Annotated in this window: 49 protein-coding genes, 2 tRNA genes and 2 pseudogenes (2 of these 53 cut by a window edge); 23 read left to right on the plus strand and 30 right to left on the minus strand. The window is 61.0% G+C overall.

Annotated features, from left to right (window positions below):
- Window positions 1-159 carry the 3' end of an LTA synthase family protein gene (locus ACP7B3_RS20735; RefSeq protein ID WP_426180560.1) on the plus strand. It extends 1791 nt beyond the left edge of the window, so the window shows 159 of its 1950 coding nt (coding positions 1792-1950); its start codon lies off the left edge, out of view; the stop codon is at window positions 157-159.
- Window positions 160-247: 88 nt separating this feature from the next.
- On the opposite strand, the gene groL is transcribed toward ACP7B3_RS20735, so the two are convergent.
- The 5 genes from groL to ACP7B3_RS20760 all read right to left on the minus strand — a co-directional run bounded on the left by groL (window position 248) and on the right by ACP7B3_RS20760 (window position 4864).
- Window positions 248-1894 (minus strand): chaperonin GroEL, encoded by a 1647-nt coding sequence (gene groL / locus ACP7B3_RS20740; RefSeq protein ID WP_106578329.1) that lies wholly within the window; start codon window positions 1892-1894, stop codon window positions 248-250.
- A gap of 50 nt (window positions 1895-1944) precedes the next feature.
- Window positions 1945-2241, minus strand: coding sequence for a co-chaperone GroES (locus ACP7B3_RS20745; protein ID WP_017846112.1), 297 nt, complete (start codon window positions 2239-2241; stop codon window positions 1945-1947).
- A gap of 247 nt (window positions 2242-2488) precedes the next feature.
- Window positions 2489-2965, minus strand: a complete 477-nt coding sequence (locus ACP7B3_RS20750) for an FxsA family protein (RefSeq protein WP_145165446.1) — start codon at window positions 2963-2965, stop codon at window positions 2489-2491.
- 66 nt (window positions 2966-3031) lie between these two features.
- On the minus strand, window positions 3032-3763 hold the full coding sequence (locus ACP7B3_RS20755) for a HugZ family protein (protein ID WP_106578328.1): 732 nt from the start codon (window positions 3761-3763) through the stop codon (window positions 3032-3034).
- Window positions 3764-3856: 93 nt separating this feature from the next.
- Window positions 3857-4864: a DUF481 domain-containing protein gene (locus ACP7B3_RS20760; protein ID WP_416362658.1), complete on the minus strand. Its 1008-nt coding sequence runs from the start codon at window positions 4862-4864 to the stop codon at window positions 3857-3859.
- Between the two features lie 133 nt (window positions 4865-4997).
- Here ACP7B3_RS20760 and ACP7B3_RS20765 point away from each other — a divergent pair, with 133 nt between their 5' ends.
- From ACP7B3_RS20765 to ACP7B3_RS20780, 4 genes are all read left to right on the plus strand, one after another.
- Entirely contained in the window at window positions 4998-5360 is a 363-nt protein-coding gene (locus ACP7B3_RS20765) for an MGMT family protein (RefSeq protein WP_416362657.1), read from the plus strand.
- 43 nt (window positions 5361-5403) lie between these two features.
- Window positions 5404-6936 (plus strand): AmpG family muropeptide MFS transporter, encoded by a 1533-nt coding sequence (locus ACP7B3_RS20770; RefSeq protein ID WP_242199923.1) that lies wholly within the window; start codon window positions 5404-5406, stop codon window positions 6934-6936.
- A 202-nt stretch (window positions 6937-7138) separates the two neighbouring features.
- Window positions 7139-8854, plus strand: a complete 1716-nt coding sequence (locus ACP7B3_RS20775) for a proline--tRNA ligase (RefSeq protein WP_106578324.1) — start codon at window positions 7139-7141, stop codon at window positions 8852-8854.
- A 20-nt stretch (window positions 8855-8874) separates the two neighbouring features.
- Window positions 8875-9828, plus strand: a complete 954-nt coding sequence (locus ACP7B3_RS20780) for a hypothetical protein (RefSeq protein ID WP_106578323.1) — start codon at window positions 8875-8877, stop codon at window positions 9826-9828.
- A 130-nt stretch (window positions 9829-9958) separates the two neighbouring features.
- Here the strand turns inward: ACP7B3_RS20780 and dinB are convergent, their stop codons facing one another.
- On the minus strand, window positions 9959-11017 hold the full coding sequence (gene dinB, locus ACP7B3_RS20785; RefSeq protein ID WP_242199922.1) for a DNA polymerase IV: 1059 nt from the start codon (window positions 11015-11017) through the stop codon (window positions 9959-9961).
- 280 nt (window positions 11018-11297) lie between these two features.
- Between dinB and ACP7B3_RS20790 the strand changes: the two genes are divergently transcribed.
- From ACP7B3_RS20790 to ACP7B3_RS20805, 4 genes are all read left to right on the plus strand, one after another.
- A tRNA-Met gene (locus ACP7B3_RS20790) sits at window positions 11298-11374 on the plus strand.
- 208 nt (window positions 11375-11582) lie between these two features.
- A tRNA-Met gene (locus tag ACP7B3_RS20795) sits at window positions 11583-11659 on the plus strand.
- A gap of 279 nt (window positions 11660-11938) precedes the next feature.
- On the plus strand, window positions 11939-14581 hold the full coding sequence (gene mprF / locus ACP7B3_RS20800; RefSeq protein WP_145164127.1) for a bifunctional lysylphosphatidylglycerol flippase/synthetase MprF: 2643 nt from the start codon (window positions 11939-11941) through the stop codon (window positions 14579-14581).
- A complete protein-coding gene (locus ACP7B3_RS20805) occupies window positions 14581-15867 on the plus strand; it encodes a virulence factor family protein (RefSeq protein ID WP_106578320.1) in 1287 nt (428 codons plus the stop codon). The genes mprF and ACP7B3_RS20805 overlap by 1 nt, the downstream gene beginning before the upstream one ends.
- A 77-nt stretch (window positions 15868-15944) precedes the next feature.
- On the opposite strand, the gene recJ is transcribed toward ACP7B3_RS20805, so the two are convergent.
- Together recJ and ACP7B3_RS20815 are read right to left on the minus strand one after the other, a co-directional pair.
- Window positions 15945-17654 carry a single-stranded-DNA-specific exonuclease RecJ gene (recJ, locus tag ACP7B3_RS20810; RefSeq protein WP_426180566.1) on the minus strand — a complete coding sequence of 570 codons (1710 nt, stop codon included), beginning with the start codon at window positions 17652-17654 and terminating at the stop codon, window positions 15945-15947.
- 173 nt (window positions 17655-17827) lie between these two features.
- Window positions 17828-18370 carry a YaeQ family protein gene (locus ACP7B3_RS20815; RefSeq protein ID WP_003193952.1) on the minus strand — a complete coding sequence of 181 codons (543 nt, stop codon included), beginning with the start codon at window positions 18368-18370 and terminating at the stop codon, window positions 17828-17830.
- A gap of 149 nt (window positions 18371-18519) precedes the next feature.
- Between ACP7B3_RS20815 and ACP7B3_RS20820 the strand changes: the two genes are divergently transcribed.
- Entirely contained in the window at window positions 18520-19719 is a 1200-nt protein-coding gene (locus ACP7B3_RS20820; RefSeq protein ID WP_145164131.1) for a CaiB/BaiF CoA transferase family protein, read from the plus strand.
- Entirely contained in the window at window positions 19719-20603 is an 885-nt protein-coding gene (locus tag ACP7B3_RS20825; RefSeq protein ID WP_426180568.1) for a TIGR02285 family protein, read from the plus strand. The genes ACP7B3_RS20820 and ACP7B3_RS20825 overlap by 1 nt, the downstream gene beginning before the upstream one ends.
- Before the next feature lie 182 nt (window positions 20604-20785).
- Here ACP7B3_RS20825 and ACP7B3_RS20830 read toward each other — a convergent pair whose 3' ends face one another.
- On the minus strand, window positions 20786-21070 hold the full coding sequence (locus ACP7B3_RS20830; RefSeq protein ID WP_426180570.1) for a DUF3509 domain-containing protein: 285 nt from the start codon (window positions 21068-21070) through the stop codon (window positions 20786-20788).
- Between the two features lie 314 nt (window positions 21071-21384).
- On the opposite strand from ACP7B3_RS20830, the gene ACP7B3_RS20835 reads away from it, so the two are divergent.
- Entirely contained in the window at window positions 21385-21606 is a 222-nt protein-coding gene (locus ACP7B3_RS20835; RefSeq protein ID WP_426180572.1) for a hypothetical protein, read from the plus strand.
- Between the two features lie 80 nt (window positions 21607-21686).
- Here ACP7B3_RS20835 and thrC read toward each other — a convergent pair whose 3' ends face one another.
- From thrC to ffh, 10 genes and pseudogenes are all read right to left on the minus strand, one after another.
- Window positions 21687-23096 (minus strand): threonine synthase, encoded by a 1410-nt coding sequence (thrC, locus tag ACP7B3_RS20840; RefSeq protein WP_145164135.1) that lies wholly within the window; start codon window positions 23094-23096, stop codon window positions 21687-21689.
- Between the two features lie 103 nt (window positions 23097-23199).
- Window positions 23200-24504 (minus strand): homoserine dehydrogenase, encoded by a 1305-nt coding sequence (locus tag ACP7B3_RS20845; RefSeq protein ID WP_106578313.1) that lies wholly within the window; start codon window positions 24502-24504, stop codon window positions 23200-23202.
- A 122-nt stretch (window positions 24505-24626) separates the two neighbouring features.
- Window positions 24627-25364 (minus strand): thioredoxin fold domain-containing protein, encoded by a 738-nt coding sequence (locus ACP7B3_RS20850; RefSeq protein ID WP_145164137.1) that lies wholly within the window; start codon window positions 25362-25364, stop codon window positions 24627-24629.
- Window positions 25365-25540: 176 nt separating this feature from the next.
- On the minus strand, window positions 25541-26437 hold the full coding sequence (gene xerD, locus ACP7B3_RS20855) for a site-specific tyrosine recombinase XerD (protein ID WP_262209842.1): 897 nt from the start codon (window positions 26435-26437) through the stop codon (window positions 25541-25543).
- Window positions 26438-26588: 151 nt separating this feature from the next.
- Window positions 26589-27002: pseudogene (locus tag ACP7B3_RS20860) on the minus strand (acyl-CoA thioesterase).
- Window positions 27003-27083: 81 nt separating this feature from the next.
- On the minus strand, window positions 27084-27434 hold the full coding sequence (gene rplS / locus ACP7B3_RS20865) for a 50S ribosomal protein L19 (protein ID WP_003175895.1): 351 nt from the start codon (window positions 27432-27434) through the stop codon (window positions 27084-27086).
- Between the two features lie 45 nt (window positions 27435-27479).
- On the minus strand, window positions 27480-28253 hold the full coding sequence (gene trmD / locus ACP7B3_RS20870; protein WP_177343966.1) for a tRNA (guanosine(37)-N1)-methyltransferase TrmD: 774 nt from the start codon (window positions 28251-28253) through the stop codon (window positions 27480-27482).
- Window positions 28235-28771, minus strand: a complete 537-nt coding sequence (gene rimM, locus ACP7B3_RS20875) for a ribosome maturation factor RimM (protein ID WP_003175898.1) — start codon at window positions 28769-28771, stop codon at window positions 28235-28237. Before rimM ends, trmD begins: the two co-directional genes overlap by 19 nt.
- A 5-nt stretch (window positions 28772-28776) precedes the next feature.
- Window positions 28777-29028, minus strand: a complete 252-nt coding sequence (gene rpsP, locus ACP7B3_RS20880; protein WP_003175899.1) for a 30S ribosomal protein S16 — start codon at window positions 29026-29028, stop codon at window positions 28777-28779.
- A gap of 251 nt (window positions 29029-29279) precedes the next feature.
- Window positions 29280-30656, minus strand: coding sequence for a signal recognition particle protein (ffh, locus tag ACP7B3_RS20885; protein ID WP_010207982.1), 1377 nt, complete (start codon window positions 30654-30656; stop codon window positions 29280-29282).
- Between the two features lie 233 nt (window positions 30657-30889).
- On the opposite strand from ffh, the gene ACP7B3_RS20890 reads away from it, so the two are divergent.
- The 3 genes from ACP7B3_RS20890 to ACP7B3_RS20900 all read left to right on the plus strand — a co-directional run bounded on the left by ACP7B3_RS20890 (window position 30890) and on the right by ACP7B3_RS20900 (window position 34631).
- Entirely contained in the window at window positions 30890-31702 is an 813-nt protein-coding gene (locus ACP7B3_RS20890) for a cytochrome C assembly family protein (RefSeq protein ID WP_106578310.1), read from the plus strand.
- Between the two features lie 12 nt (window positions 31703-31714).
- Complete coding sequence (locus ACP7B3_RS20895; RefSeq protein WP_426180577.1) at window positions 31715-32953, plus strand: transporter associated domain-containing protein; 1239 nt, start codon at window positions 31715-31717, stop codon at window positions 32951-32953.
- 367 nt (window positions 32954-33320) lie between these two features.
- Window positions 33321-34631, plus strand: a complete 1311-nt coding sequence (locus ACP7B3_RS20900) for an MFS transporter (RefSeq protein ID WP_145164143.1) — start codon at window positions 33321-33323, stop codon at window positions 34629-34631.
- Window positions 34632-34727: 96 nt separating this feature from the next.
- On the opposite strand, the gene purT is transcribed toward ACP7B3_RS20900, so the two are convergent.
- The 5 genes from purT to ACP7B3_RS20925 form a co-directional block, all read right to left on the minus strand.
- Window positions 34728-35909 (minus strand): formate-dependent phosphoribosylglycinamide formyltransferase, encoded by a 1182-nt coding sequence (purT, locus tag ACP7B3_RS20905; protein WP_017139720.1) that lies wholly within the window; start codon window positions 35907-35909, stop codon window positions 34728-34730.
- Between the two features lie 69 nt (window positions 35910-35978).
- Window positions 35979-36446, minus strand: a complete 468-nt coding sequence (locus tag ACP7B3_RS20910) for a VUT family protein (protein WP_106578306.1) — start codon at window positions 36444-36446, stop codon at window positions 35979-35981.
- A 293-nt stretch (window positions 36447-36739) separates the two neighbouring features.
- On the minus strand, window positions 36740-36955 hold the full coding sequence (locus ACP7B3_RS20915) for a DUF1289 domain-containing protein (protein ID WP_426180579.1): 216 nt from the start codon (window positions 36953-36955) through the stop codon (window positions 36740-36742).
- Window positions 36952-37476, minus strand: coding sequence for a gamma carbonic anhydrase family protein (locus ACP7B3_RS20920; RefSeq protein WP_106578304.1), 525 nt, complete (start codon window positions 37474-37476; stop codon window positions 36952-36954). Before ACP7B3_RS20920 ends, ACP7B3_RS20915 begins: the two co-directional genes overlap by 4 nt.
- 36 nt (window positions 37477-37512) lie before the next feature.
- Entirely contained in the window at window positions 37513-38115 is a 603-nt protein-coding gene (locus tag ACP7B3_RS20925; RefSeq protein WP_060754282.1) for a CoA pyrophosphatase, read from the minus strand.
- Window positions 38116-38261: 146 nt separating this feature from the next.
- Between ACP7B3_RS20925 and ACP7B3_RS20930 the strand changes: the two genes are divergently transcribed.
- From ACP7B3_RS20930 to nagE, 7 genes are all read left to right on the plus strand, one after another.
- Window positions 38262-38810: an NUDIX hydrolase gene (locus ACP7B3_RS20930; RefSeq protein ID WP_426180582.1), complete on the plus strand. Its 549-nt coding sequence runs from the start codon at window positions 38262-38264 to the stop codon at window positions 38808-38810.
- Between the two features lie 40 nt (window positions 38811-38850).
- Window positions 38851-39354 carry a L,D-transpeptidase family protein gene (locus tag ACP7B3_RS20935; RefSeq protein WP_145164152.1) on the plus strand — a complete coding sequence of 168 codons (504 nt, stop codon included), beginning with the start codon at window positions 38851-38853 and terminating at the stop codon, window positions 39352-39354.
- A 263-nt stretch (window positions 39355-39617) separates the two neighbouring features.
- Window positions 39618-40376 carry a GntR family transcriptional regulator gene (locus ACP7B3_RS20940; protein ID WP_416362650.1) on the plus strand — a complete coding sequence of 253 codons (759 nt, stop codon included), beginning with the start codon at window positions 39618-39620 and terminating at the stop codon, window positions 40374-40376.
- Window positions 40377-40386: 10 nt separating this feature from the next.
- Window positions 40387-41493: an N-acetylglucosamine-6-phosphate deacetylase gene (nagA, locus tag ACP7B3_RS20945; protein ID WP_145164154.1), complete on the plus strand. Its 1107-nt coding sequence runs from the start codon at window positions 40387-40389 to the stop codon at window positions 41491-41493.
- Window positions 41474-42496 (plus strand): SIS domain-containing protein, encoded by a 1023-nt coding sequence (locus tag ACP7B3_RS20950; protein ID WP_426180585.1) that lies wholly within the window; start codon window positions 41474-41476, stop codon window positions 42494-42496. The genes nagA and ACP7B3_RS20950 overlap by 20 nt, the downstream gene beginning before the upstream one ends.
- 36 nt (window positions 42497-42532) lie before the next feature.
- Complete coding sequence (ptsP, locus tag ACP7B3_RS20955; protein WP_426180587.1) at window positions 42533-45043, plus strand: phosphoenolpyruvate--protein phosphotransferase; 2511 nt, start codon at window positions 42533-42535, stop codon at window positions 45041-45043.
- Between the two features lie 26 nt (window positions 45044-45069).
- The gene (gene nagE / locus ACP7B3_RS20960; RefSeq protein WP_426180589.1) at window positions 45070-46776 is read left to right on the plus strand and encodes an N-acetylglucosamine-specific PTS transporter subunit IIBC; all 1707 of its coding nucleotides are present in this window, start codon (window positions 45070-45072) and stop codon (window positions 46774-46776) included.
- 118 nt (window positions 46777-46894) lie between these two features.
- Here the strand turns inward: nagE and ACP7B3_RS20965 are convergent.
- The 3 genes and pseudogenes from ACP7B3_RS20965 to purL form a co-directional block, all read right to left on the minus strand.
- Window positions 46895-47157: pseudogene (locus ACP7B3_RS20965) on the minus strand (DUF6124 family protein).
- A 474-nt stretch (window positions 47158-47631) separates the two neighbouring features.
- A complete protein-coding gene (locus ACP7B3_RS20970; RefSeq protein ID WP_404484745.1) occupies window positions 47632-47943 on the minus strand; it encodes an NGG1p interacting factor NIF3 in 312 nt (103 codons plus the stop codon).
- 4 nt (window positions 47944-47947) lie between these two features.
- Window positions 47948-51844, minus strand: coding sequence for a phosphoribosylformylglycinamidine synthase (purL, locus tag ACP7B3_RS20975; RefSeq protein WP_426180591.1), 3897 nt, complete (start codon window positions 51842-51844; stop codon window positions 47948-47950).
- Between the two features lie 287 nt (window positions 51845-52131).
- On the opposite strand from purL, the gene mltF reads away from it, so the two are divergent.
- A complete protein-coding gene (gene mltF, locus ACP7B3_RS20980; RefSeq protein WP_262209869.1) occupies window positions 52132-53592 on the plus strand; it encodes a membrane-bound lytic murein transglycosylase MltF in 1461 nt (486 codons plus the stop codon).
- Window positions 53593-53726: 134 nt separating this feature from the next.
- Here the strand turns inward: mltF and ACP7B3_RS20985 are convergent, their stop codons facing one another.
- From ACP7B3_RS20985 to ACP7B3_RS20995, 3 genes are all read right to left on the minus strand, one after another.
- On the minus strand, window positions 53727-54005 hold the full coding sequence (locus ACP7B3_RS20985) for a PTS transporter subunit EIIB (RefSeq protein WP_426180593.1): 279 nt from the start codon (window positions 54003-54005) through the stop codon (window positions 53727-53729).
- A 2-nt stretch (window positions 54006-54007) separates the two neighbouring features.
- Complete coding sequence (gene ptsP, locus ACP7B3_RS20990) at window positions 54008-56539, minus strand: phosphoenolpyruvate--protein phosphotransferase (protein WP_426180595.1); 2532 nt, start codon at window positions 56537-56539, stop codon at window positions 54008-54010.
- A gap of 135 nt (window positions 56540-56674) precedes the next feature.
- Window positions 56675-57671: the 3' portion of a maltoporin gene (locus ACP7B3_RS20995; RefSeq protein ID WP_426180597.1), read on the minus strand. Its footprint extends 224 nt past the window's final position; 997 of the gene's 1221 nt are visible here — the last part of the coding sequence; its start codon lies off the right edge, out of view; the stop codon is at window positions 56675-56677.

Here is a 57671-nt window from a genome sequence, read left to right on the forward strand (position 1 = left end):
CAGGCGCTGGGTGAGAGCCAGGAGTTGCGTGTGGGCAGTGACGACCCGTTGATCCAGCGCGCAATCACCTACTACCAGGGCGCGAGCTACGGCTTCAAGCAACAATTGCTGAGCTGGAAGGCACCCAAGGAAGTCATCCCGCAGGTGAGCACACGCTGACCGGCGTGCCGGCGGCAAACACCGCGCATAAAAAAACCCCGCCTGCATCACTGCAGGCGGGGTTTTTCAGGTGCCGGGTAAGGCTGGCTTACATCATGCCGCCCATGCCACCCATGCCGCCCATGTCTGGCATACCGCCGCCAGCCGAGCCTTCTTTCTTCGGTGCATCAGCGATCGCAGCTTCGGTGGTCAGGATCAGACCGCCGATGGAGGCCGCTGCCTGCAATGCCGAACGGGTCACCTTGGTAGGGTCCAGGATGCCCATTTCGATCATGTCGCCGTAGACGCCAGTGGCAGCGTTGTAACCGTAGTTACCTTTGCCGTTCTTGACTTCGTTGACCACAACGCTCGGCTCGTCGCCGGAGTTGGCAGCGATCTGACGCAGTGGCGCTTCAACGGCGCGACGCAGTACAGCGATGCCCACGTTCTGGTCAGCGTTGTCGCCTTTAAGGTCAACCAAAGCTTCCAGAGCACGGATCAGCGCAACGCCACCGCCAGGTACCACGCCTTCTTCAACGGCTGCACGGGTTGCGTGCAGGGCGTCTTCAACGCGGGCTTTCTTCTCTTTCATTTCAACTTCGGAACCAGCGCCAACCTTGATCACTGCAACGCCGCCGGACAGCTTGGCCAGACGCTCTTGCAGTTTTTCACGGTCGTAGTCCGAGGAAGTTTCGGCAACCTGGGCACGGATCTGAGTGATGCGAGCCTGGATGTCCTGGTCTACGCCAGCACCGTCAACGATGATGGTGTTTTCCTTGGAGATGGTCACGCGCTTGGCGCTACCCAGGTTTTCCAGGGTGGCGCTTTCCAGGCTCAGGCCGATCTCTTCGGAGATAACGGTACCGCCAGTCAGAACAGCGATGTCCTGCAGCATGGCCTTGCGACGGTCGCCGAAGCCTGGAGCCTTCACGGCTGCGACTTTAACGATGCCACGCATGTTGTTCACAACCAGCGTCGCCAGGGCTTCGCCTTCAACGTCTTCGGAAACGATCAGCAGTGGGCGGCCGGCCTTGGCAACGGCTTCCAGCACTGGCAGCATTTCGCGGATGTTGGAGATCTTTTTGTCGACCAGCAGGATCAGCGGGCTGTCCAGCTCGGCAACCATGGTTTCTGGCTTGTTGACGAAGTACGGGGACAGGTAGCCACGGTCGAACTGCATGCCTTCTACAACCGACAGTTCGTTTTCCAGGCCAGTGCCTTCTTCAACGGTGATCACGCCTTCTTTACCGACTTTTTCCATGGCTTCGGCAATGATGTCGCCGATGGAGCTGTCGGAGTTGGCGGAGATGGTGCCGACCTGAGCGATAGCCTTGGTGTCAGCGCATGGCTTGGACAGGTTTTTCAGCTCAGCAACAACAGCGATGGTCGCCTTGTCGATGCCGCGCTTGAGGTCCATCGGGTTCATGCCGGCAGCGACGGCTTTGTAGCCTTCGTTGACGATAGCTTGAGCCAGAACGGTAGCGGTGGTGGTGCCGTCGCCTGCGTCATCGTTGGCACGGGAGGCAACGTCTTTGACCAGCTGCGCGCCCATGTTCTCGAAACGGTCTTCCAGTTCGATTTCTTTTGCTACCGAAACGCCGTCCTTGGTGATGGTCGGAGCGCCGAAGCTCTTCTCGATGATCACGTTACGGCCTTTAGGGCCCAGGGTCGCTTTTACTGCGTCAGCCAGGACGTTGACACCGGTGAGCATTTTTTTGCGGGCGGAATCGCCGAATTTAACTTCTTTAGCAGCCATGATCGATATTCCTTAAATTCTTTGGAGTAACGGAAAAATGAGCGGGAAAATCAGCCTTCCAGTACAGCGAGAATTTCGTTCTCAGCCATTACCAGCAGGTCTTCGCCGTCAACTTTCACAGTGTTGCTGCCGGAGTAAGGGCCGAAAACAACCTTGTCACCGACTTTAACGGCCAGCGCACGCACTTCACCGTTTTCCAGAGTCTTGCCTGGGCCTGCAGCGACGATCACACCGTGGTTGGCTTTTTCAGCAGCCGAACCTGGCAGAACGATACCGCCAGCGGTTTTCTTTTCTTCTTCGCTGCGACGGATAACGACGCGGTCGTGCAGAGGACGAAGCTTGCTCATTGTCGATCTCTCCTAATTGTGTTTTTCATCGGCCGGTATCGGTACCGGCGGGTTGTATTCCGGCTGTGCCGGTCGCGCCTCGCCAAGCAAGACGCGGAAGTCTGTCTGGTGTCGCCACCAGAAACCTTGCGGTGACCGTTACATAAGGGCGCATAAGCTTATTACAAGGGGCCGCGGCGGAAATTTTTTATGCTTGCCGACGCACAAAAGCAACACGGCACCCGAAGGTGCCGTGCCAATAAAGCGGTTATTTGCTGTCGCGGTGTTCGAATTCGCCTTCGATCACATCGCCCTCGCGTCCCAACGGCGGGCGCGGAGCCGGGCCACCACGGGGTTGCAGGTCATCGGCGAACGCTCGCTGGCGAATCGCCGCTTCTTCGGCGCGCTGGCGCATCTTGCCAGCCAGCAGCTTGCGAGTGACCGGCAGCAACATCACCAGGCCGACCACGTCGCTGATAAAACCCGGCAGGATCAACAGGCCACCGGCCAGGGCCATCATCAGGCCTTCCAGCATGGTTTGAGCGGGCAGTTCGCCGCGGTTCAGGCTTTCACGCGCACGCAACGCTGTGGCCAAGCCGGCGACGCGCAGCACCAGAACGCCGAGCATCGAGCCGAGAATGATCAATAACAGTGCCGGGAAAAACCCGATTGCACTGCTGACTTGAACGAATACGAACAGCTCCAGCACCGGGAACAGCAGAAAGAGCAATAAAAAAGGGCGCATCAAATGGTTCCTCAACGCAAGAATGCCTTGCCAGTCCACCTTAGATGACGTCGCCATTTCGTGAATTCAAGCGTTGGCAGGCTCTTTTTTCGGCCAGACCTCAGCGTGAGCCAATGAAACCAGGGCTTCGCGTACTTGTGTCGGAGTGTTGCAAGGCGTCGCGAACGGCAACCAATGCAGCGACTGGCCAATGCGCAGGTGCATGCCCTCGCTGTCAATACCGGCCAGTTGCGCGGGTTCAAAGGTCGGCAAGCCGGTCAGCGCGACGTAATGGGCAATGGCCTTGGTGTGGTCGGCGTTCATGTGCTCGACCATGCTGCGCTCGGCCTTGCCTGCAAACGGGTTGGCCAGTGTCAGGTGGTCGACCCAGTGAATCGCGCCAAACCCGCCTATATAGCGGTGACGCACCGGCTTGAGCACCCAGAAGTCGAAATCGTGAGCCTTGTGGTAGTTGGCCGAATCGGGGAAGTAACGGTAATAACGCTCGGCAGCCGCTTCAATGGCGGTGGCATCTTCGAGTTTCTCGGCTTCAGCCAGGTAGGTCAGGCGCCCCACTGCCTGCACGTCATCGGCCTCGCGCTCACCCACCAGCAGCGAGCACTTGGGGTCTTTCTGCAAGTTATGGGTGTGCTGGGCGATACGGCTGATCAGGATCAGCGGGCGACCCTGCTCGTCGAGGCAATACGGCACGACCGAGCCGAAGGGAAACCCGGGCATGGCTTTGGACAATGTGGAGAGAGCCCCACGGTATTCCTTGAGCAACAGCTCTCGGGCGTTCTTGGCAACGTGCGCGCTCAACGTATGACTCCTCGGGTATTCCGCCGCCCACAGCATATGGGAATGGATCTCAACACAAGGTAATCAATATCCGCGCAGGTTGCCAGAGTGCACTTACCAGGCCACACCGAACCCTGCGGTGTAACGGGTCTTGCTCAGGCTGCTTTGCGATTCGCCACTGATGATGTCGCGTTCAGCCTTGAGGTTGAGGGACGCCCATTCGGTGACCTTGTAACGCAGGCCCATTTGCGCATCGAGGGAGTAATCGGACGGCCCGGCAAGCGGCTTGCCCACCTCGCCGTTGGTGAAGAACTCCACGGTCTTGCCCACCAGGTAGCGGTTGTAGTTCCACTTCATGGCCAGCGAGTAGAAATTGGATTTGCCGCCGTCGGCATATTCGTAATCGGTGCGGTTAACCAGCGAACCGAGGGAGAACGCGCCCAGTTCATCGTCCCAGAACTGGTAGCCAGGGCCGGTACCGACCGTGCGCTGGCGGGACAAGTCTTCCACCTTGTCGCGCTTGTAGGTCAGGCGGCCTTGCCAGAACCAATGCTCGGTGATGAAACGGTCCAGGTCATATTCCAGCGCCCAGTTGTCGGTGGTGGTGACGTCGTCCTGGAACTCGCGGTTGTATTCGCCCTGCGCGGTATGGCGCCACTGGCCGTGACGGGCCGTGGTCTTGAAGTCCACGTCGTAGTCGTTGGTGTCTTTGTCGGCACGCTTGTAGTCCAGCGCCAGGTCGACGTTGCCCTTCCACACCAGGTCTTCGATGACCGGCTTGGGCTTGAGGATTTGCTGGATGCTGGCCAGTTCCACGGTTTTGGGCGCCTCGCCATTGGCCAGCACCACCTTGCCGTCATCCGCAGCTCTCAGGGATTTGGCCTTCTCACCGCTGTACGCGTCCTGCTTGACCAGTAGCTCCTGGTCACTTTCCAGGGTTTTCACCTGCTTCCAATCCACCGGGATGGCCCCTGCGTAACTGGTCTGAATCAGCAACTTGCCACCGTCGAAGACTTTGATCTTGCCGGTCAGGCGGTCACCGTTCTTTAACCACACGGTATCAGCGAGCAGGGGCGTGGAGGCGCTGAAAACAGCGAGGCACAGCAGGGTTCTGGACAACATAAGCGTATTCGGGGCTCAGGGTTGGCGAAAAGGGGGCGCTATCGTGTTAGATAGCTACGACTGACTCAAGTATTTATATTGAGTTCAATTCTCAACAGCATGATTACAGACGCTTCTTACAAAGACCCTGACGATGCCCACAGTGAATCAACCCGCCGATATTGCGCAAAGCCCGGCAGAAATGCGCCGTACGGCGTTGTACCTGACCTTGGCGCAAGTGCCCAAAGGCTGCGTGGTGAGTTACGGCGAACTGGCGCACCTGGCCGGGCTGGGCCGGGCGGCCCGCTGGGTCGGGCGCACGCTGAGCCAGTTGCCCGAGGACACTCGGTTGCCCTGGCACCGAGTGCTGGGTGCCGGTGGTCGGATAAGTCTGCCAGTGGGCAGTGCCTCAGGCGACGAGCAACGTGCGCGTTTACGCAGCGAAGGTGTCAGTATCCTGAACAATCGCGTTGATATTCAGCGTCATGGCTGGCGCCCGGTAGAGCACAGCGGTTAGAGTGCGCGCTTTGTTTCCGCAAATCTGAGGCAGACTCCAGCCCATGCCCCGTAAAACCTGGCGCGCCGCGCTCGCCGCCTATGCCAGCCCCTCGACGTTAGTGCTGTTGTTGCTCGGTTTCGCCGCCGGCTTGCCTTACATGTTGGTGTTCTCGACGCTTTCAGTGTGGTTGCGCGAGGCCGGTGTGGCCCGCGAGACCATCGGTTATGCGAGCCTGATCGGCTTGGCCTATGCCTTCAAATGGGTCTGGTCACCGCTGCTCGACCAATGGCGTTTGCCGCTGCTCGGTAAACTCGGACGACGTCGCTCCTGGCTGGTGCTGGCCCAGACGCTGGTGATCCTCGGGTTGATCGGCATGGGTTTTTGCGACCCGCAAAAACACCTGTCGTGGCTGATTGCGATTGCTGTGATCGTCGCCTTCGCCTCGGCCACCCAAGACATCGCGGTAGACGCCTATCGCCTGGAAATCGCCGACGACAGCCGCCAGGCTGCCCTCGCCGCCAGTTACATGTCCGGTTATCGCATCGCCGCCCTGCTGGCCACCGCCGGTGCACTGTTCTTTGCCGAAGGCTTCGGCTCGACCGGTTTCAACTATAAGCACTCGGCGTGGACCGGCACTTACGTGCTGTTCGGTCTGCTGATGATTCCGGCGCTGCTGACCACCCTGTTCATGCGCGAGCCCAATGTGCCACTGCGCACGCAGTTGCAGGCCGGCCGCTACAGCTTCGTGCATCAGCTGGTCTCGGTGTTTGTACTGATCGTGTTGCTGGTGTCCGTCCCGGCGATGTTCACCCAGCTCTACAACACCGATTTTGCCAGCGTCCTGTTCCACGGCGTCAGCCTGTGGGAACTGTTGATGGAAGACCGCGCCTTCCTGCGCGCCATCCTCTATATCATCCTGACCACGCTGTGCCTGTCGACCATGGGCCGACGCGGCCTGGCGCCGGTGCTGACGCCGGTCAACGACTTTATCCTGCGCTACCGCTGGCAAGCCTTGCTGCTGCTCGGGCTGATCGCCACCTATCGCATGTCGGACACGGTGATGGGCGTGATGGCCAACGTGTTCTACATCGACCAGGGCTTCACCAAGGACCAGATTGCCGGAGTGAGCAAGATTTTCGGCCTGATCATGACCCTGCTCGGCGCCGGCATGGGCGGCTTGCTGATCGTGCGCTTCGGAATCCTGCCGATCCTGTTTATCGGCGGCGTGGCCTCGGCCGGCACCAACCTGTTGTTCGTGATGCTCGCGGACATGGGCCCCGACCTGCAGATGCTGATCTTTACCATCTCGCTGGACAACTTCAGTTCCGGCCTTGCCACGTCGGCGTTTGTCGCCTACCTGTCGAGCCTGACCAACCTCAAGTTCTCCGCCACCCAATACGCGTTGCTCAGCTCGATCATGCTGTTGCTGCCGCGCCTGATTGGCGGCTATTCAGGGGTGATGGTGGAGAAGTTCGGCTATCACAACTTCTTCCTGATCACCTGCCTGCTGGGCGTACCGACGCTGTTCCTGATTGCCCTGCACTGGTTTCAGGAAAATCGACGGATTCGGTTGAGCCCGCCCACCGAAGAATGACTCACCTCGGTCAATGTGGGAGCTGGCTTGCCTGCGATAGCATCAGCGCGACGTAACTGATACACCGCATCGCAGGCAAGCCAGCTCGCACACAAGCCCGCTCGCCACAGAAACACCCCGCGACCTCATGCCTGTACTCCGGCAGCAACCGCCCGTACAATCCCAAGTCATTTCAAGTCCAAGCAACCGACAACGGCCTACCATGCGTACCAGTCAATATTTGCTCGCCACACAGAAAGAAACGCCTTCCGACGCGGTTGTGATCAGCCATCAGCTGATGCTGCGCGCCGGCATGATCCGCAAACTGGCCTCGGGCCTGTACACCTGGCTGCCCATGGGCTTGAAGGTGATGCGCAAGGTCGAAGCCATCGTTCGCGAAGAAATGAACGCCGCCGGCTCTCTGGAAGTGTTGATGCCGAGCACGCAACCGGCTGAGTTGTGGCAGGAATCCGGGCGCTGGGAAGAGTACGGCCCTGAGTTGCTGCGCTTCAAGGACCGTCATGGCCGCGATTTCTGCGCCGGCCCGACCCATGAAGAAGTGATCACCGACCTGATGCGCAACGAGCTGAGCAGCTACAAGCAGCTGCCGCTGAACCTGTATCAGATCCAGACCAAATTCCGTGATGAAATCCGCCCACGCTTCGGTTTGATGCGCGGCCGTGAATTCATCATGAAGGACGCCTACTCCTTCCACGCCGACCAGGCCTCCTTGCAGGTCACCTACGACCGCATGCACCAGGCCTACTGCAACGTGTTCACGCGCCTGGGCCTGAAATTCCGCCCGGTTGAAGCGGACAACGGCTCCATCGGCGGCGCCGGCTCCCACGAGTTCCACGTACTGGCCGAGTCCGGCGAAGACGATATCGTCTTCAGCAACGGTTCCGACTACGCGGCGAACATCGAGAAAGCCGAAGCCGTGCCACGGGAAACGTCCCGCCCGGCGCCAAGCGAAGAGCTGCGCCTGGTGGACACCCCAGAGACCAAGACCATCGCGGCGCTGGTGGAAAAATTCAATCTGCCGATTGAAAAGACCATCAAGACCCTGATCGTGCGCGCCGAAGAAGAAGGCAAGCTGATCGCCCTGGTCATCCGTGGCGACCACGAGCTCAACGAAATCAAGGCTGCCCAGCAACCTGGCGTGGCCAGCCCGCTGGTCATGGCCACCGATGCCGAACTGCGCGACGCGATTGGCGCCGGTGCCGGTTCGCTCGGCCCGCTGAACCTGCCGCTGCCGATCATCATCGACCGCTCGGTCGAACTGATGAGCGACTTCGGCATTGGCGCCAACATCGACGACAAGCACTACTTCGGCGTGAACTGGGAGCGTGACCTGCCAGTTCCAACCGTGGCCGACCTGCGTAACGTAGTCGCCGGCGACCCAAGCCCGGATGGCAAGGGCACCCTGGAAATCAAACGCGGCATCGAAGTCGGGCACATCTTCCAGCTGGGCAACAAGTACAGCAAGGCGATGAAGTGCGAAGTGCTGGGCGAGAACGGCAAGCCGATCACCCTCGACATGGGCTGCTACGGCATTGGCGTTTCCCGCGTGGTGGCAGCTGCCATCGAACAGAACAACGACGAGAAAGGCATCATCTGGAGTGACGCCCTGGCCCCATTCCAGGTGGCCCTGGTACCGCTGCGCTACGAAACCGAGCAAGTACGCGAAGCCACCGACAAACTGTATGCCGAACTGACGGCCGCCGGTTTTGAAGTGCTGCTGGATGACCGGGACAAGAAAACCAGCCCGGGCATCAAGTTTGCTGACATGGAACTGATTGGCATCCCGCACCGAATCGTGGTCAGTGACCGCGGCCTGGCCGATGGCAATCTGGAATACAAGAGCCGGACCGAAGCCGAAGCCCAACCGTTGCCGGTGGCTGACGTGCTGTCTTTCCTTCAGGCGCGTATTCGTCGCTGAAAACCAGATCAAGAGAAGTCATGTTCAAGCGAAACACCAGAGCCCTGGGGGGCGCCGCCTTGTGCGGCGCCCTGCTGGTCAGCGGCTGCGCCAACCAGATGTCGCAACGCAGTGAGCACGAGGAACGGGTCGAGCGCAAATTGCTCGACCACAGCCTGCAGATCGATGTAGGTGAACCCAAAGTGCTGGAACTGCCGCAACGCCGGGTTCGCATTCACGAGCAAAAGACCTTTGAGGTCACTGAATTCGAAGTCACCCGCCGTTACGATCGCTATACCCCCTACCAACCCTGGCGCAAACTCTACGAGATGCCCTTGGGCGCGGTCGCCCTGGTGGCCGGCGCGGGGGCCAACGTGGCGAACATCTTCGCCCTCGGCAACCTGCCGACCAGCATGACGCGCGACTGGCTGAGCTACGGCGTGGACGGCATCAACCCGTTCATGAACGTGCAATCCCACGGCCGTGCGCAACAGAACCTGGCCGGGATCGATGAAGTCCAGCGTGACAAGCGCACGGAGTATTCGAGCCTGCCCTGGAGCGAGCGCCCGGTACAGGTTACCGCCGGCAAGCAGACCCATGAGCTGACCACCGACCGCGACGGCGTGCTGCGCCTGAACCTGTTGGACAGCCCGTTTGCCGAGCAGGACCTGAACCGCGTCACGACCTTGAAGATCAGCGTGGAAGATGGCCAGGACGACGTCCATTCGGACTCCACCCTGGCGATCAGCAACACGCTGCGCGGCAAGTTGCTGGAAGCCCATGGCCTGATCTACGACGACCTGGAAGACGACGAAGTCAACCAGTGGGTGCACCGGGTCAAGCGCCTGTCGGAGTTGGGCCTTGAGGAAGAAGCCAGTGAGCTGGAACAAAGCCTGATCGAACTGACCCGCAATGATCCCGAGTTGCAGCAGGAGTTTGTGCAGGCGCTGACCAAGGATGCGGGGCGGTTGGTGGCGGACCCTGGGGCACGCTAGGACCTCAGGGCAGGTAAAGATCTAAATGTGGGAGCGGGCTTGCTCGCGAAAGCGGTGTATCAGTGATGAATGTATCGACTGACACGGCGCCTTCGCGAGCAAGCCCGCTCCCACATTTGGCTCCCGGTTTTTACCAGGGAAACTGCAGCTGTTCGTTACCGCTGCTCAGATCCAGCAGCCGCACCCCAATCCCCAGCAACCGCACCGGTTTGCCGCCGCGATTGAACGCCTGGGTCAACAGCTGTTGATAACTCTCCAGATCCCGCCCTGCCCCTGCCTGCTCCAGGGTGGTTTGGGTGAAGTCGTGAAACTTCACTTTGACGAACGGCTTGCCCGCGCGATAGCTGCTGTCGATGCGCGCCATGCGCCCGGCCAGAGTTTCCATCAGCTCGGGCAGTTTCGCCAGGCAACTTGAGAGATCCGGCAAGTCCACGTCGTAGGTATTTTCCACACTGATGGATTGCCGACGGCTGTCGTTCTGCACCACGCGGTCATCAATCCCACGAGCCAGGCTCCAGAGCCGCTCGCCGAAACTGCCGAATTCACGCACCAGCGCCAGTTTGTTCCACTCACGCAATTGCAAACAGTCTGCAATCCCCAGTCGCGCCAGCTTATCGGCCGTCACCTTGCCAACCCCGTGCAACTTGTTCACCGGCAACTGGGAGACGAAGTCTTCGACCTGATCCGGGGTGATCACAAACAGGCCGTTGGGTTTTTTCCAGTCGCTGGCGATCTTGGCCAGAAACTTGTTCGGCGCAACGCCGGCGGACACTGTGATGTGCAGCTGGTTGGAGACCCGGCGACGAATGTCTTGAGCGATGCGCGTGGCACTGCCGCCAAAGTGCGGGCTGTCAGAGACGTCCAGGTAGGCTTCGTCCAGCGACAGTGGCTCGATCAGGTCGGTGTAATCGCGAAAGATCGTCTGGATTTCCTTCGACGCTTCCTTATAGGCATCCATGCGCGGCTTGACGATGGTCAGGTCCGGGCACAGCTTCAAGGCGTGGCGCGATGACATGGCCGAACGCACCCCATAAGCCCGCGCCTCATAGTTACAGGTGGCGATCACCCCTCTTCTATCGGCCGAGCCGCCGACCGCGAGGGGCTTTTGTGCCAGGCTCGGATCGTCGCGCATCTCGATGGCGGCGTAGAAGCAATCACAGTCGACGTGGATGATTTTGCGCTGCGTCATATAAACAGAGGGTGTAATCCAACGGGCGGCCAGTATCGCATTCACCCCTGTATATAGCACCAGTAGTTTGAATCTTCCGCTTGAACGGTAGGAAATTTCACTGATGAATTTATTTTCTCAATCGAAATTCTCCTCCCAATAGAGCTGAAACCCTCGGCCACACTGGCCTCGCGCCCTTCCAAGGCTTGCCTTGGAGAGCTAACCGATTGAACCACAAGCGCTTTTCTTCGATTCACAGGTTGACACACTCGCGTTCCTCTGTAGAATGCCGACACACAGACGCGGGATGGAGCAGTCTGGTAGCTCGTCGGGCTCATAACCCGAAGGTCGTCGGTTCAAATCCGGCTCCCGCAACCAAACATCAAAAAAGGCTACTCGAAAGAGTGGCCTTTTTTGTGCGTGCTTGTTTTGCATGTGTACGCAAATTGTAAGAGAGAAAAATCTTTGTCCGTCGCGCACTTACCGCACGTGGCCGGGGTGAAACGCGCTAATTCACACTAATTTGACCCATCGACCCATTAACGGTTGACACCTCGGCGTTGGGCTGTAGAATGCCGCCCACAGACGCGGGATGGAGCAGTCTGGTAGCTCGTCGGGCTCATAACCCGAAGGTCGTCGGTTCAAATCCGGCTCCCGCAACCAAACATCAAAAAAGGCTACTCGAAAGAGTGGCCTTTTTTGTATCTGACGAAAAAGTTCTTCTGAAACAATGGCATGGCATCTTTCATGAAACCGTACACGGTTTGTAGAGTCCATCTCATTGCAAGCTATGCTGAATGCTCAAGCATTACCCTCTACGACCAATGGCCGCAGTCGCCGCACCCGGCGATACGCGTTAATATTTGTAATTATTTTGTCCATAGGGATTGGTAACTTGGCTGGATACCTCCATCCTGTCGCGCACAATCCACGAGGTGATTGATGCGCGCCAACTCGTCTGAACCACAAGACACCGTCACAGCGACACAACCGATCACACCCACCCGCTTGCGTTGGCTGGATCTGTTGAGCAAATACCGTCAGCCGATCGGGCTGGCCGTTACCCTGTTGCTGTTCGCAATCGCCCTGATCGCCTGCCGACACTTACTGCTGGAACTGGACCTGTATGCGCTCCACGACTCGATCCTGGAAGTGCCCAGACCCGCCCTGCTGGGTGCGTTCGCGGCGGCCATCGCCGGTTTCATCATTCTGCTGGGTTATGAATTCTCCGGCGCACGCTATGCCGGGGTAAAACTGCCGGCCAAGACCCTGGCGCTGGGTGGCTTCACCGCCTTTGCCATCGGCAACGCCATTGGCTTGTCGATGCTCTCCGGCGGGTCTGTGCGCTACCGTTTATATGCACGCCACGGTATCGGGGCTTCGGAGGTGGCGCACATGACCGTGTTCGCCAGCCTGGCGCTTGGTACGGCGCTGCCGCCACTGGCAGCACTGGCCACACTCAGCAACCTGCCGGCGGCATCGACCTATCTGCACCTGTCGCAAGGCGTGCTCGGTGGTATTGCCGGTGCAGTGCTGCTGCTGTCCGCCGCGCTGTGCATCGGCATTTATCGCCGTCGCCTGCCGGAGCAACCTTATCCAGACAACCTGCTGGTCAAGGCGGGACGTCGTACCCTGCGCCTGCCGGGCCGGCGCCTGACGTTCCTGCAACTGATCATCACCGCGCTGGACGTAGCCGCTGCCGCCACCGTCCTTTATATGCTGCTGCCGGAAGCGCCGCCGTTCGGCCCCTTCCTGCTGGTGTACCTGCTGGCCCTGGCCGCCGGTGTACTCAGCCATGTGCCAGGCGGTGTTGGCGTGTTCGAAGCGATTCTGCTCGCGGCATTTGCCGACAAGCTTGGCGCCGCGCCATTGGCTGCCGCCCTGCTGCTATACCGCATGATTTATGTGGTGCTGCCGCTGCTGATCGCCTGCGTGTTCCTGCTGGTCAACGAGGCCCAGCGCCTGTTCCAGACGCAGCAAAGCCTGCGGGTTGCCTCCGGCCTGGCCGCGCCGGTGTTGGCCGTACTGGTTTTTTTGTCCGGCGTGGTCCTGCTGTTTTCCGGCGCAACGCCGGAAATCGACTCACGCCTGGAAAACATCGGCTTCCTGATTCCCCACCGCCTGATTGACGCCTCGCACTTCGGTGCCAGCTTGATCGGCGTGCTGTGCCTGTTGCTCGCCCAGGGCTTGCGTCGGCGTTTGTCGGCCGCCTGGATGCTGACCATGGTGTTGCTGCTCACCGGCGCCCTGCTCTCACTGCTTAAAGGCTTCGATTGGGAAGAAGCCAGCCTGATGATCATGACCGCCGTGCTGCTGGCGATCTTCCGGCGCTCGTTCTACCGCGCCAGCCGCCTGACCGAGCTGCCATTCTCGCCGCTGTACCTGGTGGCCAGCGTCTGTGTGTTGGGCGCCTCGATCTGGCTGCTGCTGTTTGCCTATCAAGACGTGCCGTACAGCCACCAGCTGTGGTGGCAGTTCACCCTGGACGCCAACGCCCCCCGCGGCCTGCGCTCGCTGCTGGGTGCAGCGGTGCTGTTGGTGATCGTCTCGCTGACCTGGCTGCTGCGCACCGCACGCCCGGTGATTCATCTGCCAACCCCGGACGAACTGGAACGCGCCACCAAGATCCTGATGGCCTCCTCACAGCCCGACGGAGGCCTGGCGCTGACCGGCGACAAGGCGCTGCTATTCCACCCCAACGATGAAGCCTTCCTGATGTACGCCCGCCGCGGGCGCAGCCTGGTGGCCTTGTATGACCCGATCGGCCCGACCCAACCGCGCGCCGAGATGATCTGGCAGTTCCGTGACCTGTGCGACATCCATCACGCGCGCCCGGTGTTTTACCAGGTACGCGCCGAGAACCTGCCGTACTACATGGACATCGGCCTGACCGCGATCAAGCTGGGCGAAGAAGCCCGCGTCGACCTGAAACGCTTTGACCTAGAAGCCAAGGGCAAAGAGATGAAGGACCTGCGCTACACCTGGAACCGTGGCACCCGGGACGGCCTGTCCCTGGAGATCTTCGAACCGGGCCAGGCGCCAATGGAAGAACTCAAAGTCATCTCCGATGCCTGGCTGACCGGCAAGAACGTGCGGGAAAAGGGCTTTTCCCTGGGCCGTTTCAGCGACGACTACCTCAAGCACTTTCGTATTGCGATTATTCGCTTCGAAGGGCGCCCGGTGGCCTTCGCCAACCTGCTCGAGACTTACAACCATGACCTGGCCAGTCTCGACCTTATGCGTGCGCACCCGGACGCGCCGAAGCTGACCATGGAATTCATGATGGTTGGCCTGATTCAACATTATAAGAACCACGACTACGCCCGATTCAGCCTCGGCATGGTGCCGTTGTCGGGCCTGCAACCACGCCGTGGCGCACCGCTGACCCAACGCCTGGGCTCGATGGTGTTCCGACGTGGCGAGCAACTGTATAACTTCCAAGGTTTGCGCCGCTTTAAAGACAAGTTCCAGCCTGACTGGGAACCCCGTTATATGGCCGTGCCCGCAGGACTTGATCCGCTGGTGGCACTGGCCGATACCGCCGCCCTGATTGCGGGCGGCTTGACTGGATTGGTGAAACGCTGATGATTCGACGCTCCTGGCGGTATGTATTGGCCTTTGTAGTGCTGCTCGCGCTGATCGCGGCGGGTGGCTTCTGGTACTGGAACCGCCCTGCCCCGCAACCGACCCTGGAACAACTGCCCCAGGCCGACGGTTCGGTGATGACCCGCGTGACGCCTAACGGCTCGGCAAAAGCCCGTGTGGCCGTGGCCGTGATGGCCGATGAAACCCTGACCGATAGCCAACTGATTGCTCTGAGCCAGGGCGGCTCCGCGCAAATCGTTCAAGTGATCCTGCCAAAGGATGACTGCAAGCTGCAGGAACAAGCGCTGCAAAGCGCCCTGGCCCAGCTCAAAGGCCCGGCGACGCTGGTCAGCGGCATCGGCCCTGGCGCAGCACTCGCCTGGCGCTGGCTGGCCACACAGAACGACGACAAGGCCAATGCCATCTCCGTCGGCTTTGCCCTGGTGCAGGAAGGCTGTAAGGACCCGCTGCCCAAGACCTCTGCCCATGGCAATTGGCTGGTGGCGTGGAACGACAACCCTGACGATGAAAGTGCCAGTTTCGTACGCGACACCCCGCGCGCGACGACCAGCATCAGCGACTACGACATCCACTACCCGCAAGTGCTGAACAACGAACTGCGCAAGCAACTGGTGGGTTCGGACAATGGCGGCCTGGCGATTCCCGTGGTGGAAGTACCGGCCGGCCAAGCCAAGGACACCGTTACCCTGTTCCTCTCCGGTGATGGCGGCTGGCGTGACCTGGACCGTGACGTCGCCGGTGAAATGGCCAAGATCGGTTACCCGGTCGTGGGCATCGACACCCTGCGCTACTACTGGCAGCACAAAACGCCTGAACAAAGCGCCAAGGACCTCACCGAATTGATGCAGCACTACCGGCAGAAATGGGGTACCAAGCGCTTCGTGCTGACCGGTTATTCATTCGGCGCCGACGTACTGCCGGCGATCTACAACCGCATGCCGGAAAACGAACAGCAGCGCGTCGACGCAATCATCCTGCTGGCGTTCGCACGTACCGGCAGCTTTGAGATCGAAGTCGAAGGTTGGTTGGGCAACGCCGGCAAAGAAGCCGCGACGGGCCCGGAAATGGCCAAGCTGCCGGCTGACAAAGTGGTGTGCATCTACGGCGCCGAAGAAGTCGACGAGAGTGGCTGCACCGACAAGACCGCTGTTGGCGAAGCCGTGAAGCTGCCAGGCGGGCATCACTTTGACGAGAACTACCCGGCGCTGGCACAGCGCCTGGTGGATATCATCGTGAAGCATCAGGCCAAGGACAAAGCCGAGTAACTCCAGGTATTACATGGCTTAAAATGTGGGAGGGGGCAAGCCCCCTCCCACATTTGTTTTTGCAGTGTTGTTTAGATTCAGCGCGGTTCGATATGCGCAATCATCAACTGCACGGTTTCATTTCCACGAAACTCGTTCACGTCCAGCTTGTAGGCCAACTCGACCCAACGCACTGTCGGATTAGGCCAGACCTCACGGTCCACACCAAATGCAATGCCATCGAGCTTCACCGACCCGCATTCGCTCTTGAGCACCACTTTGAGGTGTCGCTCACCGACCACGCGCTGCTCGACCAACTGAAACACACCGTGAAACAACGGCTCGGGAAAGTGCTGCCCCCACGGCCCGGCATGCCGCAATGCGCGCGCCAGTTCCAGGTGAAACTCTTCCACCGCCAGGGTGCCGTCCGACAGCAGCCGGCCCGTCAGGTCTTCTTCCCGCAGTTGCCGACGGACTTCAGCGTCAAAGGCTTCGGCAAACAGGGGGAAATTCGCCTCGGGTAAGGTCAGACCGGCCGCCATCGCGTGACCGCCGTATTTGGTGATCAGGTTGGGATGCTGGCTGGCGACGACCGCCAGCGCATCACGGATGTGAAAACCCTGCACAGAGCGCCCTGAGCCCTTGAGCAGGCCGTCACCGGCATCGGCGAAGGCGATGGTCGGGCGGAAGTACCGCTCCTTCATTCGCGACGCCAAAATACCGATCACGCCTTGGTGCCATTCCGGGTCGAACAAGCACAAACCATAAGGCATCGATTCCACGGGCAAGTCCTTGAGCTGGCCGAGCGCTTCGCGCTGCATGCCCTGTTCGATGGATTTGCGGTCCTGGTTCATACCGTCCAGCTGCGCCGCCATTTCCCGCGCGGCGGCGAAGTCGGTGGTGAGCAGGCATTCGATGCCCAGGCTCATATCGTCCAGGCGCCCGGCGGCGTTCAAGCGCGGCCCGAGGATAAAACCAAGGTCGGTGGAGGTGATGCGCGCGTGGTCGCGCTTGGCGACTTCAAGAATCGCCTTGATGCCCGGCCGCGCACGACCGGCGCGAATACGCTCCAGGCCCTGATGCACCAGGATGCGGTTGTTGGCGTCCAGCGGCACCACGTCGGCGACACTGCCCAAGGCCACCAGGTCGAGCAACTCGCCGATGTTCGGCTGAGGCGTGTTGGCGTACCAACCCAGGCTGCGCAGTCGCGCGCGCAAGGCCATCAGCACATAAAAGATCACGCCTACGCCAGCCAGCGCCTTGCTGGGAAATTCACAACCGGGCTGGTTCGGATTGACGATGGCATCTGCCGCCGGCAGCTCATCACCCGGCAAGTGGTGGTCGGTGACCAACACCTTCAACCCCGCCGCCTTGGCCGCCGCGACGCCTTCGACGCTGGAAATGCCGTTGTCCACGGTGATCAGCAACTGCGGCTCGCGCTGCAGCGCCACCGCAACGATTTCCGGAGTCAGGCCATAGCCGTACTCGAAGCGGTTGGGCACCAGGTAGTCGACATGGGCCGCACCGAGCAAACGCAGGCCCAGGGTGCCCACCGTGCTGGCAGTGGCACCATCGGCGTCGAAGTCACCGACGATGAGGATGCGCTGGCGCTGCTCCAAGGCCGTCACCAGCAGGTCTACCGCCGCGTCGATGCCCTTGAGCTGCTGGTAGGGAATCAACCGCGCCAGGCTCTTGTCCAGCTCAGCTTCGGACTGCACCCCGCGTGCGGCGTAAAGACGGGTCAACAGCGGTGGCAATTCACCGAGAAACGGCAGGACAGCGGGCAACGGGCGAGGATCGATACGCATGGGGCGACGGAAGCTTCTCTTCTAGTACAACGGTTAAACAACAATGCTGAAAGCAACATGGATCAACTGTAGGAACCGGCTTCTGTGGGAGCGGGCTTGCTCGCGAATGCAACACCTCGGTATAGCTGAAAGACCGAGGTGTCTGCATCGCAGGCAAGTCAGCTCCTACAATTTCAACCGCGCTCGCCGACCAGCCATTGCAGTTGCACTTCGTGCTGGCCGCGATCGTCGGTCACAAAAATCGTGCCTTCACTGATCATCACGTCCCACTTGATCACGCGCGGCATGTCCTTGGCCAGGGTCTCGAGGACTTCCTGCGGCACGGCAGCGATGTGCACGTTCTTCAGGTTGTTGGCCACCGGCACCACTTTGCCTTCCCACACGCGCAAGCTGCCATAGGCCAGCAAACTGGTGCGCTCGGTACGGCGTGAACACCAGGTCAGGCGGTCGGCGTCAGGCTGGCCGACTTCGATCCAGTGCAGAACCCGATCATCCAGGCTTTTTTCCCACAGGGCTGGTTCGTCTACATCTGACAGGCCACGACCGAACGCCAGTTGCTCGTTGTACCAGAGGGCGTAGGCCAGCAGGCGCACGGTCATGCGCTCTTCGGTTTCCGATGGATGGCGGGCGATGGTTTGTTTGACGCTCTCATACACCGAGCGATCAAGGTCGGTGAGGTTGAGTTCGAATTTGTAGGTCGTGGACGGCTGGGCCATGAACGGGCTTCTAGAGACAGGGAAAGGCGGCCAGTCTAACCGATGGCGAGGTCAATCAACGAATACGGCGTTGCATCATCCTTATCCCTGGGCCGCTCGCCTATGTTAAAAGGCATCACACCACCGCCCCACGCTTGCTAAGGATCCTCATGTCGTTTAATGCCAAACCGCTTGCCGGCCTGAAAGTCATCGAACTGGGCACCCTGATCGCCGGACCGTTTGCGTCACGTATCTGTGCCGAATTCGGGGCCGAGGTGATCAAGGTCGAGTCCCCTGATGGCGGCGACCCGCTGCGTAAATGGCGCAAGCTGTATGAGGGCACATCGCTGTGGTGGTTTGTGCAGGCGCGCAACAAGAAGTCGCTGACGCTGAATCTCAAGCACCCGGATGGCCTGGCGATTCTCAAACAGTTGCTGGCAGACGCCGACATCCTGATCGAAAACTTTCGCCCCGGTGTACTGGAAAAACTCGGTTTGAGCTGGGAAACCCTGCATGCCCTGAACCCGAAGCTGGTGATGGTACGGCTTTCAGGTTTTGGCCAGACCGGGCCAATGAAGGACCAGCCAGGGTTCGGCGCGGTGGGCGAATCCATGGGCGGTTTGCGCTATATCACCGGTTTCGAAGATCGCCCGCCGGTACGCACCGGGATTTCCATCGGCGATTCGATAGCCGCCTTGTGGGCAGTGATTGGTGCGCTGATGGCGCTGCGTCATCGCGAAGTCAACGGCGGGCTTGGCCAGGTGGTGGACGTGGCGCTGTATGAAGCTATCTTCGCGATGATGGAGAGCATGATCCCGGAGTTTGATGTGTTCGGGTTTATCCGCGAACGCACCGGCAACATCATGCCCGGCATCACGCCGTCTTCGATCCATACCAGCGCTGATGGCAAGCATGTGCAGATTGGGGCCAATGGCGATGCGATCTTCAAGCGCTTCATGTCGGCGATTGGGCGTGAGGACCTGGCCAACGATCCGACCTTGGCGAGCAATGATGGACGCGACAGCCGCCGTGACGAGTTGTATGGCGTGATCGACCGCTGGGTCAATTCGCTGCCCCTGGACCAAGTGGTCGAGCAACTCAACCAGGCCGAGGTGCCCGCCAGCCGCATCTACAGCGCCGAAGACATGCTTGGCGACCCGCAGTTTCTGGCGCGGGAAATGTTCCTCAAGGCGCAGTTGCCGGGCGGCAAGGACTTCAAAATGCCGGGGATCGTGCCCAAGCTGTCGGACACGCCCGGCAGTTGTGAATGGGTCGGGCCGCAGTTGGGCGAGCACAACAGCGAGGTGCTTAACCAATTGGGCTACGACACGGCGGCCATCACCCGCTTGCGCGAGGGCGGCGCGATCTGATGGCTGGCCCGTGTAGACGCTGGTCCATTCCCCTGTGCTTTGTCGGCGCGATGTTCGGCGTATGGCCGCTCGCCGCGCGTGCCGAGGACACGATAATCTGGTTGCTGCGCGACCTGCCGCCGCTGATCATCTTCGAGGGCCCACAGAAAGGCCAAGGGGCATTGGATCAATTGCTGCCAGTGCTCAGCGAGCGCCTGCCGCAATACCGGCACACCGTGATGCACGTCAATCGCGCCCGCGGCATCCAGATGCTGCGCGCTGACTCCCTGACCTGCGATCCGTTACTGCTGTGGACGCCGGAACGCGCGAAGTACATTGTGTTTTCCGCCCAGGCGTTTGCGGTGGCGAGCAACGGCGTAGCCATTCGACGAAGCCAGCAGGCGGCAATGGCGCCCTTTATCGTCAATGAACAATTTGACCTGCAAGCCTTCCTCGACGCCCACAAAGCACGCATCGGCGCCACTGCCGAACGCAGTTACGGCCCCGTCATCGATGAACAGCTAAAAGGCGCCGATCCGCACATTCTGGCGCTGCATTACGGCAATGACGCCCTTGGCAGTCTGCTGCAAATGCAACGTCTTGGGCGGCTGGAGGCGGTGCTGGGCTACTGGCCGGAAATCCGCTATCACGCCACGCAACAGGGCATCGCCGCACGAGACTTGGTGTTTTATCCCATCAAAGGCTCAGCGCCTTATCAGCGTACGCATATCGGTTGCTCGGACACGCCTCAAGGCCGCCAGGCCATGGCACGTATTGACCAGGTATTACGCGACATCCCACAGGCGCAGTTACAGCAGTCCTACACGTCGTGGTTGGACCCGGTCACGCGTGAACAGTACTTGCATGACAACCCTGATTTTTTCCAGGACTCACCAACCCCCTGAGGCATCACAGGGCAAATCGCAGGCAAAAAGAAACCCCGAAGAGTGGGGAGACACTTCGGGGTTAAACGTGGCCTACAAAGACCAGTACAACAAGCCACAAACACCGGAGCACAATGTTTGCTCTTGCTGTTACAAAATCTGACCGGCCATGCTGTAGGAAGTTTCCCTAGTTAAACAATTCTTCATGCAAGGGCGCCATTGCGGGCCTGGGCAGCGCTGCGCAAGGCCGCGATGACGGACGGTTCCAGACGCCCTTCGGCGATTTTCAGGTCGCGCAGCAGGCAATCCACCAAATCCACCAGAACGCGTTTATCGGTCAATTGCGCGCGGTCGACTTCACGCTCCACAACGATGGCGCCGGCCGGGTTCTTCACGGTCACCAGGCACTCGTCTTGCACACCAGCGGTGGTCAATGTCACCTGATAAGGGCTCAGTGCTTCTTCGAGCAATAGGCTGATACTTTCCATCTCGATCACCACTCAATAGTTCGGGAACAATCGTTTCAACGGGAGCTGCATCTATCCTAAGTGACTGGTTATGACGTAGGAAAGTTCGCTTTATCGTCTTTATGGGGCCGTCAGGGAGTGACGTGAACCAGCATGCGCTTGCAACATGACAGGCAAAAAACGGCCGCACATAACTGCTTACGCAATGGTTGACCGTTTTGAGGTTCCCGACAGCTCAGCCCCGAGGTGACTCCTATACTCGGTGAGCGCTGGTCACACTGCTACGCCGACAACAGCACATGTCAAAAAGGCCCTTATCGCGAAGGATAAATACGATGTCGGAAAACAAAGAGCAACAGGCAACGATGGAGAAAATGAATGCCGATGTATGGCTCATCTATGCCGAAATATCACGTATGCAGGCTGAAAAAGACAAACTCAAATCAGAATCCATGAAGATAAACTGTGAGACTTTCTGGTACCCGGTGGCTATCGCAACAGGCTTCTATGCCGCCGTCGGCACCGTGATAGTGGTCGCGCAAAAACTGTTTTCATAACACTCGACCGGGCCTTCAGAAACAAAAAACGCCGCTGCCCCAACGAAGGGAAAGCGGCGTTCGTGTCTACGCGGCTCGCCTTACAACGGCTTACCACGGTTCCCATGCTGGCCGACAAACGCCTGCACCGTCTTCAAGTCATTGGCCAGCACCGTGCAACGCTCTTCGCGTTCGAACAGGTCAGCCAAGTGCTCCGGCAATTCCAGCGCCTTGCCTACGCCCGCCTTCTCCACCGCTTCCGGGAACTTGACCGGGTGAGCCGTACCCAGAATGACCATCGGAATATCCAGGCTGCGACGGCATTCGCGCGCAGCCTTCACACCGATAGCGGTGTGCGGGTCCAGCAGCTCGCCGGTCTGGGCGTAGACCTCAGCGATGGTTTCACAGGTCTGTGCGTCGTCCACCGCCAGGGAGTCGAACAGCTTGCGCGTTTCGGTCCAGCGCTCTTGGTCAACGCTGAAACCGCCACCGCTCTTGAAGCTGCTCATCAGCTCGGCCAGGGCGGCGCCATTGCGACCGTGCATGTCGAAGAGCAGGCGCTCGAAGTTCGACGACACCATGATGTCCATCGACGGCGACAGCGTGGCGTGCAGGGTTTCCTTGACGTACTGGTTGCCGCTCATGAAGCGGTGCAGGATGTCGTTGCGGTTGGTGGCGACAATCAGTTGGTTGATCGGCAGGCCCATGTTGCGCGCCAGGTAACCGGCGAAAATGTCGCCGAAGTTGCCGGTCGGCACCGAGAACGACACCGAACGCGCCGGGCCGCCCAACTGCAGGGCTGCGTGGAAGTAGTAGACGATCTGGGCCATGATCCGCGCCCAGTTGATCGAGTTCACGGCGACCAGGCGCGTGCCCTTGAGGAAGCTCTGGTCGGCGAAGCTGTTCTTGACCATTTCCTGGCAGTCATCGAAGTTGCCTTCGATGGCGATGTTGTGGATGTTCTCACCAAAAATGGTGGTCATCTGGCGACGCTGCACTTCCGACACGCGCTTGTGCGGGTGCAGGATGAAGATGTCGACGTTTTCACAGTGCTTGCAACCTTCAATGGCCGCCGAACCGGTATCACCGGAGGTCGCGCCAATGATCACCACGCGCTCGCCGCGTTTTTCCAACACGTAATCGAGCAGGCGACCGAGCAGCTGCAGGGCGAAGTCCTTGAACGCCAGGGTCGGGCCGTGGAACAGCTCAAGTACCCATTCGTTGCCATTGAGCTGACGCAATGGCGCGATGGCGCTGTGGGAAAACACGCCGTAGGTCTCTTCGAGGATCTTCTTGAAGTCCGCATCCGGAATGCTGCCGGTGACAAACGGGCGCATTACACGGAAGGCCAGCTCGTGGTACGGCAGGCCGGCCCACGAAGCGATTTCTTCCTGGGTGAAGCGTGGCAGGTTTTCCGGCACATACAGGCCGCCGTCAGTGGCAAGGCCTGCCAGCAAAACGTCTTCGAAATTCAGGGCCGGTGCCTGGCCGCGGGTGCTGATGTAACGCATAGGGGCAAACCTTCGGTTTGGGCTTCAAGCTTCAAGTGACAAGCTGCAAGTAACGGCGGATCTGCTTTTACTTGCAGCTTGCAGCTTGGCGCTTGCAGCTGAATTAATTTAGATGTTCGACGCGAATACGAACGACCGGCCCAACCACGCCCTGAAGAGCTTCGAGAGCCCGGATGGCATCGTTCATGTGCTGCTCGAGCACGCGGTGGGTCAGCAGGATCATCGGCACCTGGCCGTTTTGCTCCTCGACTTCCTTCTGCATGATCGACTCGATGTTGATGCCGCGCTCCGACAGGATGCTCGCCACCTGGGCCAACACGCCCGGATGATCCTGGGCCTGGATACGCAGGTAGTAGGCGCTTTCGCAGGCTTCGATCGGCAGGATCGGGTGGGCCGACAGCGAATCCGGCTGGAACGCCAGGTGCGGCACGCGATTCTCCGGGTCGCTGGTCATGGCGCGAACCACGTCAACCAGGTCGGCGATCACCGACGAAGCGGTCGGCTCCATGCCAGCGCCGGCGCCGTAGAACAGGGTCGAGCCTGCCGCGTCACCGTTGACCATCACCGCGTTCATCACGCCGTTGACGTTGGCGATCAGGCGATCGGCCGGGATCAGCGTCGGGTGTACACGCAGCTCGATACCGGCCGGGGTGCTGCGCGCTACGCCCAAGTGCTTGATGCGGTAGCCCAAGGCTTCGGCGTAATTCACGTCGGCGGTGGTCAGCTTGGTGATGCCTTCGGTGTAGGCCTTGTCGAACTGCAGCGGGACGCCAAACGCGATGGACGCCAGGATGGTCAGCTTGTGCGCGGCGTCGATGCCTTCCACGTCGAAGGTCGGGTCGGCTTCGGCGTAACCCAGGGCTTGGGCTTCGGCCAGCACGTCTTCGAAGGTACGGCCCTTCTCGCGCATTTCGGTGAGGATGAAGTTACCGGTGCCGTTGATGATCCCGGCCACCCAGTTGATGCGGTTGGCGGACAGGCCTTCACGGATCGCCTTGATCACCGGGATGCCACCGGCCACGGCGGCTTCGAACGCCACGATCACGCCCTTTTCGCGCGCCTTGGCGAAGATCTCGTTGCCATGCACGGCAATCAGCGCCTTGTTGGCGGTGACCACGTGTTTACCGTTCTCAATGGCCAGCAGCACCAGATCACGGGCCACGGTGTAGCCGCCAACCAGCTCGATGACGATATCGATTTCAGGGTTGGTTGCCACGGCGAAGACATCGTTGGTAATCGCAATACCGGTCGTTTGGAACTGAGGCTTTGGCGTACGCGTGGCAATTTGTGCCACTTCAATCCCACGCCCTGCACGGCGGGAAATTTCTTCAGCATTACGCTGAAGTACGTTGAAGGTGCCGCCACCGACGGTCCCTAACCCACAGATGCCTACTTTGACCGGTTTCACTGAAGAACTCCCCATGAAACGGCCGACTCAAGGTCGGCCGTGAAAAACAGCCGCACAACTGCGGCTCTCAATTAATGCCCCGCCGACTGTTCGGCGGAGCATGATCGCCAAAGGCTCGACGATTACTGCTTACTCGCACCCAGTGCCAGTTTGGCAACTTGTGGCGCCGGCTGGTAGCCCGGAATGACTTGGCCGTCAGCCAAAACGATGGCCGGTGTACCGTTCACGCCAATCGACTGACCCAAGGCAAACTGCTTGGAAACCGGGTTGGCGCATTTGGCCGCCTTGATTTCCTTGCCATCGACCATTTTGTCCATCGCGGCTTTCTTGTCGGCCGAGCACCATACCGCCTGCAACTGCTCGTCACCCGGCGAGCCCAGGCCCTGGCGCGGGAACGCTACGTAGCGCACTTCCACACCGAGCTTGTTCAGCGCAGGCACTTCGGCGTGCAGCTTGTGGCAGTACGGGCAGGTGGTGTCGGTGAACACGGTGATGTGGGTCTTGGTCTCGCCGATGGCCGGGTACACCACGGTTTCAGCCACTGGAATGCCGTTGATCAGCTTGGACACGCCCAGGCGCTCGGCTTTCTCGGTCAGGTTGACCGGCTTGCCATCTTTCAACTGGAACAGGTAGCCCTGAACGATGTACTGGCCGTCGGCACTGGCGTACAGCACGCGGCTGCCCTTGAGCTTGACTTCATACAGGCCGGCCATCGGGCTGGCACTGATGCTTTCGATCGGCGTGTCGAGCTGCAGGTTGGCCAGGCTCTTGCGAATCGTTTGCTCGGCGGCGTCGTCGGCGACAACAAAAGTGGAAACCAACGCAATCGCTGCGGCGGCAATAATCTGGGTCAAGCGCATGGGAACTCCTGAAGGCAGATGCAGGGACGGGTGTGGAACACCGATCTGAAAATACGGGGTCATACACACAAGGCAAACAAAAGTCTGACCGTCCCCTTTGCTAACCGGCAAAGCCTACCACAGTTGGGCCGGAGGGCAGACTGTGGCGGGTAAATTGGGCCGTTTCGGATGCAATTTCATCCACGCGGGTGGTGCTTGGCGTGCATATCCTGCAAGCGTGCCCGCGCGACATGCGTGTAGATCTGGGTTGTGGATAAGTCACTGTGCCCCAGCAGCATTTGCACCACACGCAGGTCCGCACCGTGGTTGAGCAAGTGGGTGGCGAACGCATGGCGCAACGTGTGCGGCGACAGCGCCTTGCCGATCCCGGCCACCTTGGCCTGGTGCTTGATACGGTGCCAGAAGGTCTGGCGGGTCATCTGCTCGCCGCGCAGGCTGGGAAACAGCACATCGCTGGGCCGCCCACCGAGCAACTCGATGCGGGCATCACGCATGTAGCGCTCGACCCACACGATTGCCTCCTCACCCATCGGCACCAGGCGTTCCTTGCTGCCCTTGCCCATCACCCGCAGCACGCCCTGGCGCAAGTTGACTTGCTCAAGGGTCAGGCTGATCAGCTCGGTCACGCGCAGGCCGCAGGCGTAGAGCACTTCGAGCATGGCGCGGTCGCGCTGGCCGATGGCTTCACTGAGGTCGGGCGCGGCGAGCAAGGCATCCACGTCGGCTTCCGACAGGGATTTGGGCAATGGCCGGCCCAGTTGCGGCATGTCGATTTGCAGCGTCGGGTCGGCGGCGATGAGCTTTTCCCGCAGCAGGTAGCGATAAAAGCCACGCACGCCAGAGAGAAAACGCGCAGTGGAACGCGGCTTGTAGTTCTGCTCAAGGCGCCAGGCCAGGTGATCGAGGATCAGCTCGCGACCGGCATTGATCAGTTCGAGGTTTTTTTCCTGCAGCCAGCCATTGAACAGGGCGAGGTCACTGCGATAGGCCTGGCGGGTGTTGTCCGACAGGCCTTTTTCCAGCCACAAGGCGTCGAGAAAGCGGTCGATCAGAGGATGGTCAATGGCGGGCATAGGGGCTCAGGCTGATTACTGGAGTGTCTGGTAGATCCTATCGCAGGCAAGCCAGCTCCCACATGGGTTTTGTGTTTTGCCTGATAGCATCATCAACATCGATCGAATGTGGGAGCTGGCTTGCCTGCGATGGCCGCGACTCGGTTCAGGATCAGTCAACAAACCCTGGCAGCACCGGCACCGGGCGCTTGTCGGCATCGATTGCGACAAAACTGAACACGCCTTGGATCGCCTTTTCGCGACCGTCGGCACTCATGCTCTCGACGAACACTTCGACTTCGACCTTGAGGCTGGTGTTGCCCACCTTGATGACGCGGCCGATCAGCTCGACGATAGAACCGGCCGGAATCGCGTGATTGAAATCAATGCGGTCGGTGGAGACCGTCACCAGCGGCAAGCGGCAAAAACGCGTGGCGGTAATGAACGACACTTCGTCCATTCAGGCCAAGGCAGTGCCGCCGAACAGGGTGTTGTGGTGGTTGGTAGTCGGCGGAAATACGGCCTTGGTCACGTGGGTCACGGACAGGTCGGTGCGACGCTGGATTTCTTCGAGGCGGGTGGTCATGGGCAAGTACCGGCAAAGGACAAATTTCAGGCACAAAAAAGCAGCCCGTAGGCTGCTTTTTTCTGCATCGGGAAGCTGGACTTAAGCCAGTTTTTCCTTGATGCGAGCTGCTTTACCGGACAGGTCACGCAGGTAGTACAGCTTGGCTTTACGTACGTCACCGCGACGCTTAACGGCCATGCTGTCGATTTGCGGGCTGTAGGTCTGGAAAGTACGCTCTACGCCAACACCGTTGGAGATTTTACGAACAGTGAAAGCACTGTTCACACCACGGTTACGCTTGGCGATTACCACGCCTTCGAACGCTTGCAGACGCGAACGGTCGCCTTCCTTCACTTTCACCTGAACGACAATAGTGTCGCCTGGGGCAAAGGTAGGGATCTCTTTGGTCATCTGCTCTGCTTCGAGTGCAAGGATGATTTTGTTAGTCATGCTGTGCTCCTAAGGTAAGTCAATGGACCTACCATCGATACGTTGTTAACTATCGTCCCGCGCGAGGATGTATTCCTCGAGCAGCTTCTTCTCTTCTCCAGAAAGCGAGCGGCTTTCCAGAAGATCGGCGCGTCGTTCATAGGTCCGACCAAGGGACTGCTGTAAACGCCAACGCCGGATGTGTGCGTGATTGCCACTTAGCAATACGTCGGGAACACGCTGATCCGCATACACCTCCGGTCGGGTGTAGTGCGGGCAATCCAGCAAACCATCCGTGAAGGAATCTTCCTCCGCGGAGTCCGCATGCCCTAAAGCTCCAGGCAGCAGTCGTGTAACCGCATCTATCAGGACCATCGCCGGCAGCTCGCCGCCAGACAGAACATAGTCCCCAATCGACCACTCTTCATCGACATGAGCTTCAATAAACCGCTCGTCAATGCCTTCATAGCGACCGGCAATCAGGATCAGTGCTTCCTCATTCGCCAGTTCGCGGACCGCAGCCTGTTTCAGCTGACGGCCTTGAGGGGACAGGTAAATTACCTTCGCCTTCTCCCCGGCGGCGGCCTTGGCCTCAACCAACGCGTCTTCCAGGGGTTTGATCTTCATCACCATGCCCGGACCACCGCCAAATGGGCGATCATCCACAGTGTGATGTCGATCTGTCGTGTAGTCTCGCGGGTTCCAACAGGTGAGCTGCAACAGCCCCTGTTTCACCGCCCGACTGGTGATGCCGTACTCGCTGATGGCGGAGAACATCTCGGGAAACAAACTGATCACTTCAATGCGCAAATTAGCCACGCTTAGAAGTCCGCGTCCCATTCCACCTTCATCTCGCCCGCTGCCAGGTCGACGGCCAACACGCATTGCTCGGTATACGGCAACAGGCGTTCGCGATCATCCAGGCTGCCAGCGCAAGGCTTGACCACCATTACATCATTGGCGCCGGTTTCCAGAAGATGATCGATTTTCCCGAGCAATTGCCCGAGTTGATCAATAACCTTCAGACCTTCCAGCTGGTACCAGTAGTACTCGCCGTCGGTCAATTCAGGGAACAGGTTGCGCGGCACGCAGATCTCATAACCGGCCAGAAGACGCGCTTCTTCACGATCATCAAGACCCTTGAGCTTTGCGACCAGGAACTTATCGCTCCCGCGTCCACTGACCAGCTCGACCTGTTTCACACTCCCTTCGCGCTTGAGCGTCCAGGTTTTGTACTGCAACAGGTTTTCAGTCGGATCAGTAAAGGAATACACCTTCACTTCGCCGCGAACGCCATGAACAGAGTAAATCTTGCCGATAACGATCAAATCATCAGCAACAGCTGGCGTCGCGTTCATATTGCTCAGGCTGCGGCCTTAGCCGAGTCCTTCAACAGTTTTGCAACGCGCTCGGATGGCTGTGCACCCACGCTCAGCCAGTAGGCTACGCGCTCTTGGTTCACGGACAGACGAACTTCTTGACCACGAGCAACAGGGTTGAAGAAACCAACCTGTTCCTTGTGCGAACCGTCGCGCGGGTTGCGGCTGTCGGTTACGGTCAAGTGGTAAAACGGGCGCTTTTTGGAGCCGCCAAGGGCAAGACGGATTGTTAGCATGTGAACATCGTTCCTGTAGTCGGTGCTGCAAATCTAAATGCACAGCGGGCATAGGTGCCCGAAAGGCCGCATATTCTAAGGAATATCCGGACTTTTGCAAATGTCTTTTTCTGGCGCCTAGTCAGCGTGCCACTCAGATCTGCTATAGAGCCGTCGGTTAAAACGGCGAGTCAGCTCCCGCTAACCGCGGGTTTGCTGGAGATCCCACATCCTTGTGGGTCGGAGCAGAAGTGAACTTCCGCTCGAATTCTTTACATTTTTGGCATGCCGCCGCCGGGCAACATACCGCCCATGCCGCGCATCATCTTGGCCATTCCGCCTTTTGCGGAGAACTTCTTCATCATCTTCTGCATCTGCTTGTGCTGCTTGATCAAGCGACCGATGTCCTGCACCTGGGTGCCGGAGCCCATGGCGATCCGACGCTTGCGCGAACCGCTGATCAGCTCAGGGTCGCGGCGCTCGGCCGGGGTCATGGAGTTGATGATGGCTTCCATCTGCTTGAACTGCTTCTCTGCCGCGCCCTGGGCATTGCCCATTTGCGCCAGGTTCACACCGCCGATGTTCGGCAGTTTGTCCATCAGGCCGCCGAGGCCGCCCATGTTCTTCATCTGTTGCAGCTGGTCACGGAAGTCTTCGAGGTCGAAGCCCTTGCCCTTCTTCAGCTTCTTGGCCAGCTTATCGGCCTTGTCCTTGTCGAGCGTGGCTTCGGCCTGCTCGATCAGGCTGAGCACGTCGCCCATGCCGAGAATACGCGAGGCGATACGCTCAGGGTGGAACGGCTCGAGCGCGTCGCTCTTCTCGCCCATACCGATGAACTTGATCGGCTTGCCGGTGATTGCACGTACCGACAGCGCAGCACCGCCACGGGCATCACCGTCGACCTTGGTCAGGATCACGCCGGTCAGCGGCAGCGCATCACCAAAGGCCTTGGCGGTGTTGGCCGCATCCTGGCCGGTCATGGCGTCGACCACGAACAGCGTCTCGACCGGATTGATCGCGGCATGCAGCGCCTTGATCTCGCCCATCATCTCTTCATCGATGTGCAGGCGACCGGCGGTATCGACGATGACCACGTCGATGAATTTGAGCTTGGCTTCTTTAATAGCCGCGTTGGCAATGTCGACCGGCTTCTGGCTCAGGTCGGACGGGAAGAAGGTCACGCCCACTTCGCCCGCGAGCATTTCCAGCTGCTTGATGGCCGCCGGACGGTACACGTCGGCCGACACCACCATCACCGACTTCTTCTTGCGCTCTTTAAGGAAGCGCGCCAGCTTGCCGGCAGTGGTGGTCTTACCCGCACCTTGCAGACCGGCCATCAGCACGACGGCCGGTGGCACGGCGCTGAGGTTCAAGTCTTCGTTGGCCGCGCCCATCAGGCTTTCGAGTTCGGCCTGCACGATCTTCACAAAGGCCTGGCCCGGGGTCAGGCTGCGGGACACTTCGGTGCCGACCGCGCGCTCTTTGACCGAGTTGACGAAGTCCTTCACCACCGGCAAGGCCACGTCGGCTTCCAGCAACGCCATGCGTACTTCACGCAGGGTGTCTTTAATATTGTCCTCGGTCAGCTTGGCCTTGCCGGTTACGTGGCGCAGCGTCTGCGAGAGACGGTCAGTCAAGTTTTCAAACATGCGCGATCCTTTCAGGCCCTATTCATCGAAATGCTTTGTAGACCGAGGTAATGGCGGCCCAGGCTGTGGTAAATCGCTGTTAAAAACAGCGCTCGGCGAGCCTGCGGCGTGGGCAGGTCGCGGATTATAGCGAAGACTGCGCCTGTGCACACCCGCTGTCTGGCCCGTGAGTCTTTCGTGCGGCGTTGGTGTGTGCCAAACTCAGCGCCTTTCGGGCTTGTCTATCAGGATTTATGGTCCCCTTGTCACCCAGTTTGCTACCCAGCCTCGCCGCCGCCATTTTGTACGCCGCTGCGACTCTCTATCAGGGCACTCGTCTGGCCCAAGGCACAAAAGCGGATAAACGTCTGCTGGTGGGCCTGGGCGTCGTCGCCCTGCTCGCCCACGCCGCGAGCCTGTTCACTCATTTGATGACGCCGGTCGGCCTGGGCCTGGACTTTTTCAGTGCTGCCAGTCTGATCGCTGCTGCCGTCATCGCCCTGACGCTGCTGGCCTGTTACCGCATTCCCGTGGAAAACCTGCTGGTGCTGCTATTCCCGTTGGGAATGCTGACGGTGCTGCTGGCGCAATTCACCCCCACCGGCACCGTGCAAGTGATCGACGAGGAGCCGGGCATTCTCGCCCACATCCTGCTGTCGATCCTGGCTTACGGCATGTTCACGATTGCGGTGTTCCAGGCGTTGCTCCTGCTGCTGCAGGACCACCAGCTTAAAAACAAGCACCCGTCCGGGCTGATCAAGAACTTCCCGCCGCTGCAGACCATGGAAAGCCTGCTGTTCGGCTTCCTGTGGGCCGGCTGGACGCTGTTGTCGCTGTCGCTGATTTCCGGCTGGCTGTTCGTCGAAAACCTGTTCGCCCAACACCTGGTGCACAAAACCCTGCTGGCGTGCCTGGCCTGGGTGGTGTTCAGCGTGCTGCTGTGGGGGCGTAACCGCCTCGGCTGGCGTGGGCACAAGGCGATCCGCTGGACCCTGGCCGGTTTCTGCCTGCTGATGCTGGCCTATTTCGGCAGCAAGCTGGTTCGCGAATACATCCTGCATATCTGACGGGCAGCGATCATGGACAACTTGCCCCTTGGGCCGATGCTCGCGGTAATCGCCTTGCTGGTGTTATGGGCGGCGCTGTTTACCGCCATCGAAGCCGCACAACAGCACTTGCTGGCCCTGCGCCCCGGTACACGCCAGGGTGACAAGGCCGCCGCCCGCCTGAACTTCCCGCGTAACAGCCTGATTCTGTGCAACAGCCTGTGTCGTGCGGCCGTGGTGATTCTCTGCACGTTGCTGGCAATCTATGCCTGGGCGCAGAACGGCCCGTGGCTCGGCTGGCTGATCTCCTGCGCGATCCTGCTGGTGCTCGCCGACTACCTGCCTCGCGCCCTGGCGGTTCGCCACCCGCAAACCGTACTGGGCTTTGGTAATACGCTGCTGGGTGTGCCGCTGAAAATCCTCTACCCCCTGGCCTGGCTGCTCAATGGCATCAGCCTGTTATTGCTGCGTCCGTTCGCACGCAAATCCGGCGTGGTGAAAAAGAGCGACGAGCCACTGCCCGATCACGACGATGAACCCGAGCCCGAGACCGATGAAAGTCGTACGCCCGGCATGCCCGGCATTCACGCGCTGGACAACATCACGGTCAACGACATCCTGGTGCCGCGCAGCGAAGTGGACGGTATCAACCTGGATGACTCGGTCGAGGAGATCATTGAGCAGCTGCGCACCTCGCAGCGCACGCGCCTGCCGGTGTTCCACAGTGACATCAACCAGGTCGAAGCCGTGCTCAATACCCGGCAGATCCAACACCTGCTGCCCGACGCCAGCCTGACCAAAGAAGCCTTGCTCGCTGCCTGCCACGAGCCCTATTTCGTCCCCGAAAGCACGCCCCTGCAACTGCAACTGCTGAACTTCCACAAGCAGCAGCGGCGCCTGGGCATGGTGGTGGACGAATACGGCGAAGTGCTGGGCATCGTCACTCTGGAAGATATCCTCGAAGAAATCGTCGGCGAATTCGAAAGTGATCAGGCAGCGGACAACCCGCATATCGAAGCGCAGCCCGATGGCCGCTACATCATCGACGGCGCAGCTTCGATCCGCGAACTGAATAAAAGCCTGGGCTGGCACCTGCCCAGCGACGGCCCCAAGACCTTGAACGGCCTGGTGACCGAAGCGCTGGAGACCATTCCGGATTGCGCGGTGTGCCTGAAGATCGGCCGCTATCGCCTGGAAATCCTCGAGACCGAGGACAACCGCGTGAGCAAGGTGCTGATCTGGCACACCAGCCGCGTGCCCGTCGCCGCCTAGCTTTTCGGCACTGCGCATTCCAATGTGGGAGCGGGCTTGCTCGCGAAAGCGGTGGATCAGTCAGCCCATCTTTAACTGACCCACCGCTTTCGCGAGCAAGCCCGCTCCCACAGTTGATTTGCAGCGTTTGATAGATCGTGACTGAGCCTCTTGTTGGATCCGCAAACCCCTTCCTATAATCGGGACGGCTTACCAGAGCCCCGCCCGACCGCGTGCTACCCGCACTCAGCGCGTCTAGGCACTGCGTTACCGTGTCTGACCGGTGTTTGCTCCCATCCCGAGCCGCCCCGCTTACACCCCTGATCCATGGGTGTTTGACCAATAATAATCCGCGTCAAAACGCGCAATGACCGTCAGGGATACCTCAATGAGCACCACCTATACCGAGGCTGCAACCGCCGCCCCGCTCAACTCGACCGCACGGGTCGCCACCGCGAGCATCGTCGGCACCGCCATCGAGTTCTACGATTTCTACATCTACGCCACGGCCGCTGCGCTGGTGATCGGCCCGGTGTTCTTCCCGCAGACCTCCGGCACCGCGCAGATGCTGGCATCGTTCCTGACCTTCGGCATCGCCTTCATCGCTCGCCCGCTGGGTTCGGCGCTGTTCGGCCACTTCGGTGACCGTATCGGGCGCAAATCAACCCTGGTGGCGTCGTTGCTGCTGATGGGCGTGTGCACCACGCTGATCGGTTTGCTGCCAGGTTATGACAGCATCGGCGCGTGGGCCCCGATCCTGTTGTGCGTGCTGCGCTTCGGCCAGGGCCTGGGGCTTGGCGGCGAATGGGGCGGCGCAGCATTGCTGGCCACCGAGAACGCCCCCAAGGGCAAGCGCGCCTGGTTTGGCATGTTCCCGCAACTGGGCCCGTCGATTGGCTTTCTGGCGGCCAACGGCCTGTTCCTGATCCTGGCCATGAGCCTGAACGACGAACAGTTCCGCAGTTGGGGCTGGCGCATCCCGTTCATTCTCAGCGCGGCGCTGGTGATGGTTGGCCTGTATGCCCGCCTCAAACTGCATGAAACCCCGGTGTTCGCCAACGCCGTCGCCAAGCAAGCGCCGGTGAAAGTGCCGCTGGTGGAGCTGTTCAGCCAGCATTGGCTGCCGGTCCTGCTGGGCGCGGCGTCGATGGTGGTGTGCTATGCGCTGTTCTACATCACCACCGCGTTCTCGCTGAGTTACGGCGTTGCAACGCTGGGCTACAGCCGCGAGACGTTCCTGGGCCTGCTGTGCTTTGCGGTGTTGTTCATGGGCCTGGCGACGCCGCTGGCGGCGTTGGCCAGCGACCGTTACGGGCGCAAGCCGGTGCTGATTGTCGGCGCCATTCTTGCGATTCTGTCGGGCTTCACCATGGAGCCGCTGCTCACCCACGGCTCGACCTGGGCCGTCGCACTGTTCCTGGCACTGGAATTGTTTCTGATGGGCGTGACCTTCGCCCCAATGGGCGCGATGCTGCCAGAACTGTTCCCGACCCGCGTGCGTTACACCGGCGCTTCGGCGGCGTATAACCTGGGCGGGATTGTCGGGGCATCGGCCGCACCGTTCTTCGCGACCAAGCTGGTGGCGATGGGCGGGCTGAGTTATGTCGGCGGGTATGTGTCGGCGGCAGCGTTGCTCAGCTTGATTGCTGTGCTGTGCCTGAAAGAGACGCGCAATAACGACTTGAACAAGGTCGCCTGATAGACCGCTATTGCAGGCAAGCCCGCTCCCACATGTTGAATTGTGAATGCCTTCAAATGTGGGAGCTGGCTTGCCTGCGATGGGCGCGACGCGGTTTTAAAGCTCTACAACAACCGCCTTCGAAGCCCGAGTCGCCTTTGCCCGCGCCGCCTCAATCGACTCATCCCGCGCCAACGCCACACCCATCCGGCGCTGACCATTGACTTCCGGCTTACCGAACAGACGCAACGCCGTGTCCGGCTCGCTCAAGGCCGCGCCAAGGTTGGCGAACGCGGTCTGGGTCGACTGCCCCTCCACCAGAATCACCGCCGAGGCCGAAGGCCCGAACTGGCGGATCAACGGAATCGGCAGGCCCAGGATCGCGCGCGCGTGCAGCGCGAACTGCGACAGGTCCTGAGAAATCAAGGTCACCAAGCCGGTGTCATGCGGGCGCGGCGACACTTCGCTGAACCACACTTGATCGCCCTTGATGAACAATTCCACGCCAAACAGGCCACGGCCACCCAGCGCCTCGGTCACGGCTTTGGCAACCCGCTCGGACTCCGCCAGGGCAATCGGGCTCATGGCTTGCGGCTGCCAGGATTCCTGGTAGTCGCCCTTCTCCTGACGGTGGCCGACCGGCGCGCAGAAGGTGGTGCCGCCGATGTGGCGCACAGTCAGCAGGGTGATTTCGTAATCGAAGTCGATAAAGCCTTCGATGATCACGCGGCCTTTACCGGCACGCCCGCCCTCTTGAGCGTAATCCCAGGCTTTCTGCACGTCATCGGCGCTGCGCAGCAGGCTCTGGCCCTTGCCCGACGAACTCATCACCGGCTTGACCACACACGGGAAGCCCAGGTCCTGGACGGCCTTGCTGTAGTCCTCGAAGGTGTCGGCAAAGTGGTACGGCGACGTCGGCAGGTCCAGCTCTTCAGCGGCCAGGCGACGGATGCCTTCGCGGTTCATGGTCAGCGAGGTGGCACGCGCGGTCGGAATCACGGTGAAGCCTTCGGCTTCAAGCTCTACCAGCGTGGCGGTGGCGATGGCTTCGATTTCCGGCACGATGAAGTGCGGCTTCTCGGCTTCGATCACGGCACGCAGGGCGGCGCCGTCGAGCATGTTGATCACGTGGCTACGGTGCGCAACCTGCATGGCAGGCGCGTTGGCGTAACGATCCACGGCAATCACTTCAACGCCCAGGCGTTGCAGTTCGATTACCACTTCCTTGCCCAGCTCACCGCAGCCACACAGCAAAACGCGGGTCGCGGTTGGCGACAATGGAGTTCCGATTCGGGTCATCTCAGGTCCTCAGGGGAGCGGATCATGGGGAGAAAGGCCGGCATTTTACATGAACTGCAAGAATTGGCCTCAGTTGGCGACGGCGCGTTTGCGCAGGCGCCAGGCCATGATCAACCACACCACCGTGACCCCGGCGAATTTCGACACCAACGCCGTGCCCGCCACCGCCGGCGTCAGCGCGCCGATCAGGCCGAAGAAGATAAAGGTATCGAGAGGAATACTCAGCGCCGAACTTATCCACAGGCGATCGTGCAGTGGGCGCTTGGTGATGCTGAACACCAGCCAGTCAATACATTCGGACACCGCAAATGCCGTGGCGCTGGCCAGGGCGATGGACGGGTCGGAAGTGATATACGACAGCACCAACGCCGCCAGCATGGCGAGTATCGCGCCATGGCCGAAGCGGGTTTGCACCATGTCGCGCAGGATAAACACCAGGCCACCCCAGGCGGACCAGATGACGTCCAGGTGCGGAGCGGTGGAGAAGGCGAAGTTGATCAGCACGACGCTGCTGATGTAGGCGATCAGGAAGAGCATGGAGAAGGACCTGTGGGTAATGCCGCACAGGGTAATGCACAGCAATCATTGTGGCGAGCGGGCTTGCCCCGCGTTGGGCTGCGCAGCGGCCCCACTAAGAACGCCGTGTCTTGTCAGGCAAACCGCGGCGCCAGTTTCAGGGCCGCTTCGCAGCCCAACGCGGGGCAAGCCCGCTCGCCACCCAAAGCCCGCTCGCCACAACAAGCCCGCTCGCCACGACGAGCCAGCTCCCACATTTTTGAATGTATTCACATATCCATTGTGAGAGCTGGCTTGCCTGCGATAGCGGTGGTTCAGGCGCCGGATTTCCCCGGAATCATCCACACCAACCCACTCGCCTTTGCCCGCTCATGGCACAACCCCAATACCACCCGGCGTTCGGCATTGTCCATGCGGCTCCAGCGCGTAATCTCATCCACGTTGCGCTGGCAACCTGTGCAAATATCATCGTCATCCAGCGCGCAAATACTCACGCAGGGCGAGGCAATAGGGCGTTCAATCGGGTTCATTCTTCTTGCTCAACCAAGTCCCGCGCATAGCGCTGCGCGTTATGCACATAGTGCGCGGCGCTGGCTTCGAGCATGCGCTTTTGCGCCTCGGTCAACTCACGCACCACTTTGCCCGGCGACCCCATTACCAGCGAGCCATCGGGAATTTCCTTGCCTTCGCCGATCAACGAATTAGCGCCGATGATGCAATGCTTGCCGATTTTGGCGCCGTTGAGGATCACCGCATTGATGCCAATCAGGCTGTAATCGCCGACGGTGCAGCCGTGCAGCATGGCGTTATGGCCGATGGTCACGCCGGTGCCCAGGGTCAGCGGGTAGCCCATGTCGGTGTGCATCACGCTGCCGTCTTGCACGTTGCTGTTCTTGCCGATCAGGATCAGTTCGTTGTCGCCACGCAACACCGCGTTGAACCACACATTGGCGCCCTCCTCCAGCTTGACCTTGCCGACCAGCGTGGCATTGGGCGCCACCCAGCTTTGCGGATGAGTCTCGACGCGGGCGTCGCCCAGGCGGTATTTCATGGTGTGTCCTCACGGCGGTGCCATTCAAGCGATGGCTCAGGTATTGATGAAACTCTTGGGTGGCTGGTGCAGGCTGATCTGCGCGTCGTCATAGAGCAGGTTGATCAGCTCGACAATCATGATTGCCGTCAGCCCCCAGATTTTGTATTCGCCAAACCGATAGCTGGGCACATACCAACTGCGGCCCTGGTAATCGATACGGTGGGTATGTTCGCGTGGGTCCTGGCGGAAGAACTCCAGAGGCACGCTGAACACGGCAGCGATCTCGGCATCATTGGCCAGGTATTCGACGTAATCGGGGATAACCCCGACATAAGGCGTTACGCGGATACCGTGCAGGGAAATCAGTGGGCTCAACGGGCCGATGACCTCCACCAGGCCTGGCGGCAGGCCGATTTCTTCTTCGGCTTCGCGCAGCGCGGTAAAAATCAGGTCCGGGTCTTCAGGGTCACGCCGCCCGCCCGGAAACGCCACTTCGCCGCCATGGGTCGACAGGCCGCTGGCGCGCAGGGTCAGGATCAGCTCAGGTTCGTCACTGCGGGTAATCGGCACCAACACGGCGGCCTCGGGGAAACGCCCGTCAGTTTCCAGTGTGTGAGGGGTGTGATTGCTTACCCGGCGAAGTAGCTCGTCCAGCATGAGTCATCTCGGTCTGTTGGCTACCTTGCATCATGCACCAAAGCGGGCGGGTGCCCAACCCCAAAACCCGGCACATGTCGCGAAACGACAACTTGCAGGGCCCTGCCCGCCAAGCCAAGATAGGCCCACTCTCCAGGAACCCCAGCATGAACTTCTGCAGCCAGTGCGGTAAACCGGTTACCCAGCGCATTCCCGAAGGCGACACACGCCTGCGCTATGTGTGTGATCACTGCTCGACCATTCACTACCAGAACCCCAATATCGTCGCCGGCACCGTGCCAGTGTGGGGCGATCAAGTGCTGCTGTGCCGCCGCGCCATCGAGCCGCGCCTGGGTTACTGGACCTTGCCCGCAGGCTTTATGGAAAACGCCGAGACCGTAGAGCAGGCCGCCATGCGCGAAACCCTGGAAGAAGCCTGCGCCCGCGTGCGCAACCTGAGCATCTACACCCTGATCGACGTGCCGCACATCAGCCAGGTGCATATTTTCTACCGCGCCGAACTGGTCGACCTGGACTTTGCCGCAGGCCCCGAAAGCCTTGAGGTGAAGCTGTTCGATGAAGCCGATATCCCTTGGTCAGAGCTGGCTTTCCGCACGGTCGGGCGTACCTTAGAATGCTTCTTCGCTGACCGCCGGCAACAACGGTTCCCGGTACGCAGCGAGTCGGTGCCGCCGATGACGCGGCCGGCCAAATAACACCTTCAGGCAGCACCGTCTAACAAGGGAAACCGTTTCAATGCGTTGGTTGCTCGCTTTCATCTGCCTGTCGTTCGTTACCCTGTCCTCGGCCTCCACGGTGGAAATCCTCGGCGGCAAACCTGTCGAGAAAATCCTGGTGCTCAAGTCGGCGCACCAGTTGCAACTGATCAACGACGGCAAACCGCTCAAGACCTATCGCATCTCGCTGGGCAAAAACCCCAAGGGCACCAAGCAGTTCGAGGGCGACCGCCGCACGCCGGAAGGTTTTTACTGGATCGACTGGCGCAAGACCAGTGACCGCTACAACCTGGCCATGCACATTTCCTACCCCAATATCAGCGACTCTGCCCGCGCGCGCCGCGAAGGCGTGAGACCGGGCAGCATGATCATGATCCACGGCACGCCCGACACCGAGGAATACCCGGAGCAATGGTTCCACACCCTCGACTGGACCGATGGCTGTATTGGCATGCGCAACGTCGACATGCGCGAAGTCTGGAACCTGGTCAAAGACGGCACCATGATCGAGATTCGGCCGTAATTTCGTACCGTTCGTAAAATAATCTGAAAATAATTCCTGCCCCTGGCAGCGCCTGCCGGTGAATACCAGTTCACCGCACCGGGCTGCACAGTTCTGCGCGCGATAAAGACCTCTCTAATACCACTTGATACCACGCACCCTTAAAGCGCCCTGAAACCGGGTTCCGCACCGTTTTGGCCGCATTGACATGGTATTTAAGTGGTATTAATTTCCGGCCATTACCGGGCGACAACACTCCAATAACCGCATCGGAAACTTCACAGATGAATCCCATCCAGACGCTGCGCCCTGACGAGAAACAATCCACGCCGCTGTACCTGCAACTGGCCCGCAACCTTGAAGCGGCGATCCATGCCGGCCAGTGGAAATCCGAGCAGGCCTTGCCGTCGGAACGCGCCCTCAGCGAGCAACTGAGCATTTCGCGGGTGACCGCACGTAAAGCGCTGGAAGTGTTGTTCGCCCAAGGCCTGATTCGCCGCAGCCAAGGCTCCGGCACCTTTATCACGCCGCGCCTGGAACAACCGCTGTCACGCCTGTCGGGCTTCAGCGAAATGCTGCGGCTCAAAGGTTTTGTACCCACTTCGCAGTGGCTGGAACGCGACATCACCCCGCCCACCCACGAAGAGCTGATCCGCCTGGGCCTGTCGCCGACCGACAAAGTCGCGCGACTCAAACGCTTGCGTAAAGCCGACGACACGGTGATGGCAATTGAAATGACCGCCATGCCCGCCTCGGTGCTGCCGCATCCGCAGGCCATCGGCAATTCGCTGTACGAGTACCTGGAAAGCATCGGCAAGCCCGTTGTGCGCGCCTTGCAGCATATCCAGGCGATCAACGCCTCGGATGAGTTCGCCAAGCTGGTGGGCATCGCCCCCGGCACCGCCATGCTGCTGATGACGCGTGTCGGTTACACCGCTGACAACACGCCGATTGAAATCACCGACACCTACTGCCGCAACGACTACTACGACTTCGTCGCAGAGCTGCGCCGCCATGACTACTCCGCTGAACTGCGCATTTAGAGAACTGCCCATGTCCGAAGACAACATCCTCACGCCCAGCGGCTGGATTCGCGGCCGCCTGGTGCACGAACACGGCAAAGTGGTCGCCGTCCAAGGCACGCCGTGCGACCCGGCTGACAACGACCTGCCCTACCTGCTGCCGGGTTTCATCGACCTGCATGTGCATGGCGGTGGCGGCAAAGACATCATGGAAGGCGTCGACGCCTTCGAGACCATCACCCGCACCCACGTGCGTTTTGGCACAACGTCGCTGCTGGCCACCACCATGACGGCGCCGGTGAACGAGATCTCCCGTGTGCTCGGCGAGCTCGGCACCTTTTGCGAGCAGCGCCCGAGCGGCAGCGCCCGCGTACTCGGTGTGCACCTGGAAGGCCCCTACATCAATCCGGGCAAACTCGGCGCCCAACCCAACTTCGCCCACACCGCGCTGATGGCCGAAGTGGAAGCCTACCTGCGCCTGGCGCCGATCCGGGTGATCACCATCGCCCCGGAAATCGCCGGGCATGACGGCCTGATCCGCGCCCTCAGCCAACGCGGCGTGCGCATGCAGATCGGCCACACATTGGGCAGTTATGAAGAAGGCGTCGCCGCCCTCGCCGCCGGCGCCACCAGCTTCACGCATTTGTACAACGCCATGAGCCCGCTGCATCACCGCGAGCCGGGCATCGTCGGCGCCGCCCTGGCCCACGCCCAATACGCGGAACTGATCCCCGACCTGCTGCACGTGCATCCCGGCGCCATGCGCGTGGCCCTGCGTTCGATCCCGTGCCTGTACTGCGTCACCGATTCCACCGCCGCCGCCGGCATGCCCGACGGCGAATACAAGCTGGGCAGCCACACCGTGACCAAATGCCTGGGCGGCGTGCGCCTGGCCGACGGCACCCTGGCCGGCAGCACGCTGACCATGGACCAGGCGCTGCGCAACCTGGTGAAAATCGGCCTGCCCATCAGCGAAGCCTCACAACGCCTGTCGCAATTTCCTGCGGATTACCTGGGCCTGGAAGAACGCGGCCGCCTGCAACCCGGCAGCTTTGCCGACTGCGTACGCCTGGACCGCTCCCTGCACCTCACCGACGTAATGGTCGAAGGAGAAACCATTGACTTCAAAAATGCTTGAAGAGGCCCTGGCCTCCTGTGACGCCGTGGCCGCGCAACTGCAACGCCTGGACCCGCTGCTGGAAGAAGTCGCCGGTCGCCTGCGCCGCCAGCCGCCGCAAGTGGCGATGACCATTGCCCGTGGCAGTTCGGACCACGCCGCCAGCTACTTTGCCTACCTGGCCATGCAGCACGTGGGCATTCCGGTGGCGTCGTTGCCGATGTCAGTGGTGACCCTGTTGCAGGCGCCATTGAAAGTCAGCGGTCAGGTGGCATTCGGTTTCTCGCAGTCGGGGCAAAGCCCGGACCTGGTCAACAGCCTGCGCCTGCTGCGCAAACGCGGTGCGTTGAGCATTTCACTGGTCAACGCCGAAGACTCACCACTGGAAGCCGCCTGCGAATTCCACCTGCCGCTCTGCGCCGGGCCGGAACACAGCGTGGCCGCGACCAAAAGCTTCATCGCCACGCTCAGCGCCAGCGCGCAGTTGATTGGCCACTGGAGCCAGGAAGACGACTTGCTGCAAGCCTGCCGCACGCTGCCCGATGAACTGCGTGCAGCGGCCAAACAGGATTGGAGCGCCGCTATCGAGGCCCTGCGTGGCTGCCAGCAATTGATGGTGATCGGCCGTGGCGCCGGTTTTGCCATCGCCCAGGAAGCCGCGCTCAAGCTCAAGGAAACCTCGGCGATCCAGGCCGAAGCCTTCAGCAGCGCCGAAGTACGCCACGGGCCGATGGCCTTGATCGACGAAAACTATCCGCTGCTGATATTCGCCCCACGTGGCGCCGAACAGGCCGGGCTGCTGAGCCTGGCTGCCGACATGCGCCAGCGCGGCGCCCGTGTGCTGCTGGCTGCGCCAGACGATATCGCCGAGCGCGACCTGACCCTGAGCCGCGCCGAACACCCAAGCCTGGACCCGATCCTGGCGATTCAAAGCTTCTACGTAATGGCCGCCGGCCTGGCGCAAGCCCGGGGCATGGACCCCGACCAGCCGCGTCACCTGAGCAAAGTTACCCGCACTCACTGAGTCGATTGTCGTGTTTTCCTGATGAGTACCGTGCCCATGTCCAACAACAATAATGAATTGACCCTCAGCGCCCCACTCAGTGGCCCGGTGCTCGCCCTGGGCGAGGTGCCCGACGAAGTGTTCGCCAGTGGTGCCATGGGTGACGGTATCGCCATCGACCCGCTGAACGATTGCCTGCATGCACCCTGTGACGGGGTGATCATCCATGTCGCGCGCACCGGGCATGCCCTGACGATTCGTGCCGAGAACGGCGCCGAGGTGCTGATGCATGTGGGCATCGACACCGTGGAACTCAATGGCGAAGGGTTTGCGCTGCTGGTCAAGGAAGGCGCGCGGGTGAGCAAGGGCCAGGCGCTGGTGCAGTTTGATCTGGACCGCATTGCGCGCCAGTGCAAAAGCCTGGTCAGCCTGATTATTCTGACCAATGGCGAGCGTTTTGAGCTGCGGTCGGTGGCAGGAAAAATTACCAAGGTCGGTGAGCCGTTGCTGCACATCGTCACGCGCTCAGCGACCACCCAGCCGGCGGTTGTGGATAACTCGGTCACCGAAGTCCGCGCCTGCGTGCGCATCACACACCGTGGCGGTTTGCATGCTCGCCCCGCCGCATTGATCCGCAAAACCGCCCAGGGTTTCAGCAGCCAGGCGCAGTTGCACTTCGCGGGCAAATCCGCGCCGTGCGACAGCCTGATTGGCTTGATGGGGCTGGGAATTGGTGAAGGCGACGAAGTGCGCGTCACTTGCCGCGGCAAGGATTGCGAGGCGGCGTTGCAGGCGTTGGTGGCGGCGCTGTCCGCGGCGGTCAGCGAAGAACATCACGCGCCCGTGGCGGTCGCCCCACGCAAGGCGAACACCGAAGCCGGTGTGTTGCAAGGCGTGTGCGCGGCACCCGGCCTGGTCTGCGGGCCGCTGTTCCGTCTCAGCGGTATCGAACTGCCGGCCGACACTGGCAATCACTCGGCCGATGAACAACTGCAACGTTTGGACACGGCCCTTGAGCAAGTGCGCGGCGAGATCCGCACAACCCTGGACCATGCCCGCCAACGCAAAAACGTCGAAGAAGAAGAGATCTTCGCCGCCCACCTCGCCCTGCTGGAAGACCCGGCCCTATTGGACGCGGCCACCGCTGCCATCGAACACGGCAGCGCCGCCACCCACGCCTGGCGAGATGCAATCCAGGCGCAATGCGCGGTGTTGCTGGCGTTGGGCAAACCGCTGTTCGCCGAGCGCTCCAACGACCTGCGCGACTTGCAGCAACGCGTGCTGCGCGCACTGCTGGGCGAAAGCTGGCATTTCGAATTGCCTGCCGGGGCGATTGTCAGCGCCCATGAGCTGACGCCCTCCGACCTGCTGCAACTGAGCGCGCAACAGGCCGCCGGCATCTGCATGGCCGAAGGCGGCGCCACGTCCCACGTGGCCATTTTAGCTCGCGGCAAAGGCTTGCCCTGCGTGGTGGCGCTGGGCGCAGAAGTGCTTGATGTGCCCCAAGGCCAACGCGTGGTGCTCGACGCGGTCAATGGGCGCCTGGAACTTGCGCCCAGCGAGGCGCGTCACGCCGAAGTGCACCAGATTCGCGACGCGCAAAAACTGCGCCGTGCGCAACAACAGGCCCAAGCGCAGCAACCGGCGCACACCCGCGACGGCATCAGCATTGAAGTGGCCGCCAACGTCGCCTCCAGCGCCGAGGCCCACGTGGCGTTTGAAAACGGCGCCGACGGCGTCGGCCTGCTGCGCACCGAATTCCTCTTCGTCGATCGGCGCACCGCGCCGGATGAACAAGAGCAGCGCCAGGCCTACCAGGCCGTGCTGGATGCCATGGGCGACAAGTCGGTGATCATTCGCACCATCGACGTGGGCGGCGACAAGCAGCTCGACTACCTGCCGCTGCCCGTGGAGGCCAACCCGGTGTTGGGCCTGCGCGGTATCCGCATGGCCCAGGTGCGGCCCGAACTGCTCGACCAGCAACTGCGCGCGCTGCTGCAAGTCAGCCCGTTGGCACGGTGCCGCATTCTGCTGCCGATGGTCAGCGAAGTGGATGAACTGCTGCAGATCCGCCAGCGCCTGGATGAGTTATGTGCCGAGCTGGGGCTGACGCAGCGCCCGGAGCTGGGCGTGATGATCGAAGTGCCCGCCGCCGCGCTGATGGCCGAACAGCTGGCCAAACATGCCGACTTCCTCTCCATCGGCACCAATGACCTGTCCCAGTACACCCTGGCCATGGACCGCGACCACGCCGGCCTCGCCGCGCGGGTCGATGCCTTGCACCCGGCGCTGCTACGGCTGATCGCGCAAACCTGCGCGGGCGCGGCCAAGCATGGGCGTTGGGTCGGCGTTTGCGGCGCCCTCGCGTCCGATCCGCTGGCCACGCCAGTACTGGTCGGCCTGGGCGTCAGCGAGCTGTCGGTGAGCCCGCCACAGATCGGAGAAATCAAGGACCGCGTCCGTCACCTGGACGCGGCTCAATGCCGGCAACTGAGCCTTGGCCTGCTCGACCTGAGCAGCGCCAAGGCGGTTCGCCAAGCCTGCCAACACCACTGGCCGCTGAGCTGACAACAACAAGAACAAGGAGACACGCCATGTACCAACATTTTATCGAAGGCTTACAACGCCTGGGCCGCGCGCTGATGCTGCCGATCGCAATCCTGCCGATCGCCGGCCTCTTGCTGCGCCTGGGCGACACCGACCTGCTCAACATCGCCGTGATGCACGATGCCGGGCAGGCGATCTTCGCCAACCTCGCGCTGATCTTCGCCATCGGTATTGCCGTGGGGTTTGCCCGCGACAATAACGGCACGGCGGGCCTGGCCGGGGCGATTGGTTACCTGGTAATGGTCTCCACGCTCAAGGTGATGGACACCACTATTAACATGGGCATGCTCGCCGGTATCGCCAGCGGCCTGATGGCGGGCGGGCTGTATAACCGCTTCAAGGACATCAAGTTGCCCGAATACCTGGCATTCTTCGGCGGGCGACGCTTTGTGCCGATTGTCACCGGGTTTTCGGCGGTGGCCCTGGGCGTGATCTTTGGCCTGATATGGCCGCCGATCCAGCACGGTATCAACAGCTTCGGTGTGCTGCTGATGGAAAGCGGCAGCTTTGGCGCCTTCGTGTTCGGCGTGTTCAACCGCCTGCTGATCGTCACCGGCCTGCACCATATCCTCAACAATATGGCGTGGTTCGTATTCGGCACCTTCACCGACCCGACCACCGGCGCCGTCGTCACGGGCGACCTGACTCGCTACTTCGCCGGCGACCCCAAAGGTGGCCAGTTCATGACCGGCATGTTCCCGGTGATGCTGTTCGGCCTGCCCGCCGCGTGCCTGGCGATGTACCGCAACGCCCTGCCGGAGCGCCGCAAGGTGATGGGCGGGATCTTCCTGTCGATGGCGCTGACCTCGTTCTTGACCGGCGTGACGGAGCCGATTGAGTTCGCGTTCATGTTCCTCGCGCCGTTCCTGTACTTGATCCACGCCGTGCTGACCGGCCTGTCGATGGCTGTCACTGACCTGTTGAATATCCACCTCGGTTTTACCTTCTCCGGTGGCTTTATCGACATGGTGCTGGGCTGGGGCAAGTCCACCAACGGCTGGCGGGTGATCCCGGTGGGGTTGGCGTACGCGGTGATCTACTACAGCGTGTTCAACTACTGCATCCGCCGCTTCAACCTGAAAACGCCTGGGCGTGAAGACATCCAGGTGGTGCAGGCCGAGGCGATGAGTGATAACCAACGGGCCGGCGCCTACATCCGTGCGCTGGGCGGTGCGGCCAATTTGCTGAGTGTCGGCGCGTGCACCACCCGCCTGCGCTTGGACATGGTGGATCGCAACAAAGCAGTGGACGCGGATTTGAAAGCACTCGGCGCCATGGCCGTGGTTCGCCCAGGCAATGGCGGGAGCTTGCAGGTGGTGGTCGGGCCCATGGCCGACAGCATTGCCGATGAGATTCGCTTGGCCATGCCGTCGTTTGTTGCCAGTGCGCCGGTGGCGGCTGCACCTGTGGATAAGCCGGTTGCGGTGAATGTGCAGGAGGCCGAGAAATGGCTGAAGGCCTTGGGTGGCCGTGAAAATGTCCGGCAGCTGGACGCCGTGGCGATGACTCGGTTGCGGGTGGAGTTGGGGGATGATTCGGTGCTGTCCGAAACTGATCTGACGGCGCTCGGTTGCCAGGGCATGAGCCAGTTGGATAGCGGTGTTTGGCACTTGTTGATTGGTGACAAGGCCTCGGGATTGAGTGAGGCGCTGGAGCGGTTGGTCAGTGGCCGTGAGGTCGGCGTCAGGGTTTAGCGCTGTAGCGGCTGTTCTGGCCTCATCGCGGGCAAGCCCGGCTCCCACATTTGACTGTATTCACAGCTCAAAAATGTGGGAGCGGGCTTGCCCGCGATTGGGCCCGACAGGCGTCCGATTACTTCGTTTCAGGCACCTCAGCTAAATCCAACACCCGATCCACCATCAACTGGATACCCTCCAGCATCCGATGAATTCCCAGCACCGCATCACGCTGCGGGCCGTCGATGTCAAACGCCAGATTGCCCGCCAACGCTGCACGGATGCCAGGTCTTGGGAGGCATTGGCGAGGAGGGTTTCGCTGTTCAGGTTGGGGAGTATGGTGAAGATTTGGTCGGCGGGCTGAGAATCAGATGGAGGATTTGGACTGTCTTTGATCATGGTGTATTTCCTAGTGAGAGTTTAGGAACTACCAACATCACTTGCAGTTGATGGGTGGCAGCTGTGCGCGGGCCTGCAAGACCGAGTCCCACCAGCACCTCGGTAGACCCGAAGGTCTCCCGCACACAGCCGCCATAAATGACGACCATGAAAAAACGCCGCAATTATAAAGGCGCTTAGGAGTAACTGGTGAGGTTTCGGCGGGCTTGCAGTCCCGGTCGCCACATTGGCAGCGACCCGAGAAGATTAGTGAGGCCAGTTCCGAGGGACAACCTGAAAGGCATGTGGGAAAGGTCTGAGGTGCCTGTCCCGACGCCTTCGCGAGCAAGCCCGCTCCCACAGTTTGATCGGTGCCCGACGTGGCAATGCGGTCAAATGTGGGAGCGGGCTTGCTCGCGAAGAGGCCATCACAGCCAACAAAAAACCCGCTGACCAAACTGGCCCAGCGGGTTTCTTGTTTCTGCAATCTGCGAATCAAAAATCCGCCAGCTGCCACACCTCATACGCCGGTGTCTCATACGGATGGCTCAGCTTGAGCGCAGCCACAACGGCCACGATCAACGCATCCGCCACCACCAGCTCAACCTTCCATTCTTCGACCACTTCAACCTGGCCCACCTGCCCAATAAACGGCTGGCTGCCGTCCAATGCGCGGAATTGGCCCTGGCCCAGCACTTGCCAGGCGCAGCTGTCGTAGTCGCCGATGCGCCCGCCGCCGGCTGCGAAGACGGCGGTTTTCACCGTCTCCACATGGCTGTCGGGCACAAAGAAGCTGAGCTTGTACACCGCCTCAGTTCACCCACACGCGAGCGTTGCGGAACATGCGCATCCAGGCGCCGTCTTCGTTCCACTCTTCCGGGCGCCACGAGTTCTGCACGGCGCGGAACACACGCTCCGGGTGCGGCATCATGATGGTCACGCGGCCGTCGCGGCTGGTAAGGCCGGTGATCCCGCGCGGCGAGCCGTTCGGGTTGGCCGGGTAGCTTTCGGTGACCTTGCCGTGGTTGTCGACAAAACGCATCGCCACGCAACCGGACAGGTCGGCTTCGAGCAGGGCTTCTTCGCTTTCGAACTCGGCATGGCCTTCACCGTGGGCGATGGCGATTGGCATGCGCGAACCGGCCATGCCCTGCAGGAAGATCGAGTTGGATTCCTGCACCTGCACCATGGCGACACGGGCTTCGAACTGCTCGGAACGGTTACGCACAAAGTGCGGCCAGAACTCGCTGCCCGGGATCAGTTCGCTGAGGTTGGACATCATCTGGCAACCGTTGCACACACCTAGGGTGAAGCTGTCGTTGCGCTCGAAGAAGCCTTGGAACGCATCGCGGGCACGGCTGTTGAACAGCGCCGACTTGGCCCAGCCTTCACCGGCACCCAGCACGTCACCGTAGGAGAAACCACCGCAGGCGACGAGGCCTTTGAACGCGTTGAGGTCAACGCGACCGGCGAGGATGTCGCTCATGTGCACGTCGATCGCGTTAAAGCCGGCGCGGTCGAACGCGGCCGCCATTTCCACCTGGCCGTTGACGCCCTGCTCACGCAGTACCGCAACTTGTGGGCGGATGCCTTTCTTGATGTAAGGCGCGGCGATGTCCTGGTTGACGTCGAAGCTGAGCTTGGTGCTCAGGCCCGGGTTTTCTTCTTCCAGGATCACGTCGAATTCCTGCTCGGCGCAGTCGGCGTTATCACGCAGGCGTTGGATCTGGTAGCTGGTCTCGGCCCACTGGCGTTGCAGCAGACGGCGCTGGCCGGCAAACACGGTGTCGCCATTGAAGGAGATATTGACTTCACCGTTGTTGATCGGCTGACCGATCACTGCCACGCAGTCGTCCAGGCCGGCGGCGCTGAATTGTGCGAGCACGTCCGGAGTGGCGTCCTGGCGAACCTGGATCACGGCGCCCAACTCTTCGTTGAACAGGATGCCGTTGATTTCGCAGGCTGCCTCGGCAACGCTGTCGAGCACGATGTTCAGGCCGCAGTGACCGGCGAAAGCCATTTCTACAACGCTGGTCAGCAAGCCGCCGTCGGAACGGTCGTGGTAAGCCAACAGGTGGCCGTCGGCGTTCAGGCCCTGGATCACGGCGAAGAAGGCTTTCAGGTCTTCGGCGTCATCCACGTCCGGCGCGTGCTTGCCGAGCTTGCCGTGGGTTTGCGCGAGGATCGAGGCGCCCATGCGGTTCTGGCCACGGCCCAGGTCGATCAGGATCAGATCGGTGGTGCCCTTGTCCATGCGCAGTTGCGGGGTCAGGGTCTGGCGGATGTCGGTGACCGGTGCAAAACCGGTAACGATCAGCGACAGCGGCGAAGTGACGCTCTTGTCGGTGCCGTCTTCGTTCCAGCGGGTGGCCATGGACATCGAGTCCTTGCCCACCGGAATGGTGATACCCAGCTCCGGGCACAGCTCCATGCCGACAGCCTTGACGGTGTCGTACAGGCGCGCGTCTTCACCTGGGTGACCGGCAGCGGACATCCAGTTGGCCGACAGTTTGATGTCGGACAGCTTGCCGATGCGGGAGGCGGCGATGTTGGTGAGGGTTTCACCAATGGCCATGCGGCCCGACGCCGGGGCGTCCAGCAGGGCCAGCGGTGTGCGCTCGCCCATGGCCATGGCTTCACCGGTGTACACGTCGAAGCTGGTGGCGGTGACGGCAACGTCGGCCACCGGCACTTGCCATGGGCCGACCATTTGGTCACGGGCCACAAGACCAGTGATGGTGCGGTCGCCGATGGTGATCAGGAAGCTTTTGCTCGCCACAGCCGGGTGGTGCAGCACACGTTCGATGCTGTCGGTCAGGTCGAGACTGCTTGGGTCAAAGTCATCGCCCAACTCGGTTTCACGCACGGCCGAACGGTGCATGCGCGGGGCTTTGCCCAGCAGCACTTCGAGTGGCATATCGACCGGGCTGTTGCCGAAGTGGCTGTCGGTGACCGTCAGCTGTGGCTCGGCAGTGGCTTCGCCGACCACCGCAAACGGGCAACGCTCGCGTTCGCAGATGGCCTGGAAGCGCGCGAAGTCTTCAGGGCCGACGGCCAGCACGTAGCGTTCCTGGGATTCGTTACTCCAGATTTCGTGCGGGGCCATGCCCGGCTCGTCGTTTGGAATGTTGCGCAGTTCGAAACGACCGCCTCGCTCGCCATCGTTGACCAGTTCCGGGAAGGCGTTGGACAAACCGCCGGCGCCGACGTCGTGGATGAAGCTGATCGGGTTCTTGTCACCCAACTGCCAGCAACGGTCGATGACTTCCTGGCAGCGGCGTTCCATCTCTGGGTTTTCGCGCTGTACGGAAGCAAAATCCAGGTCTGCCGAGCTGGTGCCGGTGGCCATCGAGGAAGCAGCGCCGCCGCCCAGGCCGATCAACATGGCCGGGCCGCCGAGGACGATCAGCTTGGAGCCGACCAGAATCTCGCCTTTCTTGACGTGTTCTTCACGGATGTTGCCCATGCCGCCGGCCAACATAATTGGCTTGTGGTAGCCGCGCACTTCATCGCCACGCGTGGTGGTGATGGACTGCTCGAACGTACGGAAGTAACCGGTCAGCGCCGGGCGTCCGAATTCGTTGTTGAACGCGGCGCCGCCCAGCGGGCCTTCGATCATGATGTCCAGCGCAGTCACGATGCGCTCAGGCTTGCCGTACGGCACTTCCCACGGCTGTTCGAAGCCTGGGATCTGCAGGTTGGACACGGTGAAACCGGTCAGGCCCGCCTTTGGCTTGGCGCCACGGCCGGTGGCGCCTTCGTCGCGGATTTCACCGCCGGAACCTGTGGCTGCGCCCGGGAACGGGGCAATTGCGGTCGGGTGGTTGTGGGTCTCAACCTTCATCAGGATGTGCACCGGCTCCTGCACCGCGCCGTACTGGCGGGTTTCAGGGTCCGGGAAGAAACGGCCGGCAACCGAGCCGACGATTACCGAGGCGTTGTCCTTATAAGCCGACAGAACGCCTTCGCTGTGCATCACGTAGGTGTTCTTGATCATGCCGAACAGGCTTTTTTCCTGGCTTTCGCCGTCGATGTCCCAACTGGCGTTGAAGATCTTGTGACGGCAATGCTCGGAGTTGGCCTGCGCAAACATCATCAGTTCGATGTCGTGCGGGTTGCGCTTCAAGCCGTTGAAGGCATTGACCAGGTAGTCGATCTCGTCTTCGGCCAGGGCCAGGCCCAATTCGATGTTGGCCTTCTCGAGGGCGGCGCGGCCACCGCCAAGCACGTCAATCGCAGTCAGCGGCTTGGGTTCGGCGTGGCTGAACAGGCCGCCAGCGTGTTCCAGCTGGCTGACGATGATCTGGGTCATGCGGTCGTGCAGGCTGCTGGCAATCAGCTCGGCTTCGGCGTCGCTGAACTGGCCGGCAACATAGAAAGCGATACCGCGCTCCAGGCGCTGGATTTTTTCCAGGCCACAGTTGCGGGCGATATCACTGGCCTTGCTCGACCAGGGCGAGATGGTGCCGAACCGCGGCAGAACCAGGAACAAGCGGCCGTCAGGCTCTTGAACGGGAACGCTTGGGCCGTACTTCAGAAGGCGCGCCAGCACTTGCTGTTCGTCGGCGGTCAACACGCCGGTTACGTCGGCGAAGTGAGCAAATTCAGCATACAAGCCTGTAACCGCTGGAACCTTCTGGCTCAGTTGCTCAAGGAGTTTGCTGTGGCGAAAGGCAGAAAGGGCAGGAGCGCCGCGCAGGATCAACATCTTCGGGACAGCCTCGGGAAGGGGGTGTGCTTTGAGGCCGTGCATTCTAGCGTAAACCATCGCCAACGGCACCCGAAACGGCACGGCTGGCCGCTGCCGAACGTCAGTTGGCACGGTTTGCACAGTATCGGGGCATTTTCCGTGGCTGGGCGCGCAGTTATTTTAACCGTCACAAACCCTCGCCAACCCGCGTTTCTGCGGGCTGCAGCCCGGTTCTGCGGGCGCTAGCAGACAAGTGCGCTGCTGTCGAGATATGGCGCTGAGGGTCGTTTGCGTATACTGCGCAGATGTTCTTCCCTACTGCTTTGCGCCCGCGATGCGCCAAATGGCTGATCGCAACCGGACTCTTCCTGATGCTCAGCGCCTGTGTTGATAAACCCAGCACGCTCGAGCGAATCAAGGAGGATGGCGTATTGCGGGTGATCACCCGAAACAGCCCGGCCACTTATTTCCAGGACCGCAACGGTGAAACCGGTTTCGAATACGAACTGGTCAAGCGGTTTGCCGACGACCTGGGCGTGAAGCTGGAAATCGAGACCGCCGACAACCTTGATGACCTGTTCGGCCAGTTGGGCAAACCCAACGGCCCGGTTCTGGCCGCCGCCGGTCTGGTCAGCAGCGAACAGCGCGAGCAGCAGGTGCGCTTCTCGCACCCTTACCTGGAAGTGACGCCGCAGATCATCTACCGCAACGGCCAGTCGCGCCCCACCACCGCAGCCGACCTGGTGGGCAAGAAGATCATGGTCCTCAAGGGCAGCACCCACGCCGAGCAATTGGCGGCGCTTAAAAAGCAAAATCCCGCGATTGAATATGAAGAGTCCGACGCCGTTGAGGTGGTCGACCTGCTGCGCATGGTGGACGAAGGGCAAATCGACCTGACCCTGGTGGACTCCAACGAAGTCGCGATGAACCAGGTGTACTTCCCCAACGTGCGCGTGGCCTTCGACCTCGGCAATGCCAGCCACCAAAGCTGGGCCGTGGCGGCAGGCGATGACAACAGCCTGCTCAACGAGATCAACAGCTACCTGGACAAGGTGGAAAAGAACGGCACCCTGCAGCGTCTTAAAGACCGCTATTACGGGCACGTCGATGTGCTCGGTTACGTCGGGGCCTACACCTTTGCCCAGCACTTGCAGCAACGCCTGCCCAAATACGAGAAGCATTTTCGGACTTACGCCAAGGAAGAAAAAGTCGACTGGCGCCTATTGGCGGCCATCGGCTATCAGGAATCACTGTGGCAACCGGCCGTCACCTCCAAGACCGGCGTGCGTGGCCTGATGATGCTGACCCAGAACACCGCTCAGGCGATGGGCGTGTCCAACCGCCTGGACGCCAAGCAAAGCATCATGGGCGGCGCCAAATACCTGGCCAAGATCAAGGATGAGCTGGACGACAGCATCGCCGAGCCGGATCGCACCTGGTTCGCCCTCGCCGCCTACAACGTCGGCACCGGCCATCTGGAAGACGCGCGCACGCTGGCGAAGAAGGACGGCCTGAACCCCAATAAGTGGCTGGACGTGAAAAAGATGCTGCCGCGCCTGGCGCAGAAGCAGTGGTACAGCAAAACCCGCTATGGCTATGCGCGCGGCGGTGAGCCGGTGCATTTTGTGGCGAACATCCGGCGTTACTACGACATCCTCACCTGGGTGACCCAGCCGCAGCTGGAAGGCAACCAAGTGGTCGACGGCAACTTGCACGTGCCGGGCGTGGACAAGACCAAGCCGCCGGAAGATAACCCGCAGCTGTAAGCCACTCTCCCAAACACCACAAAACCCTGTGGGAGCCGGGCTTGCCCGCGATGGCGGCCGGCCAGTCAACCTATTCGTTACCTGACACACCGCGATCGCGGGCAAGCCCGCTCCCACATTAGAGAGTGGTCGCCTTAAAGACCGGTGAGCAAATGCACGACGCCGCCGCCCAACACCATCACCCCCGGCACACCCGCCGCCCTTAACGCCGGCTCATCCAACCGCGCCGCATCCTGCAGTTGCACACGCACCCGCGTCAGCGCCACGCGTTGCTGCGACTCGAGGTTATCCGCGCCACCCAATGCACTCAGCACGCTGGCCGACAACAGACCCGGCGTCGGCGCCGCGACCGTCTCGGCAATCAAATCCGGGGTCAGGGCTTTCCAGAACGCCCGCTGCAATTTCTCGAACATGCTCAGTGCTCCACGACAGGTGAGGTTTCAACGGTAGCCGCGTGGTACTGGCGCAGGGCCTCGCGTACGTGCGCGGCTTCTTCCAGGCCCAGCACCTGGCGGGCGATGATCTGGCAGTCGGCCAGGTCCAGCTCGCGCACGGTGGCCTTGATGGTCGGGATCAGCGGCACGCTGACCGACAACTCATCCACGCCAAGCCCGATCAACATGGGTACCGCCAACGCTTCGGACGCCAACGCGCCACACACGCCCACCCACTTGCCATGGGCATGCGCGGCCTTGACGGTGGTGGCGATCAGGCGCAACACCGCCGGGTGAAAGCTGTCAGCCTGGCTGGCCAGCCGCGGGTGATCACGGTCCATGGCCAGGGTGTATTGGGTGAGGTCATTGGTGCCGATGGAGAAAAAGTCCACATGCGGGGCAAAGACATCGGCCATCAGCGCCGCAGACGGCACCTCGATCATGATGCCCAGCTTGGGCAACGCTTCGAGCCCCAGCGCCAGCGCTTCCTCTTCAAGAATCTTGCGCGCCAAGTGCAGCTCCGACAGCAGGCTGACCATCGGCAACATGATGTGCAGCCGCGCCAACCCGGCGCTGGCGAGGATCGCGCGAAACTGTTCGCGCAGGAGCTCCGGGCGCTCCAGGCACAGGCGGATACCGCGCAAGCCTAAAAACGGGTTGGTCTCGCTTTCCATCGGCACATAGGCCAACGGCTTGTCGCCCCCCACGTCCAGAGTGCGCACCACCAAATTACGCTCAGTGCCCAAGGCGCGGGCGATGGCGCTGTAAGTGCCCGCTTGCTCCTCGGGGCTGGGTGCGCGGTTGCGGTCCAGGTAGAGGAATTCCGAACGCAGCAGGCCGACGCCTTCACCGCCCAGAGCCAGGGATTGCTCCACTTCCTGCAATGAAGCGACGTTGGCCGTGACCTCAACGTGATGGCCGTCGCGGGTCGTGGCCGGCAAGGCCGCCTGCGCCACCTCACGCTGACGGCGCTGCACTTGCTGATCACGGGCCGCCTGCAGTTTTTCGATTTCAGCCAGGTCTGGCTCCAGGTGCAGCTCGCCTTTGTCGGCGTCGAGCAGGACTTGTTTGCCATTGGCCAGTGCCAACACGTGCCCTGGCACACCGCAAATCGCCGGCAGGCCGAGCGCACGGGCGAGGATTGCCACATGACTGGTCGCGCCGCCGCCGACAGTGACAAACCCCAGCACCTTGCGGGTATCCAGGCCGGCGGTTTGCGACGGCGTCAGTTGTTCGGCAATCAGGATGGCCTGCTCGGGCAAGTCCCATGCGCGGTCCTGAATACCGAGAATCAGCTTCAGCACGCGCTGGCCGACATCGGCCAAATCCGCCGCGCGCTCGGCGAGCAGCGCATTGCCCAAGCCCTGGAACAGCTTGGCGGTGGCAACGGTGGCGCTGTTCCAGGCAAAGGCAGCGCTTTTGCCTTCGGCCAGCAGGCCGTGGGCTTGCTCCAACAGGGTCGGGTCTTCGAGCAACTCCTGATGAGCCCTGAAAATCTCGGCCTGGGCGCTGCCGGCCGCCTTGGTTTGCAGGGTTTGCAACGCCTCGGTTGCCGCCAGCAGGCCACGCGTCAACGCGTCGCGCTCGGCGGTTTCGCCGATGCCATTTTCAGTGATGTTCAGCGCCGGTTCGGCCACCTGCACAACTTGGCCAAACGCCGAACCCGGTGACGCACACACGCCGCGCAGCAGCGCGGCCGACGACTCGGGCGCAACCGCCTCAACCACCTGCGTCGGTGCCGCGACCGTTTCGCCGCAGCCCTCGGCCAACAGCGCGACCAATGCCTTGATCGCCGCGTCGGCATCGTTACCCGCCGCACTGACCTGCAAGGTGTCGCCCTGCGCGGTTTGCAGCGCCATGATCGCCACCAGGGATTTTGCGTTGGCGCTTTGGGTTTGCTTGTGCAAGTAAATGCTCGCCTCAAAACCCTTGGCCGCCTGGGCAAACACCGCCGCAGGGCGGGCGTGCAGGCCATTGGCGTTGGGCAAGCTCAGCGGCTTGGAGAACAGGGCATCACCCTCCTCCTGCGCGACGGCTGCAGTTGCCTCGCCGGGTGATACCCGCAACAGCGGCTGGCCCACATCCACCCAATTGCCGTCCGGCGCCAACAGCGTAAACGGCTCGCCGCTGACCACCAGCATCAAGGTCAACAGACTGCGCGCGGTGAGCGCCACGTAATCGGCATCGAATTCAATCAGCGGTTGTCCAGCTTCCACTCGCTGGCCTTCCTGCACCAGCCGCGTGAAGCCCTGGCCTGCCAGGTTCACCGTGTCCAGGCCGATATGCATCAGCACCTGAACGCCGTTGTCGTCGGTAATGCTGACGGCATGGCCACTGTCCTGGAGACTGCTGATCACCCCGGCCAGCGGCGCGCAAAGGGTCTGCGAGGTGGGATCGATGCACAGGCCGTCGCCGATCATGCGACTGGCGAACACCGGGTCGGGCACCTGATCCAGCGCCAGCAGCACACCCGACAGCGGCGCCAGCAGTTCCAGGGGTTGAGTTGTGGTCATGACTTCACCTGCTGTTTTGTTCTGTAAAAATCCGTGTGGGAGCGGGCTTGCTCGCGAATGCGGTGGTTCATTCAATAGATGTGTTGCCTGATATACCGCTTTCGCGGGCAAGCCCGCTCCCACATTTGGTCCGCGTTATTTCCACCAGTATTCGACCTGCACACCCACATTCGAGCCATGCCGCGCTGTGCCGTAGGCGCCGGTGTCGGACAACGCCGAGCCTGCCGCCAATTCATTCGCCGCGCGCGTGGCCGCTTCGTTCCAGGTTGCATAGGTGTAGTACAAACGCACTTCCGGCCGCGCCCAGAATTCCGGGCCGTTGGGCGACCAGGTCGGGGCGAAGGTGAATTTGCTCAACTTGCGCGTGCCACCGGTGGCGTCGACCTGATCATGCCCAAGTTCGGTGACCAGTTTGAACTGCTCGCTGATGGCATACGCCGGGCGCACGCCGATGGACATCCAGGTTTGGTCCTGGCTGCCAGGACGGATGTCTTTCTGGTACACCGCCTCAACCTGCCCGCCAAAACGCGGAGTCACCTGCCAGTCGAAGAACTCCACGGCGCGGTAGCTTTTACTGCTGTTATCCAAAGCCGTGTTGCCGGTGTAGCCCAAGCCCGTGCCGGGGCCTTCGCCGTACTGCAAGGCAAACTTGTTTTTGCCGCCCAGGAAAGGTTTTTGCACGTGCTGCGCCGTGATCGCCCAACCGCTGTTGGCGTCACGACCACCGGCTTTTTCGATGTAGCTCAAGCCGAACTCCAGTTCACCGCCGGGGTTGGTCTTGAACCCCGCCACGTTGAAGTCGTGACGGGTGGCGTATTCCTTCTGGTACAGGTTGTCTTTGCGGGAAATGGCGTAGCTGTATTTGAGGTCGCCGATCAGCACGTCCTCGACGCCGCCGCCGGTGGCGCTCTGGTTCCAGTAGTAGAAGTCGGAGATGTGGATGTCGTTACGTTTGTAGTAACGCCGGCCCGCCCACACCGAGCCGCCATTGAGGCTGGGCAAATTGGACCACTGCGCATACATCTGCGGCATGCGCGCCGAGCCGTTGTCTTCGCCCTGGAACTTCAGGGCACGGTCGTATTTGTTGTACAACGACGCCATGGCATCGACGCTGAGCACCGAGCCGTCGTCA

It is taken from the genome of Pseudomonas sp. TWRC1-2 (genome assembly GCF_049896685.1).
Taxonomy (GTDB): Bacteria; Pseudomonadota; Gammaproteobacteria; order Pseudomonadales; family Pseudomonadaceae; genus Aquipseudomonas.

What these genes read in the sequence shown, in the direction of transcription:
- trmD (WP_177343966.1), bottom strand. Translation starts at nt 28,253, where the DNA reads ATGGGACGCGGACTTCTAAGCGTGGCTAATTTGCGCATTGAAGTGATC.
- groL (WP_106578329.1), bottom strand. Translation starts at nt 1,894, where the DNA reads ATGGCTGCTAAAGAAGTTAAATTCGGCGATTCCGCCCGCAAAAAAATG.
- ACP7B3_RS20900 (WP_145164143.1), top strand. Translation starts at nt 33,321, where the DNA reads ATGAGCACCACCTATACCGAGGCTGCAACCGCCGCCCCGCTCAACTCG.
- ACP7B3_RS20815 (WP_003193952.1), bottom strand. Translation starts at nt 18,370, where the DNA reads ATGGCCCAGCCGTCCACGACCTACAAATTCGAACTCAACCTCACCGAC.
- rpsP (WP_003175899.1), bottom strand. Translation starts at nt 29,028, where the DNA reads ATGCTAACAATCCGTCTTGCCCTTGGCGGCTCCAAAAAGCGCCCGTTT.
- ACP7B3_RS20935 (WP_145164152.1), top strand. Translation starts at nt 38,851, where the DNA reads ATGCGTTGGTTGCTCGCTTTCATCTGCCTGTCGTTCGTTACCCTGTCC.
- rimM (WP_003175898.1), bottom strand. Translation starts at nt 28,771, where the DNA reads ATGAACGCGACGCCAGCTGTTGCTGATGATTTGATCGTTATCGGCAAG.
- ACP7B3_RS20915 (WP_426180579.1), bottom strand. Translation starts at nt 36,955, where the DNA reads ATGAACCCGATTGAACGCCCTATTGCCTCGCCCTGCGTGAGTATTTGC.
- xerD (WP_262209842.1), bottom strand. Translation starts at nt 26,437, where the DNA reads ATGCCCGCCATTGACCATCCTCTGATCGACCGCTTTCTCGACGCCTTG.
- dinB (WP_242199922.1), bottom strand. Translation starts at nt 11,017, where the DNA reads ATGACGCAGCGCAAAATCATCCACGTCGACTGTGATTGCTTCTACGCC.
- purL (WP_426180591.1), bottom strand. Translation starts at nt 51,844, where the DNA reads ATGTTGATCCTGCGCGGCGCTCCTGCCCTTTCTGCCTTTCGCCACAGC.
- ACP7B3_RS20835 (WP_426180572.1), top strand. Translation starts at nt 21,385, where the DNA reads ATGTCGGAAAACAAAGAGCAACAGGCAACGATGGAGAAAATGAATGCC.
- ACP7B3_RS20895 (WP_426180577.1), top strand. Translation starts at nt 31,715, where the DNA reads ATGGACAACTTGCCCCTTGGGCCGATGCTCGCGGTAATCGCCTTGCTG.
- ACP7B3_RS20760 (WP_416362658.1), bottom strand. Translation starts at nt 4,864, where the DNA reads ATGTTGTCCAGAACCCTGCTGTGCCTCGCTGTTTTCAGCGCCTCCACG.
- ACP7B3_RS20805 (WP_106578320.1), top strand. Translation starts at nt 14,581, where the DNA reads ATGATTCGACGCTCCTGGCGGTATGTATTGGCCTTTGTAGTGCTGCTC.
- ACP7B3_RS20750 (WP_145165446.1), bottom strand. Translation starts at nt 2,965, where the DNA reads ATGCGCCCTTTTTTATTGCTCTTTCTGCTGTTCCCGGTGCTGGAGCTG.
- nagA (WP_145164154.1), top strand. Translation starts at nt 40,387, where the DNA reads ATGTCCGAAGACAACATCCTCACGCCCAGCGGCTGGATTCGCGGCCGC.
- ACP7B3_RS20890 (WP_106578310.1), top strand. Translation starts at nt 30,890, where the DNA reads ATGGTCCCCTTGTCACCCAGTTTGCTACCCAGCCTCGCCGCCGCCATT.
- ACP7B3_RS20925 (WP_060754282.1), bottom strand. Translation starts at nt 38,115, where the DNA reads ATGCTGGACGAGCTACTTCGCCGGGTAAGCAATCACACCCCTCACACA.
- ACP7B3_RS20770 (WP_242199923.1), top strand. Translation starts at nt 5,404, where the DNA reads ATGCCCCGTAAAACCTGGCGCGCCGCGCTCGCCGCCTATGCCAGCCCC.
- ACP7B3_RS20765 (WP_416362657.1), top strand. Translation starts at nt 4,998, where the DNA reads ATGCCCACAGTGAATCAACCCGCCGATATTGCGCAAAGCCCGGCAGAA.
- mprF (WP_145164127.1), top strand. Translation starts at nt 11,939, where the DNA reads ATGCGCGCCAACTCGTCTGAACCACAAGACACCGTCACAGCGACACAA.
- ffh (WP_010207982.1), bottom strand. Translation starts at nt 30,656, where the DNA reads ATGTTTGAAAACTTGACTGACCGTCTCTCGCAGACGCTGCGCCACGTA.
- recJ (WP_426180566.1), bottom strand. Translation starts at nt 17,654, where the DNA reads ATGCGTATCGATCCTCGCCCGTTGCCCGCTGTCCTGCCGTTTCTCGGT.
- thrC (WP_145164135.1), bottom strand. Translation starts at nt 23,096, where the DNA reads ATGCGTTACATCAGCACCCGCGGCCAGGCACCGGCCCTGAATTTCGAA.
- ACP7B3_RS20775 (WP_106578324.1), top strand. Translation starts at nt 7,139, where the DNA reads ATGCGTACCAGTCAATATTTGCTCGCCACACAGAAAGAAACGCCTTCC.
- ptsP (WP_426180587.1), top strand. Translation starts at nt 42,533, where the DNA reads ATGTCCAACAACAATAATGAATTGACCCTCAGCGCCCCACTCAGTGGC.
- ACP7B3_RS20820 (WP_145164131.1), top strand. Translation starts at nt 18,520, where the DNA reads ATGTCGTTTAATGCCAAACCGCTTGCCGGCCTGAAAGTCATCGAACTG.
- ACP7B3_RS20940 (WP_416362650.1), top strand. Translation starts at nt 39,618, where the DNA reads ATGAATCCCATCCAGACGCTGCGCCCTGACGAGAAACAATCCACGCCG.
- ACP7B3_RS20825 (WP_426180568.1), top strand. Translation starts at nt 19,719, where the DNA reads ATGGCTGGCCCGTGTAGACGCTGGTCCATTCCCCTGTGCTTTGTCGGC.
- mltF (WP_262209869.1), top strand. Translation starts at nt 52,132, where the DNA reads ATGTTCTTCCCTACTGCTTTGCGCCCGCGATGCGCCAAATGGCTGATC.
- ptsP (WP_426180595.1), bottom strand. Translation starts at nt 56,539, where the DNA reads ATGACCACAACTCAACCCCTGGAACTGCTGGCGCCGCTGTCGGGTGTG.
- nagE (WP_426180589.1), top strand. Translation starts at nt 45,070, where the DNA reads ATGTACCAACATTTTATCGAAGGCTTACAACGCCTGGGCCGCGCGCTG.
- ACP7B3_RS20985 (WP_426180593.1), bottom strand. Translation starts at nt 54,005, where the DNA reads ATGTTCGAGAAATTGCAGCGGGCGTTCTGGAAAGCCCTGACCCCGGAT.
- ACP7B3_RS20745 (WP_017846112.1), bottom strand. Translation starts at nt 2,241, where the DNA reads ATGAGCAAGCTTCGTCCTCTGCACGACCGCGTCGTTATCCGTCGCAGC.
- ACP7B3_RS20850 (WP_145164137.1), bottom strand. Translation starts at nt 25,364, where the DNA reads ATGCGCTTGACCCAGATTATTGCCGCCGCAGCGATTGCGTTGGTTTCC.
- purT (WP_017139720.1), bottom strand. Translation starts at nt 35,909, where the DNA reads ATGACCCGAATCGGAACTCCATTGTCGCCAACCGCGACCCGCGTTTTG.
- ACP7B3_RS20920 (WP_106578304.1), bottom strand. Translation starts at nt 37,476, where the DNA reads ATGAAATACCGCCTGGGCGACGCCCGCGTCGAGACTCATCCGCAAAGC.
- rplS (WP_003175895.1), bottom strand. Translation starts at nt 27,434, where the DNA reads ATGACTAACAAAATCATCCTTGCACTCGAAGCAGAGCAGATGACCAAA.
- ACP7B3_RS20780 (WP_106578323.1), top strand. Translation starts at nt 8,875, where the DNA reads ATGTTCAAGCGAAACACCAGAGCCCTGGGGGGCGCCGCCTTGTGCGGC.
- ACP7B3_RS20930 (WP_426180582.1), top strand. Translation starts at nt 38,262, where the DNA reads ATGAACTTCTGCAGCCAGTGCGGTAAACCGGTTACCCAGCGCATTCCC.
- ACP7B3_RS20910 (WP_106578306.1), bottom strand. Translation starts at nt 36,446, where the DNA reads ATGCTCTTCCTGATCGCCTACATCAGCAGCGTCGTGCTGATCAACTTC.
- ACP7B3_RS20830 (WP_426180570.1), bottom strand. Translation starts at nt 21,070, where the DNA reads ATGGAAAGTATCAGCCTATTGCTCGAAGAAGCACTGAGCCCTTATCAG.